General features: G+C 33.0%; 42 protein-coding genes (1 of these 42 running past the window's edge). 22 read left to right on the top strand and 20 right to left on the bottom strand.

Features of this window, described 5'->3' with window-relative positions; genetic code table 11:
- Positions 1–1,739, bottom strand: partial view of an ABC transporter permease gene (locus VDP25_RS09115; RefSeq protein WP_334469399.1) — the 5' portion only. Its footprint begins 757 nt before the window's first position; the window shows 1,739 of its 2,496 coding nt (coding positions 1–1,739); the start codon lies at positions 1,737–1,739; its stop codon lies off the left edge, out of view.
- Between the two features lie 35 nt (positions 1,740–1,774).
- Entirely contained in the window at positions 1,775–2,464 is a 690-nt protein-coding gene (locus tag VDP25_RS09110) for an ABC transporter ATP-binding protein (RefSeq protein WP_334468975.1), read from the bottom strand.
- A gap of 27 nt (positions 2,465–2,491) precedes the next feature.
- Here VDP25_RS09110 and VDP25_RS09105 point away from each other — a divergent pair, with 27 nt between their 5' ends.
- Complete coding sequence (locus VDP25_RS09105) at positions 2,492–3,238, top strand: arylesterase (RefSeq protein ID WP_334468973.1); 747 nt, start codon at positions 2,492–2,494, stop codon at positions 3,236–3,238.
- Between the two features lie 15 nt (positions 3,239–3,253).
- Here VDP25_RS09105 and VDP25_RS09100 read toward each other — a convergent pair whose 3' ends face one another.
- From VDP25_RS09100 to VDP25_RS09085, 4 genes are all read right to left on the bottom strand, one after another.
- Positions 3,254–4,597 (bottom strand): DEAD/DEAH box helicase, encoded by a 1,344-nt coding sequence (locus VDP25_RS09100; protein WP_334468970.1) that lies wholly within the window; start codon positions 4,595–4,597, stop codon positions 3,254–3,256.
- Positions 4,598–4,667: 70 nt separating this feature from the next.
- Positions 4,668–5,378, bottom strand: coding sequence for a hypothetical protein (locus VDP25_RS09095; protein ID WP_334468967.1), 711 nt, complete (start codon positions 5,376–5,378; stop codon positions 4,668–4,670).
- Between the two features lie 67 nt (positions 5,379–5,445).
- The gene (locus VDP25_RS09090; protein WP_334468964.1) at positions 5,446–7,188 is read right to left on the bottom strand and encodes a patatin-like phospholipase family protein; all 1,743 of its coding nucleotides are present in this window, start codon (positions 7,186–7,188) and stop codon (positions 5,446–5,448) included.
- Positions 7,189–7,390: 202 nt separating this feature from the next.
- Positions 7,391–7,987, bottom strand: a complete 597-nt coding sequence (locus VDP25_RS09085; RefSeq protein WP_334468961.1) for a hypothetical protein — start codon at positions 7,985–7,987, stop codon at positions 7,391–7,393.
- A gap of 479 nt (positions 7,988–8,466) precedes the next feature.
- On the opposite strand from VDP25_RS09085, the gene VDP25_RS09080 reads away from it, so the two are divergent.
- The 11 genes from VDP25_RS09080 (at position 8,467) to VDP25_RS09030 (ending at position 33,385) form a co-directional block, all read left to right on the top strand.
- Positions 8,467–8,919 (top strand): hypothetical protein, encoded by a 453-nt coding sequence (locus tag VDP25_RS09080; RefSeq protein WP_334468958.1) that lies wholly within the window; start codon positions 8,467–8,469, stop codon positions 8,917–8,919.
- A 260-nt stretch (positions 8,920–9,179) separates the two neighbouring features.
- The gene (locus tag VDP25_RS09075) at positions 9,180–10,508 is read left to right on the top strand and encodes a hypothetical protein (RefSeq protein WP_215925579.1); all 1,329 of its coding nucleotides are present in this window, start codon (positions 9,180–9,182) and stop codon (positions 10,506–10,508) included.
- A gap of 172 nt (positions 10,509–10,680) precedes the next feature.
- Positions 10,681–12,084, top strand: a complete 1,404-nt coding sequence (locus VDP25_RS09070) for a gliding motility-associated C-terminal domain-containing protein (RefSeq protein WP_334468953.1) — start codon at positions 10,681–10,683, stop codon at positions 12,082–12,084.
- Between the two features lies 1 nt (position 12,085).
- A complete protein-coding gene (locus VDP25_RS09065; protein ID WP_334468951.1) occupies positions 12,086–14,701 on the top strand; it encodes a PorP/SprF family type IX secretion system membrane protein in 2,616 nt (871 codons plus the stop codon).
- A gap of 69 nt (positions 14,702–14,770) precedes the next feature.
- Positions 14,771–22,981 carry a T9SS type B sorting domain-containing protein gene (locus VDP25_RS09060; RefSeq protein WP_334468948.1) on the top strand — a complete coding sequence of 2,737 codons (8,211 nt, stop codon included), beginning with the start codon at positions 14,771–14,773 and terminating at the stop codon, positions 22,979–22,981.
- A gap of 29 nt (positions 22,982–23,010) precedes the next feature.
- A complete protein-coding gene (locus VDP25_RS09055) occupies positions 23,011–23,994 on the top strand; it encodes a PorP/SprF family type IX secretion system membrane protein (RefSeq protein WP_334468945.1) in 984 nt (327 codons plus the stop codon).
- A gap of 484 nt (positions 23,995–24,478) precedes the next feature.
- Complete coding sequence (locus VDP25_RS09050; protein ID WP_334468942.1) at positions 24,479–25,342, top strand: hypothetical protein; 864 nt, start codon at positions 24,479–24,481, stop codon at positions 25,340–25,342.
- A complete protein-coding gene (locus VDP25_RS09045) occupies positions 25,339–29,745 on the top strand; it encodes a fibronectin type III domain-containing protein (protein ID WP_334468939.1) in 4,407 nt (1,468 codons plus the stop codon). The genes VDP25_RS09050 and VDP25_RS09045 overlap by 4 nt, the downstream gene beginning before the upstream one ends.
- A gap of 88 nt (positions 29,746–29,833) precedes the next feature.
- Positions 29,834–30,646 (top strand): DUF1853 family protein, encoded by an 813-nt coding sequence (locus VDP25_RS09040; RefSeq protein WP_334468937.1) that lies wholly within the window; start codon positions 29,834–29,836, stop codon positions 30,644–30,646.
- Positions 30,647–30,712: 66 nt separating this feature from the next.
- Positions 30,713–32,800: a DUF3857 domain-containing transglutaminase family protein gene (locus VDP25_RS09035; protein ID WP_334468935.1), complete on the top strand. Its 2,088-nt coding sequence runs from the start codon at positions 30,713–30,715 to the stop codon at positions 32,798–32,800.
- A gap of 6 nt (positions 32,801–32,806) precedes the next feature.
- Positions 32,807–33,385: a pseudouridine synthase gene (locus tag VDP25_RS09030; RefSeq protein ID WP_334469398.1), complete on the top strand. Its 579-nt coding sequence runs from the start codon at positions 32,807–32,809 to the stop codon at positions 33,383–33,385.
- A 6-nt stretch (positions 33,386–33,391) separates the two neighbouring features.
- On the opposite strand, the gene VDP25_RS09025 is transcribed toward VDP25_RS09030, so the two are convergent.
- Genes VDP25_RS09025 through aroC form a run of 7 tightly spaced genes read right to left on the bottom strand, consistent with a single transcriptional unit; the run spans position 33,392 to position 40,200 of the window.
- Complete coding sequence (locus tag VDP25_RS09025; RefSeq protein WP_334468932.1) at positions 33,392–34,552, bottom strand: flavohemoglobin expression-modulating QEGLA motif protein; 1,161 nt, start codon at positions 34,550–34,552, stop codon at positions 33,392–33,394.
- Entirely contained in the window at positions 34,552–35,382 is an 831-nt protein-coding gene (locus VDP25_RS09020) for an N-formylglutamate amidohydrolase (protein ID WP_334468930.1), read from the bottom strand. Before VDP25_RS09020 ends, VDP25_RS09025 begins: the two co-directional genes overlap by 1 nt.
- A complete protein-coding gene (locus VDP25_RS09015; protein ID WP_334468928.1) occupies positions 35,382–35,717 on the bottom strand; it encodes a hypothetical protein in 336 nt (111 codons plus the stop codon). Before VDP25_RS09015 ends, VDP25_RS09020 begins: the two co-directional genes overlap by 1 nt.
- Positions 35,718–35,719: 2 nt before the next feature.
- Positions 35,720–36,532, bottom strand: a complete 813-nt coding sequence (locus VDP25_RS09010; protein WP_334468925.1) for a sulfurtransferase — start codon at positions 36,530–36,532, stop codon at positions 35,720–35,722.
- Positions 36,533–36,542: 10 nt separating this feature from the next.
- Positions 36,543–37,580, bottom strand: a complete 1,038-nt coding sequence (gene gshB / locus VDP25_RS09005; protein ID WP_215925566.1) for a glutathione synthase — start codon at positions 37,578–37,580, stop codon at positions 36,543–36,545.
- 58 nt (positions 37,581–37,638) lie between these two features.
- Positions 37,639–39,084 carry a dicarboxylate/amino acid:cation symporter gene (locus tag VDP25_RS09000; RefSeq protein WP_334468920.1) on the bottom strand — a complete coding sequence of 482 codons (1,446 nt, stop codon included), beginning with the start codon at positions 39,082–39,084 and terminating at the stop codon, positions 37,639–37,641.
- A 51-nt stretch (positions 39,085–39,135) separates the two neighbouring features.
- The gene (gene aroC / locus VDP25_RS08995; RefSeq protein ID WP_334468917.1) at positions 39,136–40,200 is read right to left on the bottom strand and encodes a chorismate synthase; all 1,065 of its coding nucleotides are present in this window, start codon (positions 40,198–40,200) and stop codon (positions 39,136–39,138) included.
- Positions 40,201–40,410: 210 nt separating this feature from the next.
- Between aroC and VDP25_RS08990 the strand changes: the two genes are divergently transcribed.
- The gene (locus tag VDP25_RS08990) at positions 40,411–41,262 is read left to right on the top strand and encodes a UDP-2,3-diacylglucosamine diphosphatase (protein WP_334468915.1); all 852 of its coding nucleotides are present in this window, start codon (positions 40,411–40,413) and stop codon (positions 41,260–41,262) included.
- A 31-nt stretch (positions 41,263–41,293) separates the two neighbouring features.
- On the opposite strand, the gene VDP25_RS08985 is transcribed toward VDP25_RS08990, so the two are convergent.
- Complete coding sequence (locus tag VDP25_RS08985; RefSeq protein WP_334468913.1) at positions 41,294–44,221, bottom strand: FAD-binding and (Fe-S)-binding domain-containing protein; 2,928 nt, start codon at positions 44,219–44,221, stop codon at positions 41,294–41,296.
- Positions 44,222–44,362: 141 nt separating this feature from the next.
- Between VDP25_RS08985 and VDP25_RS08980 the strand changes: the two genes are divergently transcribed.
- Together VDP25_RS08980 and VDP25_RS08975 are read left to right on the top strand one after the other, a co-directional pair.
- Positions 44,363–44,842: a hypothetical protein gene (locus tag VDP25_RS08980; RefSeq protein ID WP_215925561.1), complete on the top strand. Its 480-nt coding sequence runs from the start codon at positions 44,363–44,365 to the stop codon at positions 44,840–44,842.
- A 66-nt stretch (positions 44,843–44,908) separates the two neighbouring features.
- Positions 44,909–46,630: an FAD/NAD(P)-binding protein gene (locus VDP25_RS08975; RefSeq protein ID WP_334468910.1), complete on the top strand. Its 1,722-nt coding sequence runs from the start codon at positions 44,909–44,911 to the stop codon at positions 46,628–46,630.
- Here the strand turns inward: VDP25_RS08975 and VDP25_RS08970 are convergent.
- Together VDP25_RS08970 and VDP25_RS08965 are read right to left on the bottom strand one after the other, a co-directional pair.
- Positions 46,623–47,396, bottom strand: coding sequence for a TIGR03915 family putative DNA repair protein (locus VDP25_RS08970; RefSeq protein ID WP_334468908.1), 774 nt, complete (start codon positions 47,394–47,396; stop codon positions 46,623–46,625). The two genes, VDP25_RS08975 and VDP25_RS08970, sit on opposite strands and share 8 nt — an antisense overlap.
- Positions 47,397–48,659, bottom strand: a complete 1,263-nt coding sequence (locus VDP25_RS08965) for a putative DNA modification/repair radical SAM protein (protein ID WP_215925558.1) — start codon at positions 48,657–48,659, stop codon at positions 47,397–47,399.
- A gap of 196 nt (positions 48,660–48,855) precedes the next feature.
- Here VDP25_RS08965 and VDP25_RS08960 point away from each other — a divergent pair, with 196 nt between their 5' ends.
- A complete protein-coding gene (locus tag VDP25_RS08960) occupies positions 48,856–49,455 on the top strand; it encodes a hypothetical protein (RefSeq protein WP_443089857.1) in 600 nt (199 codons plus the stop codon).
- A 159-nt stretch (positions 49,456–49,614) separates the two neighbouring features.
- Here VDP25_RS08960 and VDP25_RS08955 read toward each other — a convergent pair whose 3' ends face one another.
- The 4 genes from VDP25_RS08955 to VDP25_RS08940 all read right to left on the bottom strand — a co-directional run bounded on the left by VDP25_RS08955 (position 49,615) and on the right by VDP25_RS08940 (position 51,989).
- The gene (locus tag VDP25_RS08955; protein WP_334468904.1) at positions 49,615–49,791 is read right to left on the bottom strand and encodes a hypothetical protein; all 177 of its coding nucleotides are present in this window, start codon (positions 49,789–49,791) and stop codon (positions 49,615–49,617) included.
- A complete protein-coding gene (locus tag VDP25_RS08950) occupies positions 49,791–50,024 on the bottom strand; it encodes a hypothetical protein (RefSeq protein ID WP_334468902.1) in 234 nt (77 codons plus the stop codon). Before VDP25_RS08950 ends, VDP25_RS08955 begins: the two co-directional genes overlap by 1 nt.
- A 92-nt stretch (positions 50,025–50,116) precedes the next feature.
- On the bottom strand, positions 50,117–51,643 hold the full coding sequence (locus VDP25_RS08945) for a GH3 family domain-containing protein (protein ID WP_334468900.1): 1,527 nt from the start codon (positions 51,641–51,643) through the stop codon (positions 50,117–50,119).
- A 28-nt stretch (positions 51,644–51,671) separates the two neighbouring features.
- Entirely contained in the window at positions 51,672–51,989 is a 318-nt protein-coding gene (locus VDP25_RS08940) for a four-helix bundle copper-binding protein (RefSeq protein WP_334468897.1), read from the bottom strand.
- Between the two features lie 187 nt (positions 51,990–52,176).
- Here VDP25_RS08940 and VDP25_RS08935 point away from each other — a divergent pair, with 187 nt between their 5' ends.
- The 6 genes from VDP25_RS08935 (at position 52,177) to xerA (ending at position 57,530) form a co-directional block, all read left to right on the top strand.
- Positions 52,177–52,686: a DUF421 domain-containing protein gene (locus VDP25_RS08935; RefSeq protein WP_334468895.1), complete on the top strand. Its 510-nt coding sequence runs from the start codon at positions 52,177–52,179 to the stop codon at positions 52,684–52,686.
- A 136-nt stretch (positions 52,687–52,822) separates the two neighbouring features.
- On the top strand, positions 52,823–53,905 hold the full coding sequence (gene gcvT, locus VDP25_RS08930; protein ID WP_334468892.1) for a glycine cleavage system aminomethyltransferase GcvT: 1,083 nt from the start codon (positions 52,823–52,825) through the stop codon (positions 53,903–53,905).
- A gap of 24 nt (positions 53,906–53,929) precedes the next feature.
- Positions 53,930–54,763 (top strand): sugar nucleotide-binding protein, encoded by an 834-nt coding sequence (locus VDP25_RS08925; protein WP_334468889.1) that lies wholly within the window; start codon positions 53,930–53,932, stop codon positions 54,761–54,763.
- A 102-nt stretch (positions 54,764–54,865) separates the two neighbouring features.
- Positions 54,866–55,153 carry a 4a-hydroxytetrahydrobiopterin dehydratase gene (locus VDP25_RS08920; protein WP_334468886.1) on the top strand — a complete coding sequence of 96 codons (288 nt, stop codon included), beginning with the start codon at positions 54,866–54,868 and terminating at the stop codon, positions 55,151–55,153.
- Positions 55,154–55,431: 278 nt separating this feature from the next.
- Positions 55,432–56,178 carry a YebC/PmpR family DNA-binding transcriptional regulator gene (locus VDP25_RS08915; RefSeq protein ID WP_334468884.1) on the top strand — a complete coding sequence of 249 codons (747 nt, stop codon included), beginning with the start codon at positions 55,432–55,434 and terminating at the stop codon, positions 56,176–56,178.
- 146 nt (positions 56,179–56,324) lie between these two features.
- Positions 56,325–57,530 (top strand): site-specific tyrosine recombinase/integron integrase, encoded by a 1,206-nt coding sequence (gene xerA, locus VDP25_RS08910; RefSeq protein ID WP_334468882.1) that lies wholly within the window; start codon positions 56,325–56,327, stop codon positions 57,528–57,530.
- Positions 57,531–57,671 lie beyond the last annotated feature (141 nt).

Raw genomic sequence — 57,671 nt, 5'->3', positions numbered from 1 at the left:
AACAGTTCTTCTGAAGCTATAAGTGAATCGCGGTAAGTTGTTCTAAATTCGTGATTTAGAATCCAACCACGAACTTGTTTTGTTGTATCTTTTTTCATGTCATTTACCAACTGATCTTTAATGCGATGCATACGCATTGTTACCAATGGAATATTATCTACAATAGGTAAACCTTGAGACGTAATTGTTTGTTTTAAAGCATCACGCTGTTCACTTTGTACATCTAAAATAATGAGATTAGCACTACCTGCCGTTTGTCCCACTTCGGTTTTTGACAATAAGATATCTTTTGTAAAATATAGAGTACTAATTAAAAATGTCCCTAAACCAATAGCAACTACTAAAACAACTGTTTGATTGTTGGGTCTAAATAAGTTTAGCAAACTCTGGCGTGCTGTAAAACCCCAACGTTTAGGAAAATACTTCCGAATTAATTTAATGCACAACAAAGCAACACCAGCTAAGACAGCAAAAGTGATGAGCGTTGCAATAACAAAACCTAAGGCATAAGCCACATCTTGAAGCAACCAATACGAAAACAAAAACAGAAAGCTCAATATAATTAGGAAGACAGTAAACTTTACTTTTTTAGGCTCTTGTGAGGCTTGTTCGTTTACGCGTAGTACCTCTAAAGGAGACACGTACCAAGTTCTTAATAAAGGTAATAAAGCAAATAATACCGACATAAAAAGTCCGAGAAAAACCCCCATTACAATAGGCTGAGCAGAAATACTTATGGTAACAGAAAACGGAAGGAAGTCTTTTAAAAGCAAAGGAAATAACTCTTGTACTCCTACACCAACAAGAGCTCCAATTAAGCCTCCAATAATTCCAATTCCAGAAATTTGAATCAGGAAAATAAGAAAGCTCTGTAATCTAGAAGCTCCCATACATTTTAAAACCGCAATCGCTTTTAATTTCTCTTTTATATAAATATGAACAGAGCTAGCAATACCAATACACCCTAATAATAAAGCTATAAAAGCAGCTAAATTTAAAAACTTGCCTACATTATCATAACGTCTACCTAAGCGTTCACTAGTGCTTGTATGTGTATCTAAATCTGCACTTTCGGCTTTTAACATAGGATTTATTTTAGCTTCAAAAACTTCTAAATCAAGTGTGTCTGAAGCTTTGTAGAAGTATTGGTATTCTTTACGACTACCAAATTGTAATAACTCTGTATCTTTAATAAAGCGATAAGGAATTATAATTGGTGGTGCTACCGAAGTTGAAATAGCCGTGCTTCCTGGAATAGCTTTTAAAGCACCTATAATAGGAAGTGTTATATGACCTACTTTTATAGAATCTCCAGGTTTAATATTAAATTGAAGTAATAAAGTAGCATCAACTAAAGCTCCTCCTGTTTCTTGATAAGTTGCTGCAGCTAAAGCAGGCTGTGTCTCAATTGTACCATAAAACGGGAAGTCTCCTTCTAAGCCACGTACTTTAACCAATTTTGTCCCTCCATTTTTAGGAAAAGCAACCATGGACATAAAGTTAACTTCAGAAGCATCAGGTTTTAATGAGTCTATAATTGTTTGGGCTCGTTCCGTAGGAACTTGTCTCGTATCTATAATATAATCCGCTCCCATCAAGGCTTTGGATTGTCGCTGAATGTTGTCTTTAAGATTGGTACTAAATAGCTGAATAGATACTACAGCTGCAATACCTAAAATAATAGATGCCATAAATAATAGCAATCGCACTCTACTTGCCTTAGCATCTCTCCATGCCATTTTAAAAAGCCAAGCCGTGTTTAGTTTAGATATACTCAAAGTGTTGTTGTTGCTTGATTTGTTAGTATTTGTCCACCTTTTAATCGTAGAATTTGTTGTGTACGATTTGCTAATTCTAAATCGTGAGAAATAATGACTAAAGTTGTTCCTGCTTCTTTATTCAAATCAAACAACAATTTTATAACCTTTTCTCCTGTTTCTTCGTCTAAATTCCCTGTTGGTTCATCTGCAAACAAAATGGAAGGAGCGTTTGCAAAAGCTCTTGCTAAAGCCACTCGTTGTTGTTCGCCTCCCGAAAGCTGTGATGGATAATGGTGAAAACGATTTGCTAAACCTACTTTTTCTAATAATGACTTACTTTTTTTTACCGCATCTTTATCTCCTTGTAATTCTAAAGGTACGCTTACATTTTCAAGTGCTGTAAGTGTTGGTAACAACTGAAAATTTTGAAATATAAAGCCTACTTCTTTATTTCGCAATTGCGCACGTTCGTCTTCATTTAATTGACTTAAATCATGTCCACATAACTCTACAGTTCCAGTATTGGGATCATCTAGTCCAGCACATAGACCTAGTAAGGTTGTTTTTCCACTTCCTGAAGGGCCAATAATTGAGAAGGTTTGTCCTTTTTCAACATCGAAAGAAATGTTATTTAAGACCGTTAATTGTTTGTTACCACTAGAATATGTCTTTCCTAGACCAGTAATCTTTAATATCTTTGGCATATTAACTTTTAAATTTTTAGGACACTTATGTCGAAGGCTCAAAATAATCATTTGTATTTAATTTCACCAATCCTAAACGGCTCTAAACTCATAAAATTTTGTTATTTTATGGTAAGTGTGCTATTCCTTGGTTGTGGTAATAATACCGCTACAAAAGAGACAACGGAAACGCAACCTCTATCAAAAACAGAAGATACTGTGATTAGTGAAACCAAATCTAAAACCATTCTCTGTTTTGGAGATAGTATTACTGCAGGTTATGGATTAGACGATATTAATGATGCTTATCCTGCCATCTTACAACAAAAAATAGATGCTTTAGACTTGAATTACACCGTTGTTAATTCGGGAGTGAGTGGTGAAACTACTGCTGGTGGAAAAAGTCGTATCAACTGGATTTTAAATCAAAATATTGATGTTTTCCTATTAGAATTAGGGGCTAACGACGGCTTGCGAGGTGTTGCACTTTCTGAAACACGTGCTAATCTTCAATCTATTATAGATGCTGTAAAAGAAAAAAATGCAGAAACGACAATCATCCTTGCAGGTATGGAATTACCACCCAATATGGGACAGGATTATACTACAGAATTTAGACAAATCTTTGCTGATTTGGCATCTAAGAATGATTTAAAGTTTATTCCTTTTATACTGAAAGATGTAGGTGGTATTGCTAAGTTAAATCAAGCTGATGGCATTCATCCTACTATTGAAGGTCATAAAATAGTGGCTAATACCGTTTGGGAAACTCTTGAACCAATGATTAATAAATAATAACGCTTTTTGAAGTTAGTGCTTCTTTTTTTTCTTTTTATTAGCCTCGGGTTTTGTGGCAGCTAAAGCTGTTTCTGCCAATTGGTGGGCTAATACTTTTTCTATTAACTCTTCTTTGGTTAAATGATGAAAAATAGTACGAACGTCTTTTCTTAGCGTTTCAGAAATAGCTCTGTTTGGTTTGGTCTTAAATATCTTTCTGGCCCATAAAACCGCTTTAGTTTCTTCAATACTTTGTGTATTCGCTTTTTTTAATTCAGAAAAATGAATACCTAATTCATTTTCAAAATCGGCAATATCAATGACTTCTTCTTGCTGTAGAATAGTTAAAGCTAAGCCCTTTGCTCCTGCTCTTGCTGTTCGTCCTGATCTATGAACGTAAGCATCGTAAGTATCTGGTAAATGATAATTTATTACATAAGCCACGTCTTTAATATCTAAACCACGTGCAGCCAAATCTGTTGCCACTAAAATATCGATATGAGCTTCTCTAAATTGTCCCATAATACGATCTCTAATGCCTTGTGACAAACTGCCATGAATGGCACCAGACGAAAATTTATTAATTGCTAAATTCTTAGCGAGTTTATTAACCGCAGCTTTGGTTTTACAGAAAATAATACCGCGTTGACCTGCTTTAGAATTTAAAAAATGAAGAAGAACATCTAATTTTTCAATAGGTTCAACCACCACAAATTGATGATCTATACCTTGATGTCCAACAGTTGACATATCTGCTTCAATATGCACTACATGTTTTGACATGTAATTTTGAACCAATTGTTTTATGGTTCCTGGCATAGTAGCAGTAAATAATAATGTACGTCTCTTTTTAGGAACTTCTTTAATAATAGCATCTAATCCCTCTTTTAAAGCACTAACCATTTCATCTGCTTCATCCAAAACAAAGTATGAAATCTTTGAAATATCAACAGCGTTTCGTTTTACCAAATCGGCCAAACGACCAGGTGTTGCTACAACAATATGTGTGGTACTTTGTAAACGTTCTATTTGAGGTTTAATAGGAATCCCACCACAAACTGTGGCAATAGACATCTCAGGAATGTGTTTAGCGAATGCATTTAAATTGGCGCTAATTTGTTGACCAAGTTCTCGAGTTGGTGCTAAGATAACAGCTTGTATTTCGTTTTTTTTTACATCAATTAACTGTAATAAAGGCAAGCCAAAGGCGGCTGTTTTTCCTGTTCCTGTTTTAGCTAAAGCTACTACATCATCCACTTTCTGTAATATAACAGGGATGGTTTTGTTTTGAATATCTGTAGGATTAGAAATGTGTAAATCAGCTAGTCCTTTTTGTAGCTGTTCATTAATTCCTAAATCGGAAAAATACTTTGACATAAAAAAATAATTTTGACAAAGGTAAGAATACTGTTCTTGGGAATGGCATAAATAAGAACGATCTAAAAACTTAACTTTTCAGTGTTTTTAAATACCACTTTAAGTCCGTTTTAAAATTATTAAGAATGTTATTATAAACATTAACATATAAAAACCGTAGAGATGCCATACGAGCTTTGTGTTCTTTGCTTGTTGTTAAAAACGTAAAGCACTCAGGAGTACAATTAAAATCCGTGATAAATTCAACATACCAATCTTCACTGTCTTCTATAGCTTTTAAATTGTCTGATATAGCTTTAAATATAATAGCTTCAGTATCATCTATACTCTTTAAATACAGCTTATAAGAGCTACTAAGATTAAGCATATTCTTGGCATCTTTACTATTGTTAAGTTGCGCATTGTCAATCAGATTTGTAGCAGAATTACCAAGTGATAATACTTTAATATTTAACAGTAAAGTAGCAACAACAGTACTAGAATTAAGTTTTGAAGCATCATGTGGTCTATCTAATACTTTTAAATAAGCTTGATTAAGTGTGTTTAATTCTTGTTCAAATTCTTCTATGTGTTTTATATCTTTTTCTAGCTGAACAATGACTTGAGATTTTAATTCTTGATTAGAGTCATCTAGATTTTTTTTATTGAAATAGCTATTAATACTTACTGCAATTAAAATACCTACAACCACTAAAATAATTTCACCAAAAGCGTAAGTTAAGTATGACTTTAAGCGTTTACGTTCTATAAATTGGAAGCGTTGTTTGTTGAAGAGTTTCATATCATAAATATATAGTTTTAATACCTAAAAAAAAGAATTATTAATTGACAAAGTTTATCACTAATCACTAATTATACATTTTTCTGTTTTTAAAATCAGTTTCCACTTGTTCTATAATCCATTTAGTAATTTTACCCGCAATAACACCTCTAAAAACACTTACAATTGGACGCAACCACCAACGTTTAATACGTCCTTTTAATTCGGCTTTTAAAATGGCTTTAACTCTGTTTTTAATTGGTTTTTCTAAAGCTTTAAAGGCTTTGGCATTAAATTGAGGAAAGTCTTCAACCTCATAGCTTGTTGGGTTAGTATCTCCTTTAATTTTACTCACATCAGGAATAATAGGCATATAAATTTTTTCACTTCCATCTTTTTGTTTCACTTTCTTTCTAAATTCTTCAATTGCAGTATCACTAACTCCATAGAACAAATTGTTAGGATCGTTTTTATCGCATTCTAAAAAAAGAATTCCTCTTAGGAAATTACGCGCATTATCTCTACCGAGAAAAAAATCATGTTGTCTAAATTTAATATCTAAAAATCCACCAAAACCTTCTAAAGCGCCTGTAGCTAATGGAGGATGTTCTCTAATTTCCATTTTTCCTGGTTTTAACTTTCTAGGAAATGACATCAACTTAAACAAGCCCACACCATAAGTATCTGTCTGTTTATAACGTGCTTGGTTAAGAATAGTTGGCACTAAAGCTCCTAATATTCCTAAAACACTTGAGATTTTATAATTGACTGTATCTGTTTTTATGGAATCGAAAAAACTAGGGAATGGATCAATTAAAACTGTTCCAAATTTAGGGTTGTCTATATTAGGTTCTCCATGTTTTTTAATAAGATGACGTAAAACTTCATCAAAAGGTTCGTTATTTATTGTACCTCCATCAATAGCTGTAAATTGAAAATTTGATGACGTTTCTTCATCTATTAGGACGTCCAAATTATCATCTATTAAGGATTTTCTAACTTTTAAACTGTTATTTAAATATGCTGTAGCAAATTCATTATCAAAATAACGTGGTTTTAAACCAATAGGAAATGCACCAGTTGCTTTTGTTATTTTTTTTAAAAAATCTCTTGACTCTAATGAATGTGGATGAAAAGGTAAATAATGGTTTTTATCTTTTTCTGCGTCATAATTCAGTTTAAAATGCGCTAAAACATCATGGCTACTAACACGGTGAGAAGGCGTTTCGTCTAAAAATTTAGATTTAATTCTACTTAATTTTACTTTATAATCCAGAGGTCTAAGACTTGTTAGTGTAATTAGTAACCTTAAATCTTTAGCAATAAATTCTGGTAAGTTTTTTAAACTAGCGTCAGTAGGCAATTCGTTAAAAACACGTTCTGCAATATTATCTATAGGACTAGAGTTTAAGAGTGATGGTGTGCCAATTTCTGGGTTAATATCAGAAGTGTCCAACATTTTTTCAAAAGTAGCTTTACCACTCCCCTTTTCTTTATAAAGATCTAAATCATCATCTAAAAACACCCAACTATCATAAAGGATATTACCTGTTTTTTTGTTAGACACTTTCTTTACAGGTTTCCAATTGCCTGCATATAATGCTAAAGTTGCTATCATTCCAACCATTCCACCTGCCGAAGCACCTCCAATAGCATCAATAACCACATTATGGTTAGGAATGTTACTATTTGGATTATTTTTTTGTGCCTGCTTTGCTAATTCCCATTCCGAAAGAGCCTCTAAGAGGTAATCTACAAAACCAGCAGTATAAGCACCTGCAGATACTGCGCCTGCTAAAGAAAGCCCTAAATGAAAGGTTTGTTTACTCATTAGATCTGTTTATTTAAATATCATTAAGGTTTAAAACTATAAAGAAAGATGAAGGTATGCAATCTTCTTCTAGAGATATAAAATTATAGACTAGAGATCTAAATGTTTTGATTGCCTTTAAATACGATAAAATATAGAACACAAAAAAAGCGTCCTAAATATGTTATTTAGAACGCTTAAATAAGCTATTATGTTAAGACTACTATTTCGTAGCTTCTGTGTCTGATTTTAAAATGATATTACGCTGAGCAACTAAAATACCATTTTCTTTTTTTAATTTTAAAATTCTAGATAAATCTCCTTTTTTTGCCATACGTTTTCTACACATTTTTGTTAGCATCGGATCTTCATCAAAAAGAAAGGTCTCTACCGCATAAGCATCTTTTGATGGTTCTTTTACAATTGGAAATAATTGTTGCATTTGATTAAATCTTCTATCGTTTCCTGGAACAAACGTATAAAATGTATAACGACCATCTGCATCTGTTTTTATCCATCCTCTATGGTTAACATAACGTTTTTCTTTCGTTTCTCTTAAATCAAAATCACCATTTTCGTCTGGTTGCTCTACATAAAGAATAACATCTTTTGCAGGTGTTACTCCATCACTTTTATAAATAATACCTGAGACTTTAAGTTTATTCGTTTTAGATTCATAATCAGGAATAGTATCTACATTCTTAAAATTAAGGTCTGTATAATCATATAATGGTAGTTGATTATTAGAATCTTGAGCTGAAATAATGCAATTAGCGCTAAAAAAGCAGATAAAGCAATATAAGAACATTCGATTTTTCATAAGATAATGAGTTAAGATTACCTAAAATTGAAGCTTTTAGTTGGTAAATCGTTAAAAATCTTATCAATGTATTATTTATACGACGAACCGAAAATGCCGACAAATATTTCCGATGAAATACTAAGAATTACAATTCGATAAAAGGAGGTAATTGTTACTGTATTTTTCTGCTTAAGAAAATGTTTTGATGCATTTTATCGATATCAAAATATTAGCTTTTTAAGCCTGAAAAAAATGCGTTTTTTTAAATTATATTTCATTTTGGCCTAAAAATCATTCATTTTTAGGCAATTATCTCGTTAAAAAACAACAATGTATTTTATCGGTATTATGTGCGTTTTGTCAAGTAATTAAGCAGTTTAACTATAAAAATAGCTATTTAATCGATGTGAAATTTTGTAAAAAACATAGAAATATAGTTGCTTTTTTTAATTAATTGCATAGATTTGTTGCACTAAGATTAATTTAAAAGCGTGAATATGAATACCAAATCTACTTTATTTTGTGCGATTTTTTCTCTAATGATTACCTTTGGTTTTGCTCAAAAAAAAGAGGAATCTCAGAGTATTATTAGTGGTAAAGTAAATATCTCCAAATACCACAGTCGAGAGGACTTAAAAAAGATGAAAAAGGGAGATTTACTTGTTCTTTATATAGAACGAATAGAAGTTATTGTAAATATACTTCCAAACATTGCATTCGCAACTAAACCGGGTGTTACAATGGAAACATTAGGTATTCCTGATACAAAAGATAATAAAAGAGCATTAGAAGAAAACATTGAAGCCTCTACGTCTTATTTTGATAGTACTATGGAATTTCAAAAAAAGATATTACCCTATTCAGACACGAAGGATTTAATAGCGGCAATTCTTTTTTATGAATCTACATTAAAAGCATTACATACCTATGACGATTTTAAAAAGGACTAATTAGTTTTTTTATTTATTAAATGTGTTTTAAAACCTTGACCGTATTATCTGTCAAGGTTTTTTTTATTACTGTTTTTATGACGCAATCCTTATAAACATATAAATTTATTCGACAAAGTGTTATTTTTTGTAAGAAAAATATTATTATACGTATAATATTATGTATTTCATCGATATTATTTGTGTTTCATAGGTATTGTTTATATGTTTGATGATATAAAGTTTAAAAGCCCTTAATCTAAACTTAAAATTAACCTACTATGAAAAAAATTACTTTTACTACACTTGTCTTTCTTTTAGTGTTAGGTAATTTATTTGCCCAACAGGAAAAAGGAATTACTGGCTATAACAATTGGCTAGATTCATGGACAGACTTTCAGCCTAATAAAGCCAACTATGAAGAACCTACACAAATACTGTCTGGCAACATTTCGGAAAACACAACATTAACAAAAAGGAATACCTATCTTTTGCTAGGTGATGTTTTTGTTACAGATAGTACAACTTTAGTTATAGAACCTGGTACAGTAATACTTGGTGACTATAAAACCAAAGGATCATTAATTATTAGCAATGGTTCTAAACTTATAGCCGAAGGAAAATCTACAGACCCAATTGTATTTACATCTAACAGATCAGATAAAAAACCAGGAGATTGGGGAGGTATTTTTATTCTTGGTGATGCTCCTATTAACACCTTTGGAAAAGTAGCGTCACTTAATTATGGCTTAAACCCTTCTTCAACTGAAAGTATTAGTTATGGTGGCGATAACACTGAGAGCAACTCTGGTGTGCTAAACTATACTAGAATTGAATACGCTGGAAAAAAAACAAAGGATTTTGGAAATTTTAGCGGATTAACACTTGCAGGTGTTGGATCAGAAACTAATATTAAAAATGTAATGGTTAGTTATTGCGAAGGCAATTCATTTAACATTTTAGGCGGAGAAGTAAACTTAACAAAAACGGTTTCTTTTAGATCTAATAAAAACGATTACAACTTTAACCAAGGTACACAAAGTACTATAAAAAATGCTCTAGCGGTAAGATCACCTTACATCTCTAGTCCAGATGGTTCACGTTGTATGTATATCAGTTCTTACGATATAAAAGAAAAAGCAGACACCTCTAAAAAGGAAACCTTTGTAAATGCTGAAAACCTTACGTTAGTTAATGTAAGTAATGATTTAAAATCAGATATTAAAGTAGGCTTAGTACAAGAAGCAATTTATATTGGGCCAGATGTATCGTTTAATATTCATAAAAGTGTGATTTCAGGATTTAAACCAGCTGTTATCTTAGATGACAGAATAGAAATCAACAATGAAAATTTAGAAAAGATTCAATTCACGCGTTCATATTTCAACAATTGTAAAGGAAATATTTATAGAAAAGATCACATTAACAATGATGATTTAGAGAGTTGGTATGGAAGTCGAGCTTTTGACAATGTGTACTCTAAAGGACCAGATTCTGAAACCTTTATTGACTCTGATAATAGTAGAGCTCCAGATTTTAGATTAAGAATTAACAAAATTATAGCTTCAAATGATTTGTTTGACGATGAAAAAGAAGAAGATGATGAATAAAATAATTTCAAACGCCCAATAATATAACATATATGCAAATGATTGTTTAAATATGTTACTATACTGATAAAACCCAAATAGCTTATAGATTAAAAAATTACACCCCAACCCGATGCTTAAACCTACTTACCTAACACAATTCTTATTTGGAATTTGCCTATGTACTGTTTTAATGTCAAAACAGGCTACTGCGCAAGTAGTAATTGGTACGCCAAACTTAGGTTTTAGTCAAGCATGCGCAAGTGCATCATTTAACACTTATAATACTACATTTGTTTTTTCACCGGAATCTGCATTAAGTGCTTCTAATCAATTTACTATTGAAATGTCTGATGCTGATGGTGATTTTTCAGATCCAACAATAGTGTATACTTCTGAAGCAGGATCAGTAACCACCTCACCTGCAACTTTAGAGTTTTCAATACCAAACACAACTGCTGGCGAAAATTATCGTATTCGTATTAAAAGTAGTGCACCTGTAGCAACAAGCTCTAAATCAATACCTTTTGCGGCTTATTATAAAATTCAAGACTCACCATTTACAATTAATAATTTAGTTTCTACTGGAGCCTTTTGTACAGGCGGTAGCTATTTATTAACTATAGATAACCCTGGAAGTGAAACAAACGATTCTCCATTACTTTATCCAAACCTAACTTTTTCTTGGTACAAAGAAACAGGTCCTACAACATATGCTTATGTCGCAGATGGACCAACACTATCTGTAAGTGAGAATGGTACTTATTTCGTAAAAACAAATTATGGCAGTTGTACATCAGATTCATTTTCTAATCGTGTAACTATTAGTGAAGCTATTTCTGGTGAAGCTAATGCAACTATTGCTTCTAGTTTAGGAAATCCATATTGTCCAGAACAAGGTTTTACAACCTTAAGTACAATTGGCGGAAATACATATCAATGGTTTAAAAATGGCAACCTTATTCCTGGTGCTACAAGTCAAATGTACCAAACTAATGAGTCTGGTACGTTTTCAGTTCAAGTAGATTTAGGAGATTGTTCCGCTTCAGGTACTATAGAGCTGGTAAGTGAACTATTTGAAAGTTCAATTGACGTCTCAGAATATAATGAAATGCTTTCAGGAGAATCGTTATTGGTTAATGTGACTACAACAGCTCAAAACCCTACATATACTTGGTATTTAAACAATACAATTATAGCAAGCGCAACTGAAGCTTCTTTTGAGGCTACTGAATTTGGCGATTATAAAGTTGTGATCTCAGAAACTACAGGTTGTGAAGCTTCAATAGAATACACATTTACAATTGAAGAAGCTCTAGATCTTTTTCCTGATGTTGAAAAAATACCAAATGTTATTAGTCCTAATGGTGATTTAATAAATGACACTTGGGTTATACCAACTGCTTATGTAAGTGGAACAAATACCGAAGTTATTATAATGACCAATCGTGGTGAAATAGTATTAAAAACCAATGATTACCAAAATAATTGGCCAGAAAACAATTTAAACTTAACAAGTATTAATCAGGTGTTTTATTACATCATTACAACTGCTGATAACAACACAAAAAAAGGAACTATAACCGTAGTGAAATAATATGAAAGCACATTTTTTACTTTTTATATTATGTATCTGTTCTGTACAGACATTCTACTCTCAAGAAGATGACGGAGTAGTTTCGCTTGCGATTCCCACACGGAATTCTTTAACGTTTAATAGGTATACCATAAATCCAACATTTAGTTTTGTTAGAGAACAAACAAAATATATTAGTATCTATAATAAAAGAGAATGGATACAATTTGAAAACGCACCACTCACCTATTTAGCGAGTTATTCTGGACGCTTTGGAGAAAATATAGGTGCAGGATTAGGACTGTTTCAACAAAATTATGGAGTACTAACTACCTTTGGTGGTATTTTGAATTTTGCATATAATGCAAGATTAGGTCAGGATAGCAATCTTACTTTTGGTATTAATGTTGGAGCTTATAAAAGCGGTGTTAACACGGCAAATGTCGTTACTAATTTTGAAGACCCTTCATTACAAAATGTGCCAGAGAATTTCCTACTAACAATTAATCCAGGTATTAATTATGGAACAGAATTTTTAGATTTTGGACTGTCCATTAATAATTTAGCATTATACAATTTTGAATCTTCAGAACTTATAGAAGATAACCCACAGCAAGGTATTCAAGCCCATATAATGTATACTGGCTATATGGATAGCAGAGGTTTTTTTGATGAAAGTAAATTTTCAGGATTATTACGATCTGAATTTCAAAAAGAAGAAACTATTCTTTCAGCTGTTGCTATGGTAACAGTTCCTAAAGGAATTTGGGCACAAGCGGGTTATAACACGCTTAATGGTGTTTCAGGTGGTGTTGGACTTAATATTACAACACAGATAGCTATTGAATATAATTATGAGAAAGCCATTGGAGACTTAAATACATTTGGTTCTTCACACGAAATCACATTGGCTTATAGATTTAAAAACAATAATTATTATGATTATAGTCGCGAAGATGAAGTGAGCGGTATTCTTTCGGGCAGAAAGAAAAAACGACGTATATCAAAAACTAACAATTCAAGAGTAGCAAGTCGTAAAACCACTAGCAAAACTACAGCAAAAACTGAATCTGATGCTCAAGCAAAATTAATTGCAGAACAAAAGGCAAAAGCTAAAGCGGAAGAAGAACAAAAAGCTAAAGAATTAGTAGAAATTCAAGCTGAACTTGATAAAATTGAAGCTGATAAAAAAGCAGAACAAGAAGCACAAGCAAAACTATTAGCAGAACAAAAAGCTCAAGAGGAAGCAGCTGCACAAGCAAAACTATTAGCTGAACAAAAAGCTCAAGAGGAAGCTGCTGCACAAGCGAAACTATTAGCAGAACAAAAGGCTCAAGAGGAAGCTGCTGCACAAGCAAAACTTTTAGCAGAACAAAAAGCTCAAGAAGAAGCTGCTGCACAAGCAAAACTATTAGCTGAACAAAAAGCTCAAGAAGAAGCTGCTGCACAAGCAAAACTATTGGCAGAACAAAAAGCTCAAGAGGAAGCTGCTGCACAAGCGAAACTATTAGCAGAACAAAAAGCTCAAGAGGAAGCTGCTGCACAAGCAAAACTATTGGCAGAACAAAAAGCTCAAGAAGAAGCTGCTGCACAAGCAAAATTATTGGCGGAACAAAAAGCTCAAGAGGAAGCTGCTGCAAAAGCGAAACTATTAGCAGAACAAAAGGCTCAAGAGGAAGCTGCTGCACAAGCAAAACTATTAGCAGAACAAAAAGCTCAAGAGGAAGCTGACGAACAGGCTAAAGATGATGCGATTTCAAATCCAACAGACACTCTTGCTAAGTCTATGCAAACTATAGCAAAGTCAACTGAAAATTCTAAAGCTATTCAAAATGAATTATTAAAACAGTTTGATGATATTGTTGCTATTAAAGATCAAGATCTTAAAGATTTAAAAGAAGAAAATGACTTAAGCGATCAAGGTATTACAGTAAAGCCTAAACCTTTTAAAAGTGTTACTGCAGAAAATAATGCACTTAATGCTATTAAATCAGACTTAGAAAATGTAATTCAAACACGAAGTGAAAAAATAGATGCATTAAACAAGCTTTATGAAGAACGTGTTGAAAATGGTGCTTTTGCATTAGACGAAGTTACCCTATTCTACAAAAAGGAAATTAAAAGATTAAAAGCAGAACAATTAAAAGCTAAGGAAGTAAAAACAAAACTAGATACAAAATTAGAAGCAATCAGAGTTGCTACAGAGTTTGAAAAAAGAAGACGTATCAAACGTGCTGCTTTTAATAATGAAAAAGATAGATATAGCCAAGATAGAGCAATGTTAAAAAACATTAAAGAAACAACTAAACTAAGTGATACACCTTTAAAAGCTGAAGATTTTGACTTTGGTGAAGACCTTGGTAATAGTATTAAAATTTTAAAAAATATTGATAATGTTGAAAGCGGATATTATTTAATCATCGCTGTACATAGTGACACAAAACAAAGAAATGAATTTGTGACTAACGTAGTAGCTTCTGGCAGATCTGATGTCGATTTTTTCCACGATGTTAGTACCAGTAAATATTACATATTCTATGACAAGTTTGATAACATAAGCGATGCTAATGAAGCCTTAAAAACAAAAGGAAATAGACCGTATAATGGAAAAATGTCAATAGTTAAAATTGAAAATTAATAAGAGTTAAGCCTCTCTTTGCTTTCGCCTTTGCCCCGAGGAAAAAGTGAAGACAAAAACTAAAACATCATGAAAAAACCTACTTTTTCTAGAATAGCTATAATTGCTTTATTCCTCATTTTGGGACAGCAAATGTTTGCTCAAAATCTTGTGTCATTCTCGCCGCGATATGATCAAGCCATTAAAGGAGATATCCTTTTAATAGGAAACAGTAATGTGGGATTACATGTTTCAAATCCTTATAACGGAAACTCTACCAACGATGGAGTAAATGCTGCAGTATATGTAGATATTGATGGAGATCCTAGTACTTTTAACTCCAGTAGTGCCAATTTAGATGTACCAAGTGACGATAGCTGTTATGTTATAGTTTATGCAGGTTTATATTGGAGTGCAGTAGTTGATGGAGATGAACCAATTTCTGATGTAAAATTCAAAGTTCCTGGTGGTTCTTATGTAGATATTACAGGAACAGAAATCTACTATCAAAATGCACCTAACAATAACCAATCAAACACATATGCCTATTATCACGATGTTACAGATATGCTAACAGCTTTGCCAGATCCAGAAGGCACATATTCTGTTGCAAATATTTCTACTTTAGTAGGTCCAAAACCAAATTCAGAAGGCCTTTCTGCAGGTTGGTCCTTATTTGTTGTTTATGAAGACCCTCTTTTACCTAGTAAGTATATTACCTCTTTTGATGGATTTACTAAGATTACAAGTTCTATTAACGAAACATTTCCTGTAAGTGGTTTTAATACCATACCAACAGGTCCTGTACGTGCAAAATTTGCCTTTAGTACTATTGAAGGAGATAGAAGTTATAGAGGAGATTATTTAAAACTTAATGGAAGTACAATCAGTGTTACAAATAATGCTGGAAATACAATACGCCCTGGAAATAACTTTTTCAATAGTTCTGTTTCAGATATTAATCCTGTTACTAATACCTCCGAATTGTTTACCAATAGAATACCTAATAGCTCTAATACATTAGGTTTTGATGCTGGTATTATTAATATTCCAAATCCTGGAAATTCGCTTATTGCTAATAATGCGACCTCTGCTAATATTAGCTTGGGAAGTAATTTAGATATTTACTACTATTATTTTAGTGCTTTTGCAATTGAAATTATCGCTCCAAACATCGTGTTAACAAAAGTTGTTGAGGACGATTTAGGTAATGATATAGGCGGACAACTTGTTGGCTTAGGTTCGTCTTTAAATTATGTCATCGGTTTTCAAAATACAGGAAATGATGATGCAACAAACTTTACAATTAGAGATGTACTTCCTGTAAATATTATTTATAATCATCCAACAGATTTAGTATTACCTCCAGGTGTTACAGTTAATAGTTATGATCCTACAACAAGAGAACTTGTTTTAGATATTGACGATTCCCTTGTTGAAGAAAACGATCCTGTTTATGAAATCCGTATTGAAGTACAAGTTGTTGATGATTGTGGTCAGTTAGAAGATGCTTGTTCAAACATCATTAATAATCAAGCTTTTGCAACATACCAAGGAACTATAAATCCTGATTTTACTATTACAGACGACCCGAGTTTAAGTAGTAATACAGGCTGTTTAATTACACCACAAGCTACTAACTTTTTAGCTGATTTAGATTGTACTTTTGAGTATAGTGAAATTCTTTGTGGAGACAGTTTAGAGTTAACTGCAGCAAATGGATACGATTCTTATTCATGGTCTACAAGTCCTACAGGAGTTCCTGTTATTGGAACGTCACAAAATATTACAGTTACCGAATCTGGTACTTATTACTCTTACAATACAGCAATTGCTCCATGTCAGTCAATTGTACAGGAATTTAATGTGCAACTTTTTGGAGCTAACACAACAAACCCTGCTATTCCTTACGCTGATGAAGTTGTAGTTTGTCCTAATGACGGGAAATTATTACCTAATATATTCTTATGTGGTGCAGATGACACAAGAATTATTCAAACTAACGTATCCGATTCTACCTCTATTATTTGGGAAGTACTTGATGAAACAAGCTGTGATGCCGTTTCAGATTCTGACTGTGCCAATGAAAACCCAGCGTGTACATGGAATGCAATACCTAGTGAATCTGGATTTGTAGTTGATACAGCCGGACAATATCGAATTACTATTAATTATCCTGGTGGTTGTTTTGTTCAGTTCTATTTCAATGTTTACGAAAATATATTAAACCCTACAGTGGTATCATCTGATATTATTTGTAATACAAACGGAAGCATTACCGTAAATAATGTGCCTTCTGGTTATGAATACAGTATAGATGGAACAAACTTTCAAACAAGTAATGTATTTTCTGTAGACACTCCTGGAACTTACACAGTTTATGTAAGACAAATAGGAGTTTCAACAAACCCATGTGTATTTACAGTTCCTGAAGTTCAAATTAGAGATCGTGAATTTACAGGCTCTACAACAGTTACACAACCGCTTTGTCATGATGATAAAGGAAGTGTGCATTTATCTGCAAATGATGTAGATCCACAATACTCATTTACGCTTTCTCAAGGTGCTACAATTGTAAATACTGTTGGGCCTATTATTGACAATACTTATACATTCCAAAATTTAAACCCTGGAACTTATACTGCAACTATCGAATCTGAAAACGGTTGTTTATTTACTGAAGATATCACTATTATTGAACCACCTATATTAACAGCTACAGTGGCTTTAACTAGTCCTTTAAATTGTTCTGATGGTGAACTAACCGTTTATCCTGTAGGTGGAACACCTCCTTATTATTACTTTGTAAATGGTGCTACTGAATTTCAATCGACACCACAAATACCTGTAAGTTCTGCAGGAGTTTATAACATAGTTGTTACAGATTCTAATAACTGTAGTACAGATGTGACTATAAGCGTAGAGGCTATATCTGGACCAGATTTTACTGTAGATACGACAGATATTGCATGTGCTGGTTCTGATGGTACTGGTGCAATAACAATCAATGTTAGTAATGCTAATGGCAGTAGTATTGCTTATAGTATTGATGGTGGAGCTACATTCGTTAATTCAAATGTATTTTCAGGATTATCTATCGGGAATTATGATGTTGTTGTAGAATACACTTCTGGTACTGATGTTTGTGAATCGAGTCCACAAACCGTTTCTATTGATTCTGCAGCAGCTATTACTGGTACTGTAGATTTATCGGCACCTTACACTTGTCTTTCAAATGGAACCATTACGGTTACAGGAGTTACAGGTGGACAAGCACCTTACACTTATAGTATTGATGGTGTAACATTTCAAAATAATGCTAATTTCAGTAATTTAACTGCAGGAACGTATACTGTCATTGTAATGGATGTTACAGGATGTGCATCTGCAATGGATGAAATTACAGTCGAAGAATTAAACCCACCAACCGATTTAACGTTTAGTAATAGTCCTGTATCATGTCCATCTAATACGGCTACCATTTCTATTACAGGAACAACTGGTGGTGTAGGCATATTAGAATATCAAATTACAGCACCTGCTTCTGCAGTGACAGCTTACCAAACCTCTACTGATTTTTCAGGTTTAGAACCAGGAACTTATACTTTTCAAGTAAAAGATGAAAATGATTGTGTGTATAGTGAATCATATACCATTGTTCCTACTCCATCTCCAACATTATCTGTGGTGTTAACAAAGGATTTAGATTGTGCTGCTTCGCCAGATGCTATATTAACAGGAACTGTTACTGGGGCCGCACCTTACACATATGCTGTATCTATAAACGGAGCTGCTTATACCGATTTAGGCACAACTGGAACACCATTTACATACAGCGCTGCAACTGCTGGAACCTATCAACTTCAAATTACAGATGCGAATGGTTGTACAGCTGAGTCCTCAGTAATTACTGTTACTCCCGTATCATTACCAGCTCTAAGTTTAGTAGTGCAAACACAAGAGATTTTATGCCATGGAGACACTAACGGAGCTATTGATGTTACTATTGATACAACTGTAGGAACCCCTCCATTTGTAATTAATGTGAGTGATAGCATAGGAAACGATTACGGTACACAAACCTCTAGCTTACCTGCAGGAACATATACTGTAACTGTTACAGATTCAAAAATGTGTACAGCAACTGAAACTGTAGTGATTAACGAACCAGATGCTATAACTATAGATTATGATGCTGTTGATATTACATGTGGCTCTGGTGGAATTTCTCAAGGATCAGTAATTGTAAACTCAGTTACAGGCGGAATACCTCCATACAATTATTTTGTTACGGGTACTAATGGTTATTCAAATTCTGAATTAAACACTACAGGATCAACATCAGTTAGTTTTGATGTGGTTGATTTTGGACTTTATCAAATTAATGTGGTTGATGCTAATGGTTGTTCTATTTTAGTTCAAGATGTATTAGTAGCATCACCTCCAACAGATTTAGACATTAATATTTTACCATCATTTGATTGTGCTACAGGTGGAGAAGCTGAAGTTAGTATTGGATCATCTCTTACAAGTGCTGGACCATTTTTCTTCAGTATTTATGAAGGTCCTAGTACTGTATATCCTGCTGGAACATGGTTAAGTGAAGATACTCCTGGTAGTGAATCTGCGACATTTACAGATTTAATACCTGGCGTGGTATATACATTTATAGTTTATGATGCCTCTACATTCTGTAGTTATTATGAGCCAGCAACAATTCCAATTCCTACAAACTCTACATTAACAGCTACAGCGGTTAGTTCTAACAATATTACATGTACTGGAAGTGCTGATGGTAACGTTTCATTTACTGTAAACAGTTCTTATGGAAGTCCTGTCTCTATCACCTATGAAATCTTTGACTCTTTAAGTTTAACAACAACTGGAATCAGTGGTTCTGCTGCATTACCAGCAAATGGTTCATTAAATATATTAGAGTTTGGTCCGCTCCCATTCGGAAATTACTTTGTTTCAATCCGTGAAACATCAGGACCTAACGCTGGTTGCGGTATTGTAACGGCTCCATTTAATATTACCGAATCTGCATTTCTATTAGAATTAGCAGCTTCAGTTGATCAGAATGCGAATTGTGAACCTAATTCTGGTGTCATAAGCGCTATAGCTTCAAACGGAACACCTCCTTATCAATATCAGATTACAACAACTGCTACTCCTCCACTTGTTACAGACGCAGCATGGAATAGTTCAAGTACATTTAATAATGATGCCGGAAGTTATTACGTTCATGTTAAGGATGCATATAACTGTATCGTTACGAGTCCTGTTTTAGTCATAGATACAGATCCTACACCTGCTATTTCTGCAACTTTAAATAATCAATGTACAGTAGCGGAAGGTGCTTATGAAATTGACGTAACATTAGATACTGTAGGTACACCTCCTTACAGTGTGAGTATTGATGGTGGTGCATTTCAAACTCAAACATTTCCATTTACACTTTCAAATTTATATTCAGGTACACATACTATAACAATTAATGATGTTAATGGCTGTGGTAACACAGTTTCAGTAGACGTAGTTGCACCTATTACTATTATACCAGAGGTAACAGCTTTACCAACATGTAATGATGATGATGGTGAAATTACCATGACCACTATAGGTGGATCTGGATCTTATACCTATAGCATTTCACCTAATCCTGCTTCACTTAGTTTTGCAGGAGATGTATTTTCTGGAGTCCCTTCAGGAATGTATACAATTACAATTACAGACACTGTAACAACTTGTACTGAAGAGGTATCTATTTCAGTTGCAGAAGCTATACTTCCTACACTTAGTCTGACTCCAAATGCTATTACTTGTTTTGGAGATAACTCTGGTTCATTTGAAATTAATATAGCTAATTACACCGGAGCATATACTTATGAGGTCTTTGATAGTCTAGGTACTTCCGTAACAGGAATTGTAAATGCAAACACATCTACCAATCCTGAAATAATAACAGGAATGGAAGCAGGAACATTTTCTGTGGTTATTACTGAAACAGATATCCCGTTCTGTTCTGCAACATCTAGTGTCATTATTGCGTCTCCTTTAGAAGCTATGACATTAAGCGTTTCTGAAACTTCAAATGTAACATGTAATGATAATGAAGGTACCATAACAGCTATTGCTACCGGTGGTTGGGGAGATTATGAATATGAACTAACAGGAGCTGCAACTGTAGCTTATTCTAACAATGGTTCATTTAGTGGATTATCTGCTGGAACTTATATCGTAAATGTTAGAGATGCTGGCGGTTGTATTGTTTCTGAAACTATAACTTTAGAAACACCTGATCCAATTACTGCAACATTTACTCCAAGTACAACAGTACTATCTTGTTTTGGAGATCAAGATGCGAGTATTACTATTAGTAATGTTACTGGCGGACAAGGCACAAATTATACTTATACATTAAATACCGTTTTACCAACACCTAGTGTTTCTGGTCCGCAAACCTCTAATGTATTTGAAAACTTAGGGCCTGGAACCTATTTTGTTAGAATTACTGATGGTTATGATTGTGAATTTACATCTGTTAATATTGTGATTACTGAGCCAGCACCAATTGAAGCTAGTTTGGTAAGAACAACAACACAAACATGTTTAACAGAATCTACATTAACATTAAGTGCAACTGGTGGAACAGGTTTATATTCCTATAGCGAAAACCCTTCGTTTACACCTATTATAGGAACATTTTCAACATCGACAACATTCTCAGTTCCTGATGGTACGTATGCTTATTATGTAAGAGATGCCAATGGTTGTGTTACTAACGTATCTAATGAAATCACCGTAGATCCATTACCAACATTAGAAGTTACCTTAGAGTCTACTAACCCAACTATTAATTGTGCTGGTGATAATAACGGAACAATTATAGCTACAGCAGTAGGTGGATTAGGAAATTACACCTATACGCTTCGAGATAATTTAGGCAATCCAGTAATTGCTACAGAAAATAGTCCTGGTTTTTTTACAGAACTTTATGCAGGTGATTATGTTGTTCTTGTAGAGAGTGGTGATTGTAATGCAACTTCTGCTCCTATTAGTATCACAGAACCAGATGCACCACTTGATGCTAGTATTGTAGTTAACAATGTAAGCTGTGCAGGAAATAATAATGGTTCTGTTGAAATCACCGCTTCTGGTGGAACTGGAATTATTAAATATGCTATTTCACCACAACTCAATCAATTTTTTGAAACTAATACCTTCGAGAATTTAGCGCCTGGAGATTATAACATTATTGTACAAGATCAATTAGGTTGTTACTTAACTTTCGATTTTACTATAACAGAACCAAACCCAGTTATATTAAGTATTGTAGCAGACTCGTTCTTCCCTGAAGTTTGCACCGGATATGAAGATGGAGAATTTAGTATTGCCATTTCAGGAGGTACACTTCCTTATAGTGTGAGTTTAGATGATTATAATGGTGTTTACACTACAGGTAGTGCAGTACAAACGGAATTTGATTTTACAAACTTAGTTGGTGGAGATCATATTGTATTTGTAAGAGATGCCGAAGGATGTGAATCTGAATGGAATATTACATTTCCAGAATCTGTGAGTATTTTACCAGAAATAACTATTGAATATATCTGTGAAGATAATCTGCAAGGAAATATAGTAACAGTTACTGTTGATGCTTCTATAGAAGATCTTACACAACTTGATTATTCATTAAATGGAGGCCCTTTTCAAGCCAGTAATATTTTTTACAATGTACCAGTAGGAACAGGTCATTACATAGAAGTACAACATACTAATAGTTGTGTTCAGGCTACTGATCTCTTTGATATAGACATGGCAGAGCCTATAAGCTTAACCTTAACAGAGGGAGAACTTAATCAGTTTACTGCAACTGCCTCTGGTGGTGAAGGAGACTACCAATTTACTTTGAATGGTGAAGATTATGGATCTGAAAACTCTTATATGATCACAGAATCTGGATTATATACGGTAACGGTTACAGACAGTGCAGGTTGTTATGCAACAGCACAAATTCAATTAGAGTTTGAAGACATTTGTATTCCTAATTGGTTTACTCCAAATGGCGATGGAGAATATGATACTTGGGCACCTGGTTGTACACAAAACTACCCTAACCTAACCTTCGATATTTTTGATCGATATGGACGTAAAGTCGCGACTTACAGAGTTGGCGAGGTTTGGGATGGAAAATATAATGGTAGAGATTTGCCTATGGGAGATTATTGGTTTGTTGTTAGAACAAATGACTCCACATACAATAAGGAATTTGTAGGACATTTTACACTATATAGATAACAGCCAAGAACATTTAAAGAGATAACATTATGAAAAAAATCACACTATATATTCTTTTTTTGGTCTTTGCTAAGAGTTATGGCCAAGAATTAAATTTACCTGTATTTACACAGTACTTAGCAGATAACGACTTTGTAATTTCACCTACATATGCAGGTATTGGAGATAATCTAAAAATAAGGGCCAATGGACTAACACAATGGGTTGGTATAAAAAATGCACCAGATAATCAATCTATTTATGCCGATTTTAGAATTGGAGACAGATCTGGTATTGGTATATCGGCATACAATGATAGAAATGGAAATACAATTCAAAAAGGTGTTAAGTTTTCTTTTGCTCATCATTTAACTTTAGATTATAAGTCTAAACAATATTTGTCTTTTGGGTTATCTTATAACATAAATAACTTTAGAGTTGCTATTGAAGATTTTAATACCACCTATGATATTCCAATATTAGACCCAGCAATCACCAATGACAGAGGTATTACAAACAATAACTTTGATGCTGGTATTTTATACAGATGGAAGGCATTTTATGTGAGTTTGAATGCTAATAACATCATGAAAAAAGATATTGACAATTATGAAGGTGTAGAGCCAATTCAGTTATTAAATTATCAGCTATACACTGGACTAGTTATAAAAAGTAAACAAAACAAAGATGTTGAGTTTGAACCTTCAGTTTTTTATCAAATGTTTGATAGTGACAAACGTTCTAGTACAGATGTCAATTTCAAATACAGAAAATTCAATCGTAAAGGAGATTACTATTTTGTAGGAGGGTCTTACCGTTTTTTAAATGATCAATTTTTTAAACCCTTAAATTTAGGCCCAATGGGCGGAATTACATTTAACAAATTCTTTTTTGCTTACTCATATCAATTAACATTAAACGATTTGTCTGGATTTAATACAGGGACTCATATGGTTACTATTGGGTTAGACTTTTTACAAGGCATAAGTAATTGTGCCTGTACAAGAGGAACTAGTCAAAGTTATTATAGATAAACTTTGATAAGTAAGGTAATTAACGTTATGCATTGCAAACCGATACTACAATGCTTTGAATAGGATAAAATAAATTAAAACAATTGCAAGAAGTGACAAGCTTTAAAAACCAATAAATAAAACAATTAACTGCAATCAAAATAATATAAAAGTTATTTTGATTGCAATACTTATAAACTTATTTCTACTCATATCCTTATCGTTAAAAAACGCTACTTCTAGTCTTCAAAAAATTCAATAAAGTCTTTAAAGAACAGATTGTATGTAAAACATCTTAAACTTTAACAAATCTAACAGTGACTTTATTAGATTTTATGACTCTAAATATTAGAAAACTTTCTATAATTTTCAATCATACTTTGTGCTATTTATATGGTTTTACAAGCATTAGTTGATTAATAATATCCAATTCAAAGGATATATATTCAATTAATCGATTATAAAATATCTTTGGTAAGAAAATGATTAATTTTAAGCGCTCTAAATGAATAAATTCAAATTAATATCGCTCGTTAAGCTATGTGCTTTTACCGTTTTTATAGGTAGAGCATATCAATTGTTTTTTTTTGGTGGTCCCTACCGAGCTATACTTTGGGATGAAAGTCTATTAACGCCTATTGTAGAAGGTATTTTTAATTATTCTTGGTATGATTATGCAACAAGTAAAACTGTAAATAATTGGATAGAAGGATTCACTAAATTTAATAGTTTAATCTTCTTAATTGCCGCTTTGGTCAGTTTACTTTGGCATCAAATAAAATGGTTAAAACTAAAGCGTTTCATTATAGGTCTAGGTTTCTTTTTATTATTCTTACTTGGAATTTGTATGGTTAAGGATAAAAATTATGATTTTCTACAACTTTTTGAAATGAGCATTCAATTATCTGCACCATTTTTATTGTGGCGTAATATTAAAATGGACTCAAATAACAAAAAATTAATCAATGGATTAAAAATTGCTATAGCATTTACTTTTATTCCTCATGGGTTTATGGCAATGGGTATACCATATCGTCCTGGACATTTTATAGACATGACGATTATTATCTTAGGTGTTAATGAAACACAGGCCACGCTATTTCTATTTATTGTTGGTTTTTTAGATGTGTTATGTGCCCTATTAGTATTTGTGCCAAAATTATCTAAATATGCATTATGGTATATGATAATTTGGGGCTTTGCAACAGCATTTGCCAGAATAGTATCTGGTTTTAATATAGATTTTATATCAAGTTCAATTCATGGTTCTGCCTATCTAACAATTTATAGATTGGCACATGGAATTATCCCCTTAATAGTTCTTTTACTTGAAATGAATAAAACAAACCATAAAAGACAAGTAGCATGAAATATAAAGCACATTTAACCTACTTACTACTTTTATTAAGTATTTCTTTAAGTTTTGCTAACAATGACAAGTATCGTATCATGATAATGGATGATCCATCCACTACAATTACCATTGGTTGGAATCAGATATCAGGCACTTCACCAGTTGTTTATTATGATACAATGGATCATGGTACAGACCATACATTATACGCCTATACCAAAACCGTTGATAGAACCGTTTCTTTCAAAGGAATGGATAATCGCTTTGCAAGACTTACAGGCTTAACACCGAATACCAACTATTATTTTGTTATTAATGATAGTGATGGCACAAGTCAACGTTTTTGGTTCAGAACCGCACCAGACGATCTTAGCCGTTTATCTTTTATTGCTGGTGGTGATTCTAGAAACAATAGAACACCTAGACAAGATGCCAATCTTTTAGTATCTAAATTAAAACCACACGGTATATTTTTTGCAGGAGACATGACAGATACTAATAGCTCTATTGAATGGCAAGAATGGTTTGACGATTGGCAATCAACTATAGCAAGTGATGGAAGAATGTTTCCAATTATACCTGCTAGAGGAAATCACGAAACAGATTCTGAAACTATTTATAAATTATTTGACACACCTAATGCTGATTCTTATTATTCTGTAACATTTGGTAATGATTTAATAAAAGCTTACACCTTAAATTCCGAAATTTCAGTTTTAGGTGATCAAAAAACATGGTTAGAAAATGACCTATCTACAGCTTCTCCTAATTTGAAATGGAAAATGGCTCAGTATCATAAACCCATGCGTCCACATGCTGCATGGAAATCTGAAAACAACAATCAATATGATGCTTGGGCTCAACTTTTTTATGATGAAGGTGTACGCTTGGTTATTGATTGTGATTCTCATGTTGCTAAAACAACTTGGCCTGTTAAACCTTCAGCTAATTCTGGAAATGATGAAGGTTTTGTTATAGAACAAATCAATGGTACAGTATACACTGGTGAAGGCTGTTGGGGAGCGCCATTAAGACCAGCTGATGACGTTAAAACATGGACTAGAAGCTCTGGATCATTTAATCAGTTTAAACTCGTATTTGTAGATGCCCTTAAAATAGAATTAAGAACAATCGACGTAAGTAATGCTAGTTCGGTTGGATCAGTTTCTAACACAGATCCATTTACACTACCAGCTAACTTAAATGTTTTTTCACCTTCAACAGGTGCTGTTGTAACAATATCTAATGCACCAGATGTTAATTGCCCACCAAGAGGTGTTGTCTGTGATGATAATGATCCCACTACAATAAATGACGAAGAAGATGGTAATTGTAATTGTATTGGAGTTGATGAATTAACTACAACAAATGAAACCTATACTATTGTTGCCTCAGGAGATGATGCAGAAGAGTTTATTTCAACTGGAGCTGTAAGCTATACTAGTACTGATTTAGAATTTGTGACCGATACTGATAACGCAACTAATTATGACCAAATTATTGGTCTTAGGTTTAATAATATTAGTATTCCTAAAGGAGCAACAATTCATCGAGCATACATTCAATTTCAAGCTGCTGAGGTAAGTTCTGACGTGACAAATCTAACTTTCCATGGGGAATTAGCAGACGATAGTAATGGCTTTAACTCAAGCTCTTACAATATTTCATCAAGATCATTAACCTCTAATTCAGAAGCTTGGACTAACGTTGAAGCATGGAATAGTACTGGAGAAAAAGGCTACAAACAACGTTCACCTTATCTTCAATCTATTATTACGGAAATTATAACCCAACCAGGCTGGGAAGTAGGAAATGCAGTAACGTTTATTGTTTCTGGTTCTGGTAGACGTGTCGCAGAATCTAGAAATGGATCGGTAAACAATTCTCCTAAATTGGTTGTCTTTTATAATGCAAATTGTCCAATTACAAATGTAACTGTTGGTACTCAAACTATATGTAATGATATTGATGACACGTATTCTCAAGACTTGATTGTAGAATATGTTTCTCCACCTGCATCAGGTTCTTTAATGGTAAATGGGCAATCATTCCCTATTGGTACAAGTCCACAAACTGTAACACTTACGGGTTTAGCAGCAGATGGATTAGATGTAGATATAATAGCTAATTTTACAGAAGAAGCATGTAATTATACCGCAGAAAGAGCTTTTGAAGCACCAAGTCGTTGTAGCTTAGATGGTATTCCTGATAATAGTCCTGATGATAATTCAAACTTAGCATTACTTCCAGAAGCTATATTGTATGGCTCTTCAACTAATGGTAGAGGAGTACCTGGAGATATATTATATGATCCAGTTACTGATAATTATAAAACAGTTACTGCATACAACGAATATGGTGTTAGTTTTGGAGAAAATTTAGGAAAACCAACAGCAAGTGAAGGTTTTAAATGGCAAGTGAATTGGCCAAATGTAAAATACATGAATTATATAACACTGGGAGGTTCTTATTCTAACCAAGATCAAGCAGATTCTATGTGGATTATAAGTTATAGGAAAGATGGAGTTTGGACGACACTTGCTCAAGGTCAAGGTGGTTGGATTGACGATGGAATTTTTGAATGGGGCGGACCTACTTTTAATCCCATAGAAGCAGATGCATTAAGGGTACAAGTTTATAGTGACGGCACTAATGATCTAGTGAGCATTCATTTAAGAGGAAGAGGTGGTGTTGCAAATAGCAACAATGACAGTGCAACAACAACTAAAGCAACCTTAATTCAGTATTTATCTCCAGGCAATAGTTGTGGAGTAACCATACCTGCTAATACTATATTATATTGCGATGGATCATGGATCTATAGTGATGGTCCTGATGAATATTCGGGAACTAAACATACTATTATTGCAGATGGCACTTATATTATTGACGCAGACCAAAACGTTGAGGTTAATGACTTAGAAATACAAAGTGGTGCTACGGTAATTATTAAGGAAGGAGCTAGTTTAACCATAAAAGGAGATTTGGTTAACAATGGAAATTTAATTTTAGAATCTATTTCTACTAAATATTCAAGTTTAATAATAGAAGGATCCAGTACAGGTAACGTCTCTTACAAACGCCATATAAATGCCTTTAGTAATGGCTCAACAGGTAATGACTTAATATCATCTCCTTTTACAGGTCAGAATTTTGGAGATTTTGCTACAGCAAATCCTAACCTTTATGAAAACCCAGGAAATACAGCTCAGAAATTATTTGGACCATTTAATGAACTGGCTGGATCTTATGAAATTTATTCAACTACAGCTAATGCTGCTACAACCTTAGATAAAGGTGTAGGCTATAGAGCTGCAAGAGATGCTTCAGAAGATGGAGTAAGTGGTACTACGGTGACTTTTACTGGTGAAGTAGAAACAACTGGTTTTACAATACCAATTACAGAATCTGCAGGCTCTTATAACGGTTGGAATTTAATAGGAAACCCTTACCCTTCTTATATAGATTTTATAACATTCTTTGATCTCAACAAAACAAAGTTAGATTCTGGAGCCTATCAAGCGATATATGGTTTTGATGGTGATGCTTCCAATGGATGGACTATTTTAAACCATTTAAACTCTGGGCAATTAATTGCTCCAGGTCAAGGTTTCTTTGTAAAAAGTAAGTCAAGTAACGAAACCATATCATTTACACCTGCAATGCGAACAACAGGTGCTACAGATGATTTTATTTTAGGACGTAATACAACAGACTCATCAAATGGCGGCTATATTAAAATTCAAATAAATAACAACGCATTAGACACGTTTAATACAGCTATTCACTTTAATGAAAATGCAACATTAGGTTTAGACCCTGGTTATGATGCCGCTTTATTTCAAGATGTTGCTCCAGAGTTTTCAATCTATTCTAAATTAGTTGAAGATAATACGGGGGCATTTATGGCTATTCAAGCTTTAGGAACTAGCGACATTAATAATACTACTATTGCTTTAGGCATTAACGCCTTGCAAGGGCAAGAAATCACAGTGTCATTGTCTGAGTCTACACTTCCTAATGCAACTGAAGTTTATTTAGAAGACACACTAACCAATACATTTACGTTATTGTCTGATCACGATTATACTTTTACTGCTTTAAGTGATATCTCAGGTGTTGGTCGTTTTTATTTAAGATTAGAAGCAAATGCACTTAGCTTAGAGCAACAAAATTTAGACCGTTTAAGTATTTATAAAAAGCCAAATGAAAAAGCAATAGTTATTGAAGGACAATTACAAACACAAACACGCTTTGCATTATACGATCTTAACGGAAGAGTATTAATGAATAATACCTTAGATAGCAGTACTACGATACAATCTATAGACGTAGATCATCTAACTACAGGAATTTATATTATAAAGCTTATTTCTAACGCTAATAAAAAACGTACTCAAAAATTAATAATTAATTAAGCGTACTTAATAAATAAAAGCTACTTTTATAGAGCGTACTTATTTTTTAAGTGCGCTTTATTTTTTTTATGACCCATAAAACTACGCATTGGACAGCAGTATAAATTTTCAAGAATTATTTAAAGGCTTTCAACACACACCATGCCTATGGAAGGCTTCTGAAGTCTATAACTTTGAACAATTTTGTCCAGAAGCTACAGAAATTCAATTTACACAAGAGTCCGAAGTTAAAAAGATACGTTTGGGTAAATGGGTAGAACATTTTGTAGTATTTCAGCTAAAGCATCAAGCTGATATAACTATTCTCGAAGAGAACTTACAAATCAAGAATAATAAAATTACTATTGGAGAATTAGACCTATTGTTTTTACAGGCTAAAAAACCTATTCATCTTGAAATAATTTATAAATTCTATTTATACGATTCTAAAAAAAACAATGTTAACTCACTTTCCAATTGGGTAGGCCCTAACCAAAGCGATGCTCTAGTTTATAAGCTAAATAAGTTAAAAGAAAAACAGTTACCACTACTCTATCATTCTAAAACAAAAGATGCGTTAAAACATTATCCTTTTCTTATCAATTCTATTACACAAAAGGTTTGTTTTAAAGCACAACTATTTTTGCCTTACGAATACCAAGATATTAATGTTGCTCCCTTAAATTCAGAATGTATTACTGGTTGGTATTTAAATATTGAAAACATTACCAAATTAAAAGACTTTCAATTTTATATTCCCCAAAAACTAGAATGGCTATGTTTACCTAAACCAACTGTAAATTGGTTAGAGTTTGAAGATGCTAAACATGAGATTCAAATTCATATTAAAAATAAACGCTCTCCATTATGCTGGATAAAAAGTGAAAATGAGCTTCAAAAATGTTTTATTACATGGTGGTAAAATATTCACTTTACTTTCTGTATATTACTAGTTTATTAAACTATTCTACTTATAAATTTCTTTGCAATGGCTTCCTTTAAATTTTTAGCATGTCTAATTTTTACGTTTATTTCATTCACTGTAATTGCCCAAATAAAAACTTCTGATACTCCTAATTGGGTTTTAAAACAAAATTATACTACAACAATAGATATTGCCTCAGATGAGATAGATTACGGTTATGTGGTTCTATTATCAGATGAACAAATACATGTACCTAAACAAAAACATTACAATAGAGTTGTAAAGAAAATTACAGATAATTTAGGCATTCAAGACGTTGCTGAAATTGCAGAAATTTATGATCCAACTTATCAAACTATTACGTTCCATAATATTGATGTTATTAGAAATGGAGACGTAATAAATAAGCTAGATATCAATAACTTTCAGGTTATTAGACGAGAATCTAGTTCTGAGAGTTATATTTATGATGGCAGATTAACAGCAATGATTAATCTTTCTGACATTAGAAAAGATGATATTTTAGACTATAGTTATACCATATCAGGCTTTAACCCTATACATAACGGAAATTTTTCTGGCATTTTTTCATTAAACGATTATGTTTATATAAATACTTCAAGCTTAAGGCTATTATCTAATACAAATTTAGAGTACAAATTATTTAACTCTGATTTAAAACCTCGTTATACCACCTCAAATGGGCTTAAAGATTATCTCTGGTTTTCTGAAAAGGTAAATAGTGTTAATTTTGATAATGAAGCTCCAATTTGGCTAATAGAACATCAATATTTAATTGTTTCTAATTATCAGAACTGGAAAAATGTCATTGATTGGGGAATAGACATTTACAATGTCAACGATAAAATATCTACAGAATTAAAGGCTAAAATTGATGCTATACTATCCAATAAGGCAATGGAACACGAGCAGATTATTACTACTTTAGAATTTGTACAAAACGAAATAAGATACTTAGGCTTGGAAGATGGTATTGGCAGTTATAAGCCTTTTTCACCTAATAAAGTTTTTAATCAACGTTTTGGTGATTGCAAAGATAAAACCTTATTAATGGTAACAATGCTAAGGGCAATGCATATAGAAGCTTATCCTATGTTAGTAAGTACAACATTTGGCAAAAATCTACCTAAAATTCTCCCTAGCCCAAAGGTTTTTGATCATGTGGTGGTCAAAGTTATTGATAAATCGGGACGTGAAATTTATTACGATCCAACAATTACAAATCAAAAAGGACGCTATGATAACATATACTTTCCAAATTATGAATATGGTCTAGTTATCAGTGAGGAGACTAATGATTTAGAAAAGATTCAGAGCTTTAGTAATAATCTTATTGAGGTTTACGATGAGTTTTATCTTGAAGCTGTTGGCAAAGGAGCAACATTAAAGGTAAAAACTATTTACAATGAGTATGAAGCTGATAAGATGCGTAATTATTACAAAAACAGTAGCACCTCTAGTATAAAAAAAGACTTTAAAGCTTATTACTCTAATTATTACGAAAACGTTGAGGTTATTGAAGCTCCAATAATCAAAGATGATAGCCTTAACAACGAAATAACTATTTATGAGCACTATAAACTAGAAGATATTTGGGAAGAGGTCTTAGCTGATGATGATAATATTGGTGTTACGTTTACTCCAACAACAATAAGTGATATTTTAGTATTACCAACAGAACAAAGCAAAACCAAGGAGTTGGCTTTATATTACCCAATAGCTAAACGTCATACTATAAATGTAAAACTACCCGAAGCTTGGAATATATCACCAATAGATTACAACATTTATTCTAAAGATTTTTATTATGAATTTGAAGGAAACTACAACCCTTCTTCTAGAGAATTAAATTTAATGTCTTACTACAAAAATCAAAATGATTATGTGTCGCCTGAAAATTACGCCCAATATTATAGAGATATTAAAACATTAGAAAGTAAGCTATCGTATTACATATATATTCCAAAAAGCTATGTTGCTTCCTATGCTAATGGTAAAAAGAATATTAACTCGTCAGAACTCGCCACAAGTTTTATAAAAAATTTATTTCTATTTCTAATCTTACCAATAATAGTTATACTTTTAATTGTCTTAATCATTATAGTTGTAAAACGCAACTCTAAAACCTAAACCATTATCACACATCATTATTTTAAAATATACAAACCTTATGGCTATTTAAGTCAATTTGTTAATCATCAAACTAAAAGGCGAAACAAAAAACTTTTAAATGAGTTGTATGATTTTACAGACAAGGTTATGGCTGTTGGACGTTTAGACGAAAAATCTGAAGGCTTATTGCTTTTAACTACAGACGGAAAGTTTAGCAATTATATAACCAGTTCTAAAATTGAAAAAGAATACCACGTAATGGTTGACGGTTTAGTTACACCAGAAGCTATCTTAGAACTTCAAAAAGGAATAGAGATTTCTGTTGAAGGTAAAGCGTATAAAACAAAACCATGCAATGCTCAAGTTTTAAATGATATTTCGCACATTGTTCCGCGTTTTGTTAGAGACGAACGTCATGGACCAACATCATGGCTCTCCATTACTTTATCCGAAGGTAAATTTAGACAAGTTCGTAAAATGACAGCAAAAGTTGGTTTTCCAACGTTGCGATTGGTAAGAGTAAGGATTGGCGATTATAAATTAGAGGCTATGCAACCTTCAAACTGTATTGAAATTCTTCCAGCAGACAATTATTTGCAGTAAATTTTATTACTTCAAACTCTTCAATATAAAATCTAAATTTGGATTCTTATTATCATTTGCCACATAAGCATCTGTATAATATTTTGGTGCCAAAGCCAAATCAAGCTGCTTCATCTTTTTAATGGTTGGTATGTAATCCTGACTCACTTTCCCTGTTAATAACACCCCTAAGTCGTTACCATTTTGAGCATATTTATAGACGTTTCGCAAACCAGATAAATACAGGTGATCTTTAGTAAATCCTCCACCTCTATGCACACGTAAAGTAATGCCAAATGCTTTATCTCTATTTAATTTATGCTGATTATGCAATAGGTGAAACGTATCCGAAAAGGCGTAGCCTTTATTTAAACTATCAACAGCAATGACTCTAAATGCTAATTCTTTTAACCGTTCAATAGTAAGACAGCCACTCATAAATTCAGCATACACAGCCAAACCTTCTTGTGTTTCTACATTATTAGGAAAACCATTAGAAAACACTTTTAAAGGATGCGATAAGCCATTAAAAGTTGTTACTAAATGCACTCCAATCTCATGATTTGCTAGTACTTTGAGCTGATTTTCACTGTACTTATGACTTTTACGCAATACCAAAGTCTGCGTATTATTCAGTACCATTGCAGCAGCAGAAAGATGATTAGAAATCTTAATGTTGTACTTAAAATCGTAACGTTTAGAAAATTCATCAAAATAATCTTTGGCTTCACTTGCACTATATTTAGCAAGCATTTGCTCATCAAATTCCGAATCGTCAAAACGCAAAATAAATTTAGCATTCTCTATATCCTTTTCGGTAGGAGTTCCAAAGCTTTTTAAACTATTAAAATAAAATTTTCGGCCTTGCCCAATAGTTTCAATACATTCTATTAAGCCTGAATATTCGTAGATAATATCTTCGTACAATTGTCTAATATCATCATCTTCTATGCGTTCTAAACGTTGTGAAAAGAATAAACGATGCAGTTTATAACCGTTAAATTTTATTTTAGGGTACTTAAACTGAGGCTCATAATTAAATTTTGAAGAGTAGAATTTTTTCTTCTCAGATACCGTGTTAAGTGGATTAATATAGTTGAGGAGTTCAATATTTCTAACTAAACGATTAAGATTAGAATCAATATCAAATAAATCTTGAAAAGCTTCAGTAGTTTTTTTCTGAGACATTAGTGTTTAAACGTATTATAGAATTCGTTAGCATGTTTAGGTAAAAGTGTTTGTAACTGTTGCGCTACAGCAGCAACAACTTCAGGGTAATTAACCTGCTGATATTCGTCGCAATACACCTTTGCTATTTCGGTTGCCAAAACTAAAGTATTCTTAAAGTTATTAGTAATATATTTTAGAAAATAACCATTGCCTTGAAACGTATCATTAACCTTGGCGGTTTGCTTAATATTGTGTGGTAATTCTATAGAAGCCAAATAAGCTCTCCAGCGTTCAACTTCTTTACCAAAACGATGGTTATCTATATTAGAAGTCCCTAAATTCCATGTTGGCACTTCTCTATCCCAACGTTGCCAATTATAACTGTGCATATCGTAAACAACACATACTCCAAATTTTTCTTCTAATTTTGAAATTAAAGCCTTAACAACTTTATAAAAATTTGAATGTTTGTTTAAACTTTTGTCTTTTTCTGCTGCTGCTAAAGGTTGTTTCCAAAGTTGTTTTCCCCAAGCCGTTTCAAAAACAGCTTCTTCGGGTGTTCGATTTAAATCATACTCAAAACGAGAATCGCAACCTGCTAAAACAATAGGATGCGAAATAACCATCTTTTTAGTTTCAGGATCTTCTTCGTACCAACGTTCGTATTCGGTATGTAAACAGTTACTCCAAAGGTCTTTTCTAAACTGATGTCCGTCATGCACAGCTGCACAAGCATAAGGTACATAAGAATCAATTTTTAATGTAAATGCATAATCTTCAGAAACAGCACAAAAGGTTTCCTCTGCTTTTATCTTTGCGATAATTGAATCTACAGAAAGCCTTTTCATTACAATGTTTTAAACAGTCTATTAAGGCACTTTAGCATGTTTTGTTCTGTAATGTCAAAATCACCATCAGAGAAAAATAGCACTTTAATATCTTCCATTAAAATATCAATATCATCCTTGTCATAATTATGCTGCTCTAAGCTTGTCATAATTTTTTGTATGCCTTGATAGTCGTTGTCTCTATCAAATTCATCATGAATATCTTGAAAGGTTTGCAGATCTACTTTAGAGATAATTAAATTGCGTTCTTCTTCACTTTCTTTAAAATCTGAATTAGCAGCAAATAATAAAATATAAGCTACAAGTTCGTCTCTTGTCCAGTCGATTGTTTTCATTATTAATTGGTTAGTGTTCCATATTCTGTCCATGAACCATCATAGACAATGAGGTTATTAAAATTACATAGTGTCGCTGCAAGTGCTAAAATACAAGCCGTAATGCCTGAACCACAACTAAACACCACTTTTGTTTTATGAGTGACTAAATTATTAAAGATTGCTAAAAGCTCACTTTGAGGCTTCAACTTATAACCATTTAATAACATTGTGTAAGGTAGGTTTTTTGAATTGGGAATGGTACCACGTCGTAATCCAATTCTGGGTTCGTCTACTTGGCATTTAAAACGCTCTTGTGAGCGTGCGTCCAAAATTAGTGTATTAGAATCTTGTGAATATTGATTAATGCCTTTAAAGTTAGTCATTAAGTCTAAATTTAAATGAGCTTTAAAATTCCCTTTGATATAAGTTTCATTGGTATACTTTTCAATAGGAAATCCATTTTTGTTCCATTCGGGTAATCCTCCGTCTAAAACAGCAACATTTTTAAAACCAAAAACTTTGAATAGCCACCAAGCTCTTGCACTAGAATAAATACCTTTATCATCATAAACGACAATGTAAGCATCTTTATTTACTCCTAAAGTTTGAGCTTCAATTTCAAATTGTTGTAATGAAGGTAATGTACTTGGAAATGGTGCTGAAGTATCGCTAAACTTTTGTTTAATGTCAAAAAATCTAGCTTTAGGAATTCTTAAGGCTGTGGCATCAATACTCTTATTAATTGTAGCATCTAAAATAACGAGGTTACTGGCATTGCTATTTTCTTGAAGCCACTCTACTGAAACTAAATTTGAAATTTGACTTATTTTCATTTTATAAATTTCACGCTTCATCAACCGTTTTACGAAGTCTAGTTCGCCTATCAAACGCTTGTAATTGATCTAAGACTTTGCTTTCTAAAAAGTCAATGACCTTTTCTTCAACTCTAGTCTTGCTTTTATATACTTTATTTATATAAGTGATGCCGCCTGGCGACATTACATTAACCTCTACGAGTTTCCCGCCAATAACATCGATACCAACAAAATACAAACCGTCTTTTACTAATTTTGGACCTATTTGTTTGCATAATGCTTTTTCTGCTTTGGTTAAAGAATGCTTTGCAATACTTCCACCTGCCGAAACATTTGAACGATGATCTTCTGAGCCAGGAATACGTTTCATGGCTCCAACTGGTTCGCCATTTAATAATAAAATTCTAACATCACCTTGGTCTGCTCCTTCTATATAATCTTGAAGAATCACATAATTAGAGGTGCCTTCGCCACTAGAAATATAAAAATCTAACAGCGAATTAATATTGTTCATAGCCGATTTTTCAATTAGAATCACACCAGAACCTCCAAAGCCATTCAATGGTTTTAGTATCATTTTATCTGCCTTAGACTCTTTAATCTGCTGAATTAAATACTTTTTGTTTTTAGAAACATGTGTATTGGGAATAATGTTACTGTGTGCATCTCCAAAAGCAGCTGTATAAAGTTTATTATTGGCTTCTCGCATACCTTCTAACGAATTCACAATAAACACATCATCTTTTACTGAGTCTAAAAAATTAAGCATTATAGGATCTAAAGGTGGATTTGCTCTAAAGAAAATAGCGTCAAAACCTGCTAAAGGCAGCATTTCCTCTCTTAATTTCGCTTTGTTATAAAACGATTTTAATGTAGATGGCACTTTTTCCATTCTACCGATAACATTACAAAATGCATTTGTTACACTATCTCTAATGGTTAAGTTTGCAGGTGTACACATGGCAACACCATGACCACGTTTAGCACATTCCTTGATTAAAGCTAAACTTGTGTCGTTTTCTGGGTCGATCTCATCCCATGGGTACATTATAAAACAAATGTTCATTTGCAATAGGTTTTATCTTCTCAATAAAGTTATAAAAATTAATTGAGTCTTCTTAAATTTAAGAATCTAAATCAAAAGTTTCTGTTGGATTTTTTTCACCATGGTAATCTAACATATTTTCACCATCAGCAATAATAGAACAAACTGTTGCATCTCCTGTGACGTTTACAACGGTTCTAAACATATCTAATATTCTATCTACTGGAAAAATAATAGCGATCCAAGCTGGATTTAATCCCACAGAACTCAATACAATAATTAACATTACTAAACCAGCACTTGGTACAGCTGCAGAGCCAACAGAAGCTAAAGTGGCTGTTAATACTACTGTAACTTGCTGACCTAGCGTTAAATCTATCATATGCATTTGCGCTAAAAAGATTACTGCAACCGCTTGATACATACTTGTGCCGTCCATATTAACTGTAGCTCCTATAGGAAGCACAAAACTGCTTATTTTATTATCTACTCCTAAATTCTCTTCTACACATTCCATAGTTACAGGAAGTGTAGCCGCACTACTTGATGTTGAAAATGCTAAAGTTTGTGCAGGACTCATAGATTTAAAAAAGCCTTTATATGGAATCTGTTTTACAAAAAACTTCAAAATCAATGGATAAATTACAAATATCATTAAAAGCAAGCCTAATAAAACGGTTAATGAGTACCAACTCAAACCTTTAAAAATTTCTACCACTTTACCAATATCGTCACCAGCCATTTTACTTACCACACCTGCAAGTAAAGCAAACACAAAAAATGGCGCACCTTGCATAACAATATCAACCATTTTTAGAAAAACCTCATTAATTCCATTTACTAAATTTAATACAGGTAATGATTTTTCTGAAGGAATAAACAACAAACAAACACCAAAGAAAATCGCAAAAAAGATAATCTGTAACATTAACCCATTATTAGATAGAGAATGGAAAAAATTACTCGGTACAATATCTATTAATGGTTGCAATGGTGTTGTTTCTTTACGACTTTTAACTGTTTCCATTTTATCTGCAACAGCTGCTTCTTTTAATTCACTTTTAGATAATTCTGAAATTTCCTGAGCACGTTCAAAAAATTCAGGATCTTGTAAGTAATTTATACCATCCTTAATCTCATGTCCTTCACTATCTGCCCAAATCTCATAACTAATACGATTATCTATTCGGCTTTGTTCATCAATAAGTTCGCCTGGTTTAATAACATTAACCAATACTAATCCTAATGAAATAGCCATGACTGTTGTTAATAAATAAATACCTAAAGTCTTACCTCCCATTCTACCTAAGCTTTTTGGGTCTCCAATATTAGCAACTCCACTAATTATAGAAAACAAGACTAACGGAACTGCTATTAGCTTTAGTAAATTAATAAAGATAGTTCCAAACGGATCTATCCAATCTATAGTAAATTGACTCCATCCCATTGTGCTTGAAACCAAAGCCCAAATGATACCGAGAACCATTCCTATTATAATTTTCCAATGTAATGCTAGTTTTTTCATAAGTTTATTAGTCTGTTATTCATTTTCCGGAAGGAAATACCATTTTTAAAATTACAATCTACTAACTCTATCTAGTAAGACATAATCTGCCAAAACCAAAGCAGCCATTGCTTCAACAATAGGCACTGCTCTTGGCACCACACAAGGATCGTGTCTGCCTTTGCCTTGCATTTCTACAATTTCGCCAGAACTATTTAAGGCATCTTGCTTTTGAATCACTGTTGCAACGGGTTTAAAAGCCACTCTAAAGTAAATATCCATACCGTTAGAAATGCCTCCTTGTATGCCTCCAGATAAATTACTTTTTGTAGTTCCATCTTCGTTAAACAAGTCGTTATGCTCACTACCTTTCATTTTTGCGCCACAGAAACCACTACCATATTCAAAACCTTTTACAGCATTTATAGATAACATCGCTTTTCCTAATTCGGCATGCAATTTATCAAACACAGGTTCTCCTAATCCAATTGGTACATTTTGTAAAACACATGTTATGGTACCACCAATGGTATCACCTTGTTTTTTAATAGCTTCAACTCTAGCTATCATTTTTTCTGCTGTAGCTTCATCAGGACAGCGAATGACATTAGATTCTATTTTACTAAAATCTAAATCTTGATATGGTTTATCTATAAAAATATCACCTACTGAAGATGTAAAAGCATTAATGCTAATTGAGGCTAACATTTGTTTTGCAATAGCTCCAGCAACAACTCTAGACGCTGTTTCACGTGCAGAACTTCGTCCACCACCTCTATAATCTCTTACTCCGTATTTTTTATCATAGGTATAATCTGCATGACTAGGACGATACACATCTTTAATATGAGAATAATCTTTAGATTTCTGATTCGTATTATGAATTACAAAACCAATTGGAGTTCCTGTCGTTTTACCTTCAAAAATACCGGAATAAAATTCTACAGTATCAGGCTCTTTACGTTGAGTAACTATTTTAGATTGCCCTGGTTTTCTTCGGTTCAATTCATTTTGAATTGCTTCAAGATTAAGTTTTATTCCTGAGGGACAGCCATCTATAATGCCACCAATAGCTACACCATGCGACTCTCCAAAAGTAGTTAGTTTAAATAATTTTCCGAAGGAATTTCCTGCCATTTCAATTTATTTTACGCTAATGTAATTGTATTATTATGAAAATGAAAATACCATGTCGTATTTCATGTTATAGTCGCAAAAAAAGCTAAGGCTTCCTACTTCGTAATATTAAGGTAATATTTTAATAACAATTTGCTTATAGTTAGTTAATTATACGATAATCTGATTGTTAAAAATATTAAAGTTCTTTGTGGTATAGATTTAGAAATTTTGAAAATAAAACGAAAAGTTGAAATAGCAGTAATCTCAGATGTACATTTAGGCACTTTTGGCTGCCATGCCAAACAACTTTTAACTTATTTAAATAGCATAGAACCTAAGAAACTTATTCTTAATGGTGATATTATTGATATTTGGCAGTTTAAGAAACGTTACTTTCCAAAATCTCATCTTAGTGTTATTAAAAAGATTATGGATTTTGCCGCAAATGGCACTGAAGTGATTTACATTACAGGTAATCATGATGAAATGCTTCGCAAGTTTACAGATACGGAAATAGGTAATATTTCAATTGTAAATAAACTAGTACTAGATTTAGATGGAAAGAAAGCTTGGTTTTTTCATGGCGATGTGTTTGATATTTCCATTCAGAATGCCAAATGGTTAGCTAAGCTTGGTGGCTGGGGTTATGACTTACTAATCCTTATTAACAGGCTTACAAACTGGTGTTTAGATAAGCTTGGAAAAGAACGTTATTCTTTATCTAAAAAAATTAAAAACAGTGTAAAAGGTGCTGTAAAATATATTAGTGATTTTGAAAAAGTAGCTACAGACTTAGCTATTGAGAATGGTTATGACTATGTTATATGCGGACATATTCACCAACCAAAAATGATATTAAAAGGTAATAAGTTTGGTAAAACCACTTATCTAAATTCTGGTGATTGGGTTGAAAACTTCACTGCTTTAGAATACCAATTTAAACGTTGGAAAATTTACAACTACAACAATGATAGACTGTCTCCTTTCTTTGCAGATGAAGATATAAAAGATATGGACGTCAAAGACTTAATAGCTGCAATTACAATTGTAGAACAACCTAAAAAGCACAAGACAAAATAATAACTTTAATTAGCATTATTGTAACTGGTAGTTAGAGCAAAGCTTCTTTTAAAATAGAAATAGGATGTTTAGCCACTCTACCTGTACCGTCTTTTATTTGATGCCTACAACTTGTTCCGTTTGCAGATATTTCTGTGTCTGCTGAAGCTTTTCTAACCGCAGGAAATAAAACCTGCTCTCCTATTTGCATACTTACTTCGTAATGCTCTTTTTCGTAACCAAAACTTCCTGCCATACCACAGCAACCACTTGGAATAATTGTTACTTTATAATTCTTAGGCAGATTTAAAATACTAAAGCTCGACTTCTGATTTGCCAATGCCTTTTGATGACAATGTCCATGAAATTTAATGGTTTTTATCTCTTGTGTAAACTGCGATGATTTTATACGTCCCAATGCCATTTCTTGTTGAATAAATTCTTCAATCAAAAAGGTGTGTTTCGCAATTAATTTAGCAGATTCTTTGTCGTCTGCTAATCTTAAATATTCATCTTTAAACGTAAAAATAGCGGAAGGTTCTATACCTAATAATGGAGTGTTTTCAGTAATTAAATGTTTGAATTTTGAAACATTTTCATTCGCTACTCTTTTGGCATCTTTTAGCAAACCTTTAGACAACATTGCACGACCAGATTCCGAATGTGAAATGATGGTCACTTTATAATTTAAGCGGCTCAATAGCTCCATAGCATCTATACCAATCTCTGTATCTAAATGATTGGTAAACTCATCATTAAACAAGATGACTTCTTTTATATAACCAATTTTAACTGTCTTATTTTTAGCATCATAAAATTCCTTATCTAAACTTTTACTAGAAATTAAAGGCAAGCTTCGTTCTTTAGCAATGCCTCCAATAGATTTTATAATTGCACTTGTAAAATCATTAGAAAACATAAAATTAGTAAGCTTTGGAACACGACTAGCTAAGCCATTTATTTTGTTATTGTAAGCAAATAATTTTGTTCTAAAAGGTACACCATTTACCTTCTGATATTGGTATTGAAATTCGGCTTTTAAACTCGCTACATCTACACTACTTGGACACTCACTTGCGCATGCTTTACAACTCAAGCATAAATCAAAAACGTCTTTTAATTCTTTATGATCAAATCGGTTTGCTTTTTCAGAATTAGTTAAGAATTCTCGGAGCGCATTAGCACGTCCTCTGGTTGTATCTTTTTCGTTTCTAGTGGCTCTATAACTTGGGCACATAACACCTCCAAATTCAGGTAATTTTCTACAGTCACCAGAACCATTACATTTTTCGGCTTCACGTAAAATACCTTCAGAAGCAGAAAAATCAAGTAAGGTTTCAATCTGAGGTTCTTTTCTATCCACTTCATACCTAAAATTTTTATCCATAGGATAGGCATCTACAATCTTTCCTGGATTAAAAATATTATACGGATCGAAAGCTGATTTAATATGCTTTAAAATTTTATAATTAGCCTCACCAATCATCATAGGAATAAATTCTGCTCTCACAATACCATCACCATGTTCACCAGACATTGAGCCTTTATATTTCTTTACTAATTGCGCAACGTCTGTTGTTATTTTTCTAAATAGTACAACATCTTCAGCCTGTTTTAAATCTAAAATTGGTCTTAAATGTAACTCTCCTGCTCCTGCATGTGCATAGTATACCGCATTTTGGTTGTATGTTTTCATTAAAGCCGTAAACTCTGAAATGTAGCGGTCTAAATCTGGAAGCGCTACAGCCGTATCTTCAATGCAAGCCACAGCTTTTTTATCACCAATAATATTACCTAACAAGCCTAAACCGGCTTTTCGTAATTCTACAGCTTTATTGATATCATCACCTTTTAAAACAGGATTAGCATAACTTAAATTCATGCTTTTTACCGTTTCTAAGAATACGTTTATTTGTGATTGAAGCTCTTCATTTGAATTTGCTTTGAGCTCACACATTAAAATAGCAGCAGGATTTCCCTCTATAAATTGTCTGTTTTCTTGTTGTGTTTTATTGTGTTTTGTAAGATTTAAAATGGAATCATCCATCATCTCACAGGTATGCAAATTGTGTTGCATCACAGTTCCCACAGCATTTAGGCATTTAGCTATACTTTCAAAATGCAAAGCAATAATAGCGCTTTCCGTTGGCGGCAAGTCATCTAACTGCAAGGTGATTCCTGTTGTAAATGCTAAGGTGCCTTCACTTCCTGCTAAAAGTTGACACATATTAAAACCTGAATTTGAATCTGAAAACACTTCCGACTTTATCAATTCATCAATGGCATAACCTGTATTTCTTCTATGTATGCTTGGCTTTGGAAAATTATCTTGTATTTGATGCTGAACACTTTCAGAATTTAATTCTTTATAAATTGAATTATATACCTCTCCTTCAAGGGTTGATAACTGTAGTTTTTGTTGAAACTCTTCAGATGTTAACGCTGAAAATTCAACCTCGTTTCCATCACTCAACAACGTTTTCATTTTTAAAACCTTATCTCTAGTCACACCATATTGAATAGAGGTCGTTCCGGATGAATTATTCCCAACCATTCCACCAATCATACAGCGGTTAGAAGTTGATGTATTGGGTCCAAAAAACAAACCAAAAGGCTTAAGGTAATTATTAAGTTCATCTCTAACCACACCAGGTTGAACGGTTACTGTTTTAGCGTTTTCATTTATATCTAAAATTCGTGTAAAATATTTAGAGACATCTACTACAATACCTTCGCCAACACATTGTCCGGCTAGCGATGTTCCTGCTGTTCTTGGAATTAAAGAAGTGTTGTTAGACTTAGCAAAATCAATTAAAGATTTTATGTCTTGAGTATTTTTAGGTAAAGCTACAGCTAAAGGCAATTTTCTATACACAGAAGCATCAGTAGCGTAAAGTTTTCGCATTAAATCATTAAAATACAACTCTCCTTCTAATTTAGATTTTAGGGTTTTAAGTTGTATAAGGTTTTCTTTTTGCATAAGCGCTAACAATCGATTGGTATGAGTTATAATTTTGTCTTAAAAATAAGACTAATCATTCAATTTTGGCATAATTTTGGCGTTATGATGAAAAGCAATTTTAAGATTGCTAAAACTATGAATTTAAGATTATAAATTATTATGAAGAAATTAATTTTATTAAGTGTATTAACTATTGGGTTTATAAGTTTTTCTGACGCTCAGAACATTTCAAAAAATGCCATTGGACTAAGGTTTGGAGATAGTGATGGTTTTGGTACCGAAATAACCTACCAACGTGCTTTAGGTGGCAATAACAGACTAGAAGCCGATTTAGGTTGGAGAAACGGAAAAGACTATGATGGCTTTAAAATAGCTGGTTTATACCAATGGGTTTGGCAACTAGATGGCAATTTTAATTGGTATGCAGGTGGCGGTGGAGGATTTGGAAACTATAGCGTTGATACTCCTGGTAAGGATTACAATGATAGTTTCGTGTTTTTAGCGGGTGATGTTGGTATTGAATACAGCTTTGATATTCCGTTATTACTATCCTTAGATTTTAGACCAGAACTTGGATTTGGAGATTTTAATGACGATCTCGATTTTGATATCGGATTGGGCATTAGATATCAATTCTAAAACTTGATAAATAAATAAATTCAGAACCACCTTTAACGAGGTGGTTTTTTCATTATTTTTATTAGTATGAAGCAAATTGCAATTATAGGAATGGGACCACGAGGTCTCTATGCCTTAGAGAATCTTCTCTTAGCACTAAGTAGAATTCATAAGCAAGTTAATATTCAAATTTTTGATGCTAACAATGCTTCTGGAGCTGGAAACGTTTGGAACACAAGACAACCCGATTCTAATTGGATTAATATTACTGAACGCGCGCTAGTAGGCATTGAGAAACGTCCTAAAATCAGTTATGCTAATAGAGTTATTGAAGCTTTCCCTTCTTATCATGAATGGTGTAATTTTACACAACCATGCCATAAACCAGATGCATTTCCACCACGTAACAAACTAGGAAAATACCTTAATGAACGGTACAAAACTATAGAAAATGCCTTGTGCAATTTAAACTCCTTCAATTTTAATAAACTAGAAATTGAAAATATCAATTTAAAAGACAGTCAACTTGAAATTACAAGTAACAATAACTCTTGGATCTGTGACGATGTACTTTTAACTATTGGTCACCAATCTACAGAACTATCCAATCAATTAAAACAGTGGCAATCTTATGTGGCAACACATCAATCCCTCTCTCTTTTTAAAGAGTCCTACCCTATACATCATCTTAAAACAGTAAAAAATCAAGAAACAATTAATATTGGTATTAGAGGTTTTGGCTTGGCAATGATTGATGTAATGCGTTATCTTACCATTAATGATTTTGGAAATTTTAAAGTGATAAATAATGACACTTTTGAAACCATTTATTATAAGAGCAAGTCTCAAGATTTAAAACTAATTCCGTTTTCATTAGACGGCTTACCATTAGTTCCGAAGCCTCTAAACGAAAGTATTGATTCGTGGTACCAGCCTACGAAAGAAGAATTAGATAGTTTTAAATCTGAAATCGAAGCCGTTTCACACCAAACCACTGAAACAGATACCATTGATTTTTTAACGCATCCTATTGCTAAAATTATATCACGTGTCTATTTAGACTTAAAAGATAAAAGCCTAGCACATACCTTAAGTTCATCCGAATTAGAGGCCATAATCTTAAATTGGTTAAATGATGACCATTATAACCATCCATTAATTCAAGATTCTAATAATTCAACGTATCAACTGATTCAGAATTATATTGAAATGGCTTTAGGTACCATTCCTGTTTCTCTCGATTATTGCATCGGACAAGTTTGGCGTCATTGTCAGCCGACCTTATACAAAGCTTTTTCGCATGCTAAAGTGACTAATGACATTATAGAAAAAGTGATTGCCTTAGATGAACGTAGCAAACGTTATTCTTACGGACCACCAATAGAAAGTATGCAGCAAGTTTTAGCTTTGGTTGATGCAGATATATTGACATTAGACTTTGTCACTGATCCTGATATAGACTTAACAGCGAAAGGCTGGACTTTAAAAAATTCTAATAAAAAATCCATCACCTGTTCTGTGATGATTAATAGTGTTTTAGATGCCCCAAAATTACTTGAAGTCAACACGCCTTTAATTAAAGATTTACTTCAAAATGATTTGATACAACCTATCCATTCAAAATTAGGCATCGAAACAACTGCTGATGGTTATGTCATTACACCTGAAGCTAAAGACGATGTGCCTATTGCCGTTTTAGGTCGTTTGGCCAAAGGTAGCGTGATTGGTGTGGATGCTATTTTAGAATGTTTTGGACCACGTATTGAAGATTGGGCAGAAGCCTACGTGAAGCGACTAAACGCTAATTAGGTTGCTTTTCACTTAAATACTTCCAATACCGTTTTGGGACATGTCTAATATGAAGTTTCATGTTTTTTCGAGAAACAATATTGGTGGCTTTAAAATAATCTTGCCATAGCTTTTGAAATTCAAATTCTTGAGTGGCAAAAAATGCATTGTCGGTTTTAGTAAAGTTGAAATTCTCAGGAAAATCCATATTTATAAGTTCAACTGTTTCCAAATCGTAGAATAATCCATAACCACGTTTTATATCATAAATCACCCATTTTTGATCGGCATAACGTCTCTTAAAATGCTTTTCAATTAAAGGCAACACATTAAAATCGGGTTCTATACTTGCGAAATAGATGTCATCTTTAGTTAACCGAAAGCGTACAAAAGCCTCCATACGATGTTTTTCTCGTCCTACAGATTTTGCTATTTGTGCAATTTTTAAAATGGAAGGATGTGAATAATCTTTATCTACTTTCTTTTGTTGCGAAAACGCATATTGTATATAATCTAAAAGTAAGTCCTCTACTCCTACCTCTTCACATAAAAAAGCATAATACAATTGATAACTTCCGTTAGATGACAACTTCGATTTGATACCTTTCCACACACGATTTGCCTTAACTTCATCAGTAGGAATTGATTCATTCTCTGAAAACAAACCTTGCTGTACGGTAAACTCATTTTGAATGGTTACCGTTTTTAATTTATGTTCAAATACATAAAAAATAGTGGATAGAAAACCATCAAAAGTGCCGTCGTATATAAGGTTTTTAGCTTGCATCTATCCGAATAAGCTTAATTGATTACTCAACATTTTCTGATACTTACTCGTTGAATTTTGAAGGATTAAGCCTTTGATTTTTTCTGAGGTCAAATCCCGTTTTTCAAACTGATTGCTATCACAGACCATAAAGTATTGTGCTCTGTTTAACGCGACTCCTATTTTTTTCAGATGTTCCCAATTCAATTTTCTAAAGCGTCTGGCATTTATAATTTTAAATACCGATTTCATTCCTAAACCAGGAATTCGTGCTAACATACGCTGGTCCGCTGTATTCACATCAACAGGGAATTCATGAAGATTCCGTAATGCCCAACTCAATTTGGGATCTACATCTAAATCTAAATTTTGATGTTGTTCATTTAAAATTTCACTGACATCAAAACCGTAAAAACGCATGAGCCAATCGGTTTGGTACAATCTATTTTCACGAAGCATAGGTACAGCACTGCCTATTTGCGGCAAACGATTATCATAACTAATAGGTACATAACCTGAATAATACACACGTTTTAAATTATAGCTTTTGTAAAAGTGATTTGAGGTTTGCATAATCTGAAAATCATTCTCACCACTCGCCCCAATAATCATTTGTGTACTCTGACCAGCAGGCGCAAATTTTGGTGTGCTTTTAATGATTTTCTTTTCGGCATTATATTGAATAATTTCATTTTTCACCTTCACCATCGGCTTTATAAAATCTTCACGCTTTTTATCTGGTGCTAATTTTTTAAGTCCTGCTTCTGTCGGAATTTCAATATTCACACTTAACCGATCTGCGTAGAGTCCGGCTTCACGCATCAATTCATCCGACGCTCCAGGAATAGATTTTAGATGAATATAGCCGTTAAAATTTTCTTCAAGTCTTAATTTCTTCGCGACAGCAACCAAACGTTCCATGGTATAATCCGCACTTTTAAAAATACCTGAACTGAGAAAAAGCCCTTCTATATAATTTCTGCGGTAAAAATTAATGGTTAAATCCACCACTTCTTGCACTTTAAAAGCGGCACGTTTTACATCATTACTTTTTCGGGTAACGCAATAGGCACAATCAAAAATGCAATGGTTAGTTAATAATATTTTAAGTAAGGATACACAGCGACCATCTTCGGTATAGGAATGACAAATTCCCATGCCTGTAGCATCACCTAATCCTTTATTAGTGTTAGCGCGTTTACTTCCGCTAGACGAACACGATACGTCATACTTTGCAGCATCTGCTAGTATTTTTAATTTTTCTTGGGTACGTTGAAAAGACAAATATTTTCCTCCTAAATCTTAAGTTAAAATCTTAGCTGCAAAAATACTACATATAGTAGCTTATGATTGCTTCCATTTGTAGCAATCTAAAAATTAATGCTTATTTCAAGATGTTAGTTATTAGGAATTCAAATGGGTTAATATTTTGATGGTAACATGTAAACGACGTCGGATTTAAATCTTATTTTTCTAAAATATGAAAAGATTCATAATCATAATCCTTTTAACGCTAAACCACACTATGAGTGCACAGCACAATATACCAGAAGATATAAAAACGACTGTAAATAAAGCTTTAGCGTATTATCCACAGCTGAAGGACACTAAAATAGAATTTCGGTTTAAGAAAAACATTAAGAAATCGACTATGCAAGCCAGACCTACATTTGGCAGTTTCTTTAAGAGTAGAAAAAATCGACATTATGTGATTCTTATTAGTGAAAAATTCAAGATTGCAGATAAAGAGTTTTTAACACGACATATTCCAGATACTATTTTTATTGGGTGGATTGGTCATGAATTGGGTCATATTATGGATTACCAAAATCGAAGTAAGCTCAATCTCATTTGGTTTGGACTTAAGTATGTGTTTTCACAGAATCATATTGTTGAAGCCGAACGTGCCGCAGATTCATTTGCTGTTGCACATGGTATGGAAGATTACATTTTAAAAACCAAAGATTTTATATTGAATAATGCAGATATCACCCAATCGTATAAAGATCGGATTAAGAAGTATTATTTATCGCCTGAAGAGATTATGGAATTGGTAGAACATAGAGATGCTGGCAAATAATTTAAAGGATTTATTTAATCTTGAATATAAAAAACTATAAAAAAACACCCCTCAAGTCCCCTCAAGGGGACAATTCTTTACGAGAATAATTTAAATTCTTATTTATTAATAAGTAACGATTTACAGTTGATTAATAAATGCCCCCCAATCTGCAAATTTTTATTCACCCATCACACGCTCCATTTTTACTTGGTCTCCTTTTTTCTTATATGTTTCGTTGATTATACCTTTTAGATGTTTTTTAGCAATATTAGAACCTGCTTTATTTTCATAAAACTTATAAATTTCATCAAGCTGAATTTCAGCAAATTCAGACCAAATAATTTTAAAAGCCATTACTCATATTTTGCTAAAAGCTCAGGACTGGTTTTAAATCGGTTGTTAATGAAATCAGATTCAGACTTATCAATTCTGTTATCCAATTCATCTTGAGTCATCGACTCAATGTTTCGCTCTTTTTCTGACTGTTTTTCTTTTCTTAAAATTTTTTCAAGACGTGAAACAGCCTCTTCACTTTGAAGTTTTAAAAATTCCTGTACAAATTCTATTTTTCGAGCTTCTAAATTCATTTTAATCAGCTTTTTACCAAAGATACAAAATTACCAATTTAAAATTTTATTTTCTTACGTAAATGAATAATAGCGTGTGCTTAGCTAAACACTTAAGATTCAATCACAAAAGCTTCCCAATCTTTGAATTTTTCCTCGCCCATAACGCGTTCCATTTTTACTTGGCCACCTTTCTTTTTGTTTCTTTCGTTCCAGTCATAAAAACGATTTGGTGAAATCACTTTTACTTTCACACCTTTTAGCGCTTTACTTCTAGCCACTTTATAATTCTTATTGGCTGTTTTTAAGCTTTTGTCTAAAGCGTCTGAAATAGTCGAATTATCAACACCTTTTACGTCAGAACCCAAATACCAATAGTGATAGAACTCATCATCGTCTCCACGTTTAGCGCAGATGGTGTATTCAGGAATTGTAGTATCGAATTGCTCCTCTAATTCGCGCATGGCTGCATCCATTTTATTCACTGATAATTGCGAACCTACGGTATTTAAAAAGAATTTTGTACGTCCTGTAATTTTAATTTCAGCACGTTCAATATTAGTGAATTCAATGGTATCACCAATTAGATATCTCCACGCTCCACTAACGGTACTAATGATTAAAACGTAATCTTGATTCAATTCAACTTGATCTAAAGTTAAAGCTGGTGCTTCGTCAGTTAACGAACCATCTTCGTTGATATATTCGGGTTTAAAGGGTACAAATTCAAAATAAATGCCATTATCGGTATTCAATTGCATAGCATCGGTTTCAGGTCGTACTTGGGTTGCGATGTAACCTTCAGACGCTAAATAAGTATCGATAACGGTTATCGGCTTTCCTAATAAGGCATTAAAACTTTTTTCATACGGACCAAAAGCGACTCCTCCAGAGGTATAGACTTGTAGGTTGGGCCAAATTTCATGAATATTATTCAAGTTATGATAGTCTATCACTTTTTGAATCATCAACTCTATCCACGATGGAATTCCACTTAAGGCTCCAATATCCCAATCTTTAGCACGTTCTGCAATGCGCTGCACACGTTCGTCCCAATCTTCAATTTGCGATATTTCTTCACCTGGTTTGTAATAACCTCTAAACCACGCCGGAATATTACTCGCACTAATACCACTAATTTCACCTTCAAGGTGATTATTGTTTTCTTCCAAATCGGTAGAACTACCGAGCATCATGATTTCTTTTTCGAAAAAATCCGCAGGTAAATCAAAATTCTTTAAGGCAAACACCTGTTTAATTCCTGCATTTCTTATGGCATCAATCATGGCATCTGTTACCGGAATGCGTTTACTTGTTTTGCCTGTGGTACCAGAACTCAATGCAAAATAAGATGGCTTCCCTGGCCATGTGATGTTACTTTCGCCTTCGTGATACTTGTGCCACCATTTTTTGTTTATTTTATTGTAATCAAAATACGGCACATGCTTCGCAAAACTTTGTTGTAAATTAGAAGTTTCAAGAATACTTTCAAAATCATAAAACTTTCCGAATTGGGTACTCTTAGCTGTTTCAAGTAATTCTTTGAGCACTTGTTCTTGAGCTTCTTTATGAATGACTTCAGACGTAAACGTATCCTTCAGTTCAATCACTCCTTTTATAATGTTTCCTAGTATGGCCATTTTTTAATTTCAATTTTTGATTCTATAATTATGCTGCAATTTCTCTACAAGCTTCAGCACATGCTCTACACGATTTAGCACATTCTATACAGTGTTCGTGTTTGTGTTCTTCGCAATGATCTGCACAGTACTCACAAATTTCGGCACACAATAAGGCATATTGCTTAACGTATGCACTATCTGAAGTCATCATTTTAAGTAAAGCATCACAGGCATCAATACATTGTATACAACATTTTGGGCAATCGTTCATGCTTTCTTTTCCTACCATTTCGGTTAGGCATATTCTACAATCCACTATACATTTCTGACAGGCTTCAATCGCATTTCTATAAGTCGCTTTCATATTAATTGTATTTAGAATTAATTTCCACTAATATCCAATATTGCTTCCAAAACGATTACTGCGATTCGGAAAAGAATTAACCCATTTAGTGAAAATGCTTTCAGAGTAATTTAAACTTGAAATGAGTTAAAACATCATTATAATTCGTGACATATTGAGGCTAATAAAATTCTAAAACATTAAGGATATGAATGATTGGTTTAAATTTTCTACAGACGGACTTTTGGCGATAATACTTACTGCTATTGGTATTTATATGGCCTTAGTCATTTTAACACGCATTAGTGGCAAACGCAGTTTTTCAAAAATGTCTAGTTTCGATTTTGCCATGACGGTTTCTATTGGTTCCATATTGGCAACGGTTATTGTTTCGAAATCGGTTTCGCTTCAATATGGTATTATTGGTTTAGTGCTTATTTATAGTTTACAAATGATTGTTGCTGCTGCAAGACATTGGAAACCCATTAGAAATTTAGTCGATAATAAACCGACCTTATTAATGCAAAACGGCAAACTTATTGCAGCCAATTTAAAGAAATGTAAAGTGACAGAATCTGATGTAAAGGCCAAATTGCGTGAAGCGAATGTGATTCAACTATCAGAAGTTAAAGCGGTGGTGTTTGAGTCTACAGGTGATATATCGGTATTACATGGCGCTGACAATAAAGCAATTGACGATTGGATTATGGATTTTTAGAATTTGCGCTATAATTCCGACCTTAAATCTTGAGACTGATTTCTTTAAAGGATTCGCAATTTCCTTAGCATCAAATTATGAAATTCTTCGTAAAATTTATGTAGTTTTGCACATCTAAAAATTAAAACAATTCACAATGAAAGATACTGCTTTATCCTCTACTCACGAAGCACTTGGTGCTAAAATGGTTCCTTTTGCTGGCTATAACATGCCGGTTCAATACGAAGGTGTAAATATAGAACACGAAACGGTTAGGACATCGGTTGGTGTATTTGATGTCTCTCATATGGGTGAGTTTTTAATTGAAGGTCCACATGCTTTAGAATTGATTCAAAAAGTATCGAGTAACGATGCTTCTAAATTAGAAATAGGAAAAGCACAATACAGCTGTTTACCAAATGATGATGGTGGTGTTGTAGATGATTTAATCATATACAAATTAAAAGAAGAAACGTATTTATTAGTTGTTAATGCGAGTAATATTGAAAAGGATTGGAATTGGATTTCCTCTAAAAATGATGTTGGTGCTGAGATGCGCGATTTAAGCGAAGATTATTCGTTATTAGCGATTCAAGGTCCAAAGGCTGTTGAAGCGATGCAATCTTTAACGAGTCATGATTTATCTGCTATTAAATTCTACAATTTTGTTGTTGGCGATTTTGCAGGCATTGAAAATGTGATCATTTCAGCTACAGGTTATACTGGTAGTGGCGGATTTGAGATTTACTGTAAAAATTCAGAAGTCAAACAAATTTGGGATAAGGTATTTGAAGCAGGAGCAGATTTTGGCATTAAGCCAATTGGTTTAGCGGCAAGAGATACGTTGCGTTTAGAAATGGGTTACTGTTTATATGGTAATGATATTGACGATACCACGTCTCCAATTGAAGCTGGTTTAGGTTGGGTTTGTAAATTCAACAAAGACTTTACTAATAGCGAAGCTTTAAAAGCCGAAAAAGAACACACTCCAGAACGTAAATTAGTGGCTTTTAAACTCGATGAACGTGGTATTCCGCGTCATGGTTACGATATTGTAGATGGTAGCGGGAAAACAATTGGTGTTGTTACTTCTGGTACAATGAGTCCTAGTTTAGGGATTGGTATTGGTCTGGGTTATGTTCCTACTGTGTTTTCTAAAGTGGATAGTAAGATATTTATTCAAGTACGTAAAAAGGCCATTCCAGCAACCGTTGTAAAGGCTCCTTTTTACAAAGGCTAAATTTCTAAGCGTGTAGATTGATTAATGACGAAGAAACATTTAGATTCTCAAAAACATCGTATACTTATACTTGGCGCTAGTGGTTATATTGGCAATGCTATTTATAAAGAACTAGGACCTTATTTTAGGACTTACGGAACGTATCGTATTCCAAAGAAAGAATTTGAAAACAATAAACAATTCTTTCAGTATAATGTAGAAGAAGATGATGTTTATGACATTTTAGAGGCTTGTCAACCTACCATTATTATATCTGCACTTCGTGGTAATTTTAACGCACAAGTAATTGCGCATCAGCATATTGCTGATTATATAGTTGATACTGGCTGTAAATTCATCTTTTTGTCGTCTGCAAATGTATTTGATGCTTACAGCCAATATCCAAGTTACGAATTAGACAAAACATTGAGTCATAGTGTTTATGGTCACTTCAAAATAAAAATTGAAAACTTACTATTACGCTTGCCTAAAAAGCAAATTGCTATAATTAGACTTCCAATGGTATTTGGCAACGGTTCGCCAAGAATACAAGAATTAAAAGAAGCTATTATAGCAGATGAAACTGTTGAAGTTTTTCCGAATTTAATCATGAACGTGACACTTGACAAAAAACTTACCCAACAAATTCATTATATCATTAACAGAAATAAATTTGGTATTTTTCATTTGGGCAGTACAGATTTGGTGCATCATGATGAGTTTATAAAATCTATTATCGATATTCTTTCTGACAAAAAAGTAGTTATTAAACAAGTATTTACAACTAATGAAGATCGTTATTTAGCCGTACTACCAAAGTTTAATAAGTTACCTAAACATCTTCAGATTACTAGCGAAATGGTTTTAGAAGAGCTTTAAAAATAAAGATGTAGTTGTCGTTTATAATGCTTAAAAAGAATCTCTTTTTTAAGTTTATTGTAATACATATTTTTTTTAATTTAAACACATCAAAACAATAACATGAAACTAGACAAGGATACTATAGAAAAAAAATTATTACAATTTCCAGATTGGGATTATTATGATAACGCCATTCATTCTGAATTTGAATTCGATAATTTTAAAGATTGCTTTAGCGCAATGAGCAGAATAGCTTTTGAGTGCGAAGCATTGAATCATCATCCTAATTGGAGTAACTCTTACAATATTTTAAAAATTTCCATTTCAACACATAGCGCTAAAGGAGTTACTTTGAAAGATTTTGAATTAGCTGAAGCGATTGAGGCTATTGTAGAGGTTGAGGACTAGTTATTCTTGGTTGATGGTTGATGGTTGATGGTTGATGGTTGAAAAATAGAAATTTCAGAGTGATTAGACTTCCTATGTCTTGTTTTAGAAGTTTTTCACCTTGAATCTTATATTTTTTTACATTTAGTTTCATTCCTATTCAAACAATTTCAATATTTTCTTAGATTTGCTATGGTAAAAATGTCACTACATATAATTTCAGTGTTATTTTTTACACATTACATAAAACATAATCGTTAACAGATTCCTGTTCTACAGGAACTAAAAATATATTTAAGATGGGAAGAGCTTTCGAATTTAGAAAAGCAAGGAAAATGAAACGTTGGTCTGCTATGAGCAAAGCCTTTACGCGTATTGGTAAAGATATTGTAATGGCTGTTAAAGAAGGTGGTCCTGACCCTGATAGTAATTCGCGCCTTAGAGCTGTAATACAGAATGCCAAGGCTGTAAATATGCCTAAAGACAATGTAGAACGTGCCATAAAGCGTGCTTCAGATAAAAGTTTAGGAGATTTTAAAGAAGTTCTTTTTGAAGGTTACGCACAACATGGTATTGCAGTACTTATAGAAACAGCTACAGATAATAATACACGTACAGTGGCTAATGTCCGTTCTTATTTTAATAAAACAGATGGTAGTTTAGGGACTTCTGGATCTGTTGTTTTTATGTTTGATCATACCTGTAATTTTAAAATTAAAGGTGACGATTTAGACTTAGAAGAGCTAGAATTAGAATTGATTGATTCTGGAGTTGAAGAAATTTTTGAAGACACAGACGAGGATGAAAATGGTGTTGAACACACTAGTGTTATGGTTTATGCACCATTTGAAAGTTTTGGTAAAATTCAAGCTTACCTCGAAGAAAACAATATAGAAATCATTTCATCTGGATTTGAACGTATTCCACAAGTTACTAAAAAGTTAACACCAGAACAAGCAGAAGATGTTGAGAAACTTTTAGAAAAGCTAGAAGAAGATGATGATGTTCAGAATGTGTATCATACTATGGAAGAAAGTGTTGATTAACTTTTAAGCTCAAAAGCATTCGCCTGATTTTTTCTTTAGATATAGATATATCGCTACAATTTGTAGTTTCTTAATACATAACTTTAATAATTCATGATTTTAATGTAATTTACAAGAACGCAAAACCTATGTAAACACTTAATATCATGAAGATTACATTATCTAAGCTGCATCATAACAATGATAACCAGATTGCTATTGGTTTTGAATATAATAAGGAAACAAAAGCAATTGTAAAGGCTGTAGAAGGTGTAAAATGGTCACAGACGCATAAGACGTTTTACGTTTTGTATTCGAAAAACACAATTTATACATTATTTAATTATTTTAGAAGCCATGGCTATTATGTAGACTACAGTCAGTTTAGAAAACCAACAGAAAACACTTATAAACCTGTAAAAAAAATTAAGCCAAGCCATAGTATGGCAGAAATGTTTGCTAGCCTACCTTTGAATTTTAAGGAATTATTAAAGGGCTATACTGGTTTTTTAAAAGGCAAGCGCTTGAGTCAGAGCACAGTTCGTACATACGGTTATTTTGTATTGCGATTTATGGATTACTACAAGCCAAAAGAAATAGAGTTTATACAGAAAAAGGACATTGATCATTTTTTTGAAATAGTTTTGGCTGGTGAAAATTTTAGTATTAGTAGTCACAGGCAATGTGTTAGTGCCTTAAAATATTTTATTTCTTTTTGTGATTTACCGGAATTAGACGCTGAGGATTTAAATCGTCCGAAAAAAAGCAAGAAGCTACCTGTCGTTTTATCTAAAGAAGAGATTATAGATCTTATTCAAGTCACCAAAAACCTAAAACACAGAGCCATTATTGGCCTGTTATATTCATGTGGACTAAGAATTGGGGAACTTTTAAATTTAAAAATCAACGCTTTAGATTTTGACAGGAATTTGTTGCGTGTAAATCAAGGTAAAGGCCGAAAAGACAGAAGTGTTGTAATGAGTGAAGTTTTAAAGCCATTAATTTTTAATTATTTAAACACTTACAAGCCTCAGGTTTTTGTTATTGAAGGACGTAATGGAGGGCCGTATTCTGCGACTAGCATACGTCAATTTTTAAAGAAAAGTTGTGGTTATGCGGGTATAAAAAAGCAAGTTACACCGCATGTATTGCGTCATAGTTATGCTACACATTTAATGGAAAATGGTGTAGATTTACGTCATATTCAAATGTTACTAGGCCATGCTAAACCAGAAACGACGATGATCTATACACATGTTGCTCATAGAGATTTAATGCAAATTAGTAGTCCGTTAGACACTGTAGTTAAGTCGATAACAAAATCGCAAAAAAACAATACAGAAGTTTTGTTATCCCGAAATTATAATATATAAACTACTATATTTGTTTTTATATAACACGTTGCCACACATTTGAAAATAAGAACATTGAGAAAAATTTACTTACTGACTTTAATGTCAATTATTTTATTTAACTGCCAAAACAAAACGGAATTGAGAACTGATTTACAGCCA

Source organism: Winogradskyella sp. ECml5-4, assembly GCF_036903175.1.
Lineage (GTDB): Bacteria > Bacteroidota > Bacteroidia > Flavobacteriales > Flavobacteriaceae > Winogradskyella > Winogradskyella damuponensis.
Note: the sequence above shows the minus strand (reverse complement) of the source record. Positions and strands in the feature narration are given on the sequence as shown.

What these genes read in the sequence shown, in the direction of transcription:
- VDP25_RS09110 (WP_334468975.1), bottom strand. Translation starts at nt 2,464, where the DNA reads ATGCCAAAGATATTAAAGATTACTGGTCTAGGAAAGACATATTCTAGT.
- VDP25_RS09105 (WP_334468973.1), top strand. Translation starts at nt 2,492, where the DNA reads ATGTCGAAGGCTCAAAATAATCATTTGTATTTAATTTCACCAATCCTA.
- VDP25_RS09100 (WP_334468970.1), bottom strand. Translation starts at nt 4,597, where the DNA reads ATGTCAAAGTATTTTTCCGATTTAGGAATTAATGAACAGCTACAAAAA.
- VDP25_RS09095 (WP_334468967.1), bottom strand. Translation starts at nt 5,378, where the DNA reads ATGAAACTCTTCAACAAACAACGCTTCCAATTTATAGAACGTAAACGC.
- VDP25_RS09090 (WP_334468964.1), bottom strand. Translation starts at nt 7,188, where the DNA reads ATGAGTAAACAAACCTTTCATTTAGGGCTTTCTTTAGCAGGCGCAGTA.
- VDP25_RS09085 (WP_334468961.1), bottom strand. Translation starts at nt 7,987, where the DNA reads ATGAAAAATCGAATGTTCTTATATTGCTTTATCTGCTTTTTTAGCGCT.
- VDP25_RS09080 (WP_334468958.1), top strand. Translation starts at nt 8,467, where the DNA reads ATGAATACCAAATCTACTTTATTTTGTGCGATTTTTTCTCTAATGATT.
- VDP25_RS09075 (WP_215925579.1), top strand. Translation starts at nt 9,180, where the DNA reads ATGAAAAAAATTACTTTTACTACACTTGTCTTTCTTTTAGTGTTAGGT.
- VDP25_RS09070 (WP_334468953.1), top strand. Translation starts at nt 10,681, where the DNA reads ATGTCAAAACAGGCTACTGCGCAAGTAGTAATTGGTACGCCAAACTTA.
- VDP25_RS09065 (WP_334468951.1), top strand. Translation starts at nt 12,086, where the DNA reads ATGAAAGCACATTTTTTACTTTTTATATTATGTATCTGTTCTGTACAG.
- VDP25_RS09060 (WP_334468948.1), top strand. Translation starts at nt 14,771, where the DNA reads ATGAAAAAACCTACTTTTTCTAGAATAGCTATAATTGCTTTATTCCTC.
- VDP25_RS09055 (WP_334468945.1), top strand. Translation starts at nt 23,011, where the DNA reads ATGAAAAAAATCACACTATATATTCTTTTTTTGGTCTTTGCTAAGAGT.
- VDP25_RS09050 (WP_334468942.1), top strand. Translation starts at nt 24,479, where the DNA reads ATGAATAAATTCAAATTAATATCGCTCGTTAAGCTATGTGCTTTTACC.
- VDP25_RS09045 (WP_334468939.1), top strand. Translation starts at nt 25,339, where the DNA reads ATGAAATATAAAGCACATTTAACCTACTTACTACTTTTATTAAGTATT.
- VDP25_RS09035 (WP_334468935.1), top strand. Translation starts at nt 30,713, where the DNA reads ATGGCTTCCTTTAAATTTTTAGCATGTCTAATTTTTACGTTTATTTCA.
- VDP25_RS09025 (WP_334468932.1), bottom strand. Translation starts at nt 34,552, where the DNA reads ATGTCTCAGAAAAAAACTACTGAAGCTTTTCAAGATTTATTTGATATT.
- VDP25_RS09020 (WP_334468930.1), bottom strand. Translation starts at nt 35,382, where the DNA reads ATGAAAAGGCTTTCTGTAGATTCAATTATCGCAAAGATAAAAGCAGAG.
- VDP25_RS09015 (WP_334468928.1), bottom strand. Translation starts at nt 35,717, where the DNA reads ATGAAAACAATCGACTGGACAAGAGACGAACTTGTAGCTTATATTTTA.
- VDP25_RS09010 (WP_334468925.1), bottom strand. Translation starts at nt 36,532, where the DNA reads ATGAAAATAAGTCAAATTTCAAATTTAGTTTCAGTAGAGTGGCTTCAA.
- gshB (WP_215925566.1), bottom strand. Translation starts at nt 37,580, where the DNA reads ATGAACATTTGTTTTATAATGTACCCATGGGATGAGATCGACCCAGAA.
- VDP25_RS09000 (WP_334468920.1), bottom strand. Translation starts at nt 39,084, where the DNA reads ATGAAAAAACTAGCATTACATTGGAAAATTATAATAGGAATGGTTCTC.
- aroC (WP_334468917.1), bottom strand. Translation starts at nt 40,200, where the DNA reads ATGGCAGGAAATTCCTTCGGAAAATTATTTAAACTAACTACTTTTGGA.
- VDP25_RS08985 (WP_334468913.1), bottom strand. Translation starts at nt 44,221, where the DNA reads ATGCAAAAAGAAAACCTTATACAACTTAAAACCCTAAAATCTAAATTA.
- VDP25_RS08980 (WP_215925561.1), top strand. Translation starts at nt 44,363, where the DNA reads ATGAAGAAATTAATTTTATTAAGTGTATTAACTATTGGGTTTATAAGT.
- VDP25_RS08975 (WP_334468910.1), top strand. Translation starts at nt 44,909, where the DNA reads ATGAAGCAAATTGCAATTATAGGAATGGGACCACGAGGTCTCTATGCC.
- VDP25_RS08970 (WP_334468908.1), bottom strand. Translation starts at nt 47,396, where the DNA reads ATGCAAGCTAAAAACCTTATATACGACGGCACTTTTGATGGTTTTCTA.
- VDP25_RS08960 (WP_443089857.1), top strand. Translation starts at nt 48,856, where the DNA reads ATGAAAAGATTCATAATCATAATCCTTTTAACGCTAAACCACACTATG.
- VDP25_RS08955 (WP_334468904.1), bottom strand. Translation starts at nt 49,791, where the DNA reads ATGGCTTTTAAAATTATTTGGTCTGAATTTGCTGAAATTCAGCTTGAT.
- VDP25_RS08950 (WP_334468902.1), bottom strand. Translation starts at nt 50,024, where the DNA reads ATGAATTTAGAAGCTCGAAAAATAGAATTTGTACAGGAATTTTTAAAA.
- VDP25_RS08945 (WP_334468900.1), bottom strand. Translation starts at nt 51,643, where the DNA reads ATGGCCATACTAGGAAACATTATAAAAGGAGTGATTGAACTGAAGGAT.
- VDP25_RS08940 (WP_334468897.1), bottom strand. Translation starts at nt 51,989, where the DNA reads ATGAAAGCGACTTATAGAAATGCGATTGAAGCCTGTCAGAAATGTATA.
- VDP25_RS08935 (WP_334468895.1), top strand. Translation starts at nt 52,177, where the DNA reads ATGAATGATTGGTTTAAATTTTCTACAGACGGACTTTTGGCGATAATA.
- gcvT (WP_334468892.1), top strand. Translation starts at nt 52,823, where the DNA reads ATGAAAGATACTGCTTTATCCTCTACTCACGAAGCACTTGGTGCTAAA.
- VDP25_RS08925 (WP_334468889.1), top strand. Translation starts at nt 53,930, where the DNA reads ATGACGAAGAAACATTTAGATTCTCAAAAACATCGTATACTTATACTT.
- VDP25_RS08920 (WP_334468886.1), top strand. Translation starts at nt 54,866, where the DNA reads ATGAAACTAGACAAGGATACTATAGAAAAAAAATTATTACAATTTCCA.
- VDP25_RS08915 (WP_334468884.1), top strand. Translation starts at nt 55,432, where the DNA reads ATGGGAAGAGCTTTCGAATTTAGAAAAGCAAGGAAAATGAAACGTTGG.
- xerA (WP_334468882.1), top strand. Translation starts at nt 56,325, where the DNA reads ATGAAGATTACATTATCTAAGCTGCATCATAACAATGATAACCAGATT.